39 protein-coding genes (1 of these 39 cut by a window edge) are annotated in these 57,671 nt (G+C 58.6%); 17 read left to right on the top strand and 22 right to left on the bottom strand.

Going from position 1 to position 57,671, the window contains the following annotated elements; translation table 11 throughout:
* Nucleotides 1–639: 639 nt before the first annotated feature.
* Nucleotides 640–852 (bottom strand): hypothetical protein, encoded by a 213-nt coding sequence (locus tag CA85_RS12815; protein ID WP_146391715.1) that lies wholly within the window; start codon nt 850–852, stop codon nt 640–642.
* A 374-nt stretch (nt 853–1,226) separates the two neighbouring features.
* Here CA85_RS12815 and sucC point away from each other — a divergent pair, with 374 nt between their 5' ends.
* Entirely contained in the window at nt 1,227–2,411 is a 1,185-nt protein-coding gene (gene sucC, locus CA85_RS12810; protein ID WP_146391714.1) for an ADP-forming succinate--CoA ligase subunit beta, read from the top strand.
* Between the two features lie 140 nt (nt 2,412–2,551).
* The gene (gene sucD, locus CA85_RS12805; protein WP_146391713.1) at nt 2,552–3,427 is read left to right on the top strand and encodes a succinate--CoA ligase subunit alpha; all 876 of its coding nucleotides are present in this window, start codon (nt 2,552–2,554) and stop codon (nt 3,425–3,427) included.
* A gap of 644 nt (nt 3,428–4,071) precedes the next feature.
* Here sucD and CA85_RS12795 read toward each other — a convergent pair.
* From CA85_RS12795 to CA85_RS12785, 3 genes are read right to left on the bottom strand one after another with little or no spacing between them, the layout of a single operon-like run.
* Nucleotides 4,072–6,273: a zinc metalloprotease gene (locus tag CA85_RS12795; protein ID WP_146391711.1), complete on the bottom strand. Its 2,202-nt coding sequence runs from the start codon at nt 6,271–6,273 to the stop codon at nt 4,072–4,074.
* The gene (locus CA85_RS12790) at nt 6,273–7,439 is read right to left on the bottom strand and encodes an HlyD family secretion protein (protein ID WP_246112748.1); all 1,167 of its coding nucleotides are present in this window, start codon (nt 7,437–7,439) and stop codon (nt 6,273–6,275) included. The genes CA85_RS12795 and CA85_RS12790 overlap by 1 nt, the downstream gene beginning before the upstream one ends.
* Before the next feature lie 35 nt (nt 7,440–7,474).
* Nucleotides 7,475–8,929, bottom strand: a complete 1,455-nt coding sequence (locus tag CA85_RS12785; protein ID WP_146391710.1) for an efflux RND transporter periplasmic adaptor subunit — start codon at nt 8,927–8,929, stop codon at nt 7,475–7,477.
* Nucleotides 8,930–9,278: 349 nt separating this feature from the next.
* On the opposite strand from CA85_RS12785, the gene CA85_RS12780 reads away from it, so the two are divergent.
* A complete protein-coding gene (locus CA85_RS12780; RefSeq protein ID WP_391564858.1) occupies nt 9,279–11,090 on the top strand; it encodes a TolC family protein in 1,812 nt (603 codons plus the stop codon).
* 357 nt (nt 11,091–11,447) lie between these two features.
* Here the strand turns inward: CA85_RS12780 and CA85_RS12775 are convergent, their stop codons facing one another.
* The 4 genes from CA85_RS12775 to CA85_RS12760 all read right to left on the bottom strand — a co-directional run bounded on the left by CA85_RS12775 (nt 11,448) and on the right by CA85_RS12760 (nt 17,798).
* The gene (locus tag CA85_RS12775) at nt 11,448–12,872 is read right to left on the bottom strand and encodes an O-antigen ligase family protein (protein ID WP_246112747.1); all 1,425 of its coding nucleotides are present in this window, start codon (nt 12,870–12,872) and stop codon (nt 11,448–11,450) included.
* Between the two features lie 76 nt (nt 12,873–12,948).
* On the bottom strand, nt 12,949–15,558 hold the full coding sequence (locus tag CA85_RS12770; RefSeq protein WP_246112746.1) for a hypothetical protein: 2,610 nt from the start codon (nt 15,556–15,558) through the stop codon (nt 12,949–12,951).
* Nucleotides 15,552–15,878, bottom strand: a complete 327-nt coding sequence (locus tag CA85_RS12765) for a DUF6793 family protein (RefSeq protein ID WP_146391709.1) — start codon at nt 15,876–15,878, stop codon at nt 15,552–15,554. Before CA85_RS12765 ends, CA85_RS12770 begins: the two co-directional genes overlap by 7 nt.
* Before the next feature lie 231 nt (nt 15,879–16,109).
* Complete coding sequence (locus CA85_RS12760) at nt 16,110–17,798, bottom strand: RNA polymerase sigma factor RpoD/SigA (RefSeq protein WP_146391708.1); 1,689 nt, start codon at nt 17,796–17,798, stop codon at nt 16,110–16,112.
* Between the two features lie 541 nt (nt 17,799–18,339).
* Between CA85_RS12760 and CA85_RS12755 the strand changes: the two genes are divergently transcribed.
* Nucleotides 18,340–21,585, top strand: coding sequence for a [protein-PII] uridylyltransferase family protein (locus tag CA85_RS12755; RefSeq protein WP_146391707.1), 3,246 nt, complete (start codon nt 18,340–18,342; stop codon nt 21,583–21,585).
* Nucleotides 21,586–21,587: 2 nt separating this feature from the next.
* Here the strand turns inward: CA85_RS12755 and CA85_RS12750 are convergent, their stop codons facing one another.
* Genes CA85_RS12750 through CA85_RS12740 form a run of 3 tightly spaced genes read right to left on the bottom strand, consistent with a single transcriptional unit; the run spans nt 21,588 to nt 25,041 of the window.
* Nucleotides 21,588–22,919 (bottom strand): ArnT family glycosyltransferase, encoded by a 1,332-nt coding sequence (locus tag CA85_RS12750; RefSeq protein WP_246112745.1) that lies wholly within the window; start codon nt 22,917–22,919, stop codon nt 21,588–21,590.
* Nucleotides 22,916–23,815 (bottom strand): NAD(P)-dependent oxidoreductase, encoded by a 900-nt coding sequence (locus CA85_RS12745; protein ID WP_146391706.1) that lies wholly within the window; start codon nt 23,813–23,815, stop codon nt 22,916–22,918. Before CA85_RS12745 ends, CA85_RS12750 begins: the two co-directional genes overlap by 4 nt.
* Nucleotides 23,816–23,820: 5 nt before the next feature.
* A complete protein-coding gene (locus CA85_RS12740; RefSeq protein ID WP_146391705.1) occupies nt 23,821–25,041 on the bottom strand; it encodes a formylglycine-generating enzyme family protein in 1,221 nt (406 codons plus the stop codon).
* A gap of 185 nt (nt 25,042–25,226) precedes the next feature.
* Between CA85_RS12740 and CA85_RS12735 the strand changes: the two genes are divergently transcribed.
* Nucleotides 25,227–28,565 (top strand): PAS domain-containing hybrid sensor histidine kinase/response regulator, encoded by a 3,339-nt coding sequence (locus CA85_RS12735; protein ID WP_146391704.1) that lies wholly within the window; start codon nt 25,227–25,229, stop codon nt 28,563–28,565.
* Here the strand turns inward: CA85_RS12735 and CA85_RS12730 are convergent.
* From CA85_RS12730 to CA85_RS12700, 6 genes are all read right to left on the bottom strand, one after another.
* Nucleotides 28,528–29,442: a response regulator gene (locus CA85_RS12730; protein ID WP_186774910.1), complete on the bottom strand. Its 915-nt coding sequence runs from the start codon at nt 29,440–29,442 to the stop codon at nt 28,528–28,530. The genes CA85_RS12735 and CA85_RS12730 overlap by 38 nt on opposite strands.
* Nucleotides 29,443–29,580: 138 nt before the next feature.
* Nucleotides 29,581–30,204 carry a Holliday junction branch migration protein RuvA gene (ruvA, locus tag CA85_RS12725; protein ID WP_146391783.1) on the bottom strand — a complete coding sequence of 208 codons (624 nt, stop codon included), beginning with the start codon at nt 30,202–30,204 and terminating at the stop codon, nt 29,581–29,583.
* A 196-nt stretch (nt 30,205–30,400) separates the two neighbouring features.
* Complete coding sequence (locus CA85_RS12720) at nt 30,401–31,000, bottom strand: hypothetical protein (protein ID WP_146391702.1); 600 nt, start codon at nt 30,998–31,000, stop codon at nt 30,401–30,403.
* 91 nt (nt 31,001–31,091) lie between these two features.
* Nucleotides 31,092–31,889, bottom strand: coding sequence for a hypothetical protein (locus tag CA85_RS12715; protein WP_146391701.1), 798 nt, complete (start codon nt 31,887–31,889; stop codon nt 31,092–31,094).
* 101 nt (nt 31,890–31,990) lie between these two features.
* Nucleotides 31,991–32,461, bottom strand: coding sequence for a hypothetical protein (locus tag CA85_RS12710; RefSeq protein WP_146391700.1), 471 nt, complete (start codon nt 32,459–32,461; stop codon nt 31,991–31,993).
* A 358-nt stretch (nt 32,462–32,819) separates the two neighbouring features.
* Complete coding sequence (locus tag CA85_RS12700) at nt 32,820–33,215, bottom strand: hypothetical protein (RefSeq protein WP_246112744.1); 396 nt, start codon at nt 33,213–33,215, stop codon at nt 32,820–32,822.
* Between the two features lie 98 nt (nt 33,216–33,313).
* Between CA85_RS12700 and CA85_RS12695 the strand changes: the two genes are divergently transcribed.
* Nucleotides 33,314–34,732, top strand: a complete 1,419-nt coding sequence (locus CA85_RS12695; protein ID WP_246112743.1) for a 3-keto-disaccharide hydrolase — start codon at nt 33,314–33,316, stop codon at nt 34,730–34,732.
* 110 nt (nt 34,733–34,842) lie between these two features.
* Here CA85_RS12695 and CA85_RS12690 read toward each other — a convergent pair whose 3' ends face one another.
* Nucleotides 34,843–35,532 carry a hypothetical protein gene (locus CA85_RS12690; RefSeq protein ID WP_146391699.1) on the bottom strand — a complete coding sequence of 230 codons (690 nt, stop codon included), beginning with the start codon at nt 35,530–35,532 and terminating at the stop codon, nt 34,843–34,845.
* A gap of 493 nt (nt 35,533–36,025) precedes the next feature.
* Here CA85_RS12690 and CA85_RS12685 point away from each other — a divergent pair, with 493 nt between their 5' ends.
* On the top strand, nt 36,026–37,810 hold the full coding sequence (locus CA85_RS12685; protein WP_146391698.1) for a transglutaminase-like domain-containing protein: 1,785 nt from the start codon (nt 36,026–36,028) through the stop codon (nt 37,808–37,810).
* Between the two features lie 104 nt (nt 37,811–37,914).
* Here the strand turns inward: CA85_RS12685 and CA85_RS25685 are convergent, their stop codons facing one another.
* Nucleotides 37,915–38,421, bottom strand: a complete 507-nt coding sequence (locus CA85_RS25685) for a hypothetical protein (RefSeq protein WP_246112742.1) — start codon at nt 38,419–38,421, stop codon at nt 37,915–37,917.
* 976 nt (nt 38,422–39,397) lie between these two features.
* Between CA85_RS25685 and CA85_RS12675 the strand changes: the two genes are divergently transcribed.
* From CA85_RS12675 to CA85_RS12665, 3 genes are all read left to right on the top strand, one after another.
* The gene (locus tag CA85_RS12675; RefSeq protein ID WP_146391696.1) at nt 39,398–39,745 is read left to right on the top strand and encodes a cupin domain-containing protein; all 348 of its coding nucleotides are present in this window, start codon (nt 39,398–39,400) and stop codon (nt 39,743–39,745) included.
* Nucleotides 39,746–39,883: 138 nt separating this feature from the next.
* Complete coding sequence (locus tag CA85_RS12670; RefSeq protein ID WP_146391695.1) at nt 39,884–42,157, top strand: outer membrane protein assembly factor BamB family protein; 2,274 nt, start codon at nt 39,884–39,886, stop codon at nt 42,155–42,157.
* A gap of 94 nt (nt 42,158–42,251) precedes the next feature.
* Entirely contained in the window at nt 42,252–44,306 is a 2,055-nt protein-coding gene (locus CA85_RS12665) for an outer membrane protein assembly factor BamB family protein (protein ID WP_391564857.1), read from the top strand.
* A gap of 102 nt (nt 44,307–44,408) precedes the next feature.
* On the opposite strand, the gene CA85_RS12660 is transcribed toward CA85_RS12665, so the two are convergent.
* Nucleotides 44,409–45,605: an LptF/LptG family permease gene (locus tag CA85_RS12660; protein WP_146391693.1), complete on the bottom strand. Its 1,197-nt coding sequence runs from the start codon at nt 45,603–45,605 to the stop codon at nt 44,409–44,411.
* A gap of 422 nt (nt 45,606–46,027) precedes the next feature.
* Here CA85_RS12660 and CA85_RS12655 point away from each other — a divergent pair, with 422 nt between their 5' ends.
* The 3 genes from CA85_RS12655 (at nt 46,028) to xerC (ending at nt 48,010) form a co-directional block, all read left to right on the top strand.
* Nucleotides 46,028–46,615 (top strand): hypothetical protein, encoded by a 588-nt coding sequence (locus CA85_RS12655; protein ID WP_146391692.1) that lies wholly within the window; start codon nt 46,028–46,030, stop codon nt 46,613–46,615.
* A 154-nt stretch (nt 46,616–46,769) separates the two neighbouring features.
* Complete coding sequence (locus tag CA85_RS12650) at nt 46,770–47,066, top strand: hypothetical protein (RefSeq protein WP_246112741.1); 297 nt, start codon at nt 46,770–46,772, stop codon at nt 47,064–47,066.
* 41 nt (nt 47,067–47,107) lie between these two features.
* Nucleotides 47,108–48,010, top strand: a complete 903-nt coding sequence (gene xerC, locus CA85_RS12645) for a tyrosine recombinase XerC (protein WP_146391780.1) — start codon at nt 47,108–47,110, stop codon at nt 48,008–48,010.
* Here xerC and CA85_RS12640 read toward each other — a convergent pair.
* Together CA85_RS12640 and mdoH are read right to left on the bottom strand one after the other, a co-directional pair.
* Nucleotides 47,955–50,270 carry a bifunctional SulP family inorganic anion transporter/carbonic anhydrase gene (locus CA85_RS12640; protein ID WP_146391690.1) on the bottom strand — a complete coding sequence of 772 codons (2,316 nt, stop codon included), beginning with the start codon at nt 50,268–50,270 and terminating at the stop codon, nt 47,955–47,957. The genes xerC and CA85_RS12640 overlap by 56 nt on opposite strands.
* An 854-nt stretch (nt 50,271–51,124) precedes the next feature.
* Nucleotides 51,125–53,203, bottom strand: coding sequence for a glucans biosynthesis glucosyltransferase MdoH (gene mdoH, locus CA85_RS12630; protein WP_146391688.1), 2,079 nt, complete (start codon nt 53,201–53,203; stop codon nt 51,125–51,127).
* A 431-nt stretch (nt 53,204–53,634) separates the two neighbouring features.
* On the opposite strand from mdoH, the gene CA85_RS12620 reads away from it, so the two are divergent.
* The 4 genes from CA85_RS12620 to CA85_RS12605 all read left to right on the top strand — a co-directional run.
* A complete protein-coding gene (locus CA85_RS12620) occupies nt 53,635–53,955 on the top strand; it encodes a hypothetical protein (RefSeq protein WP_146391686.1) in 321 nt (106 codons plus the stop codon).
* Nucleotides 53,956–54,147: 192 nt separating this feature from the next.
* A complete protein-coding gene (locus CA85_RS12615) occupies nt 54,148–55,392 on the top strand; it encodes a glucoamylase family protein (protein WP_146391685.1) in 1,245 nt (414 codons plus the stop codon).
* Nucleotides 55,393–55,507: 115 nt separating this feature from the next.
* Nucleotides 55,508–57,217, top strand: coding sequence for a glucan biosynthesis protein (locus tag CA85_RS12610; RefSeq protein ID WP_146391684.1), 1,710 nt, complete (start codon nt 55,508–55,510; stop codon nt 57,215–57,217).
* Between the two features lie 163 nt (nt 57,218–57,380).
* A protein-coding gene (locus CA85_RS12605) for an HdeD family acid-resistance protein (protein ID WP_146391683.1) crosses the window boundary here: on the top strand, nt 57,381–57,671 show its beginning. 348 nt of this gene lie beyond the right edge of the window; the window shows 291 of its 639 coding nt (coding positions 1–291); its start codon is at nt 57,381–57,383; its stop codon lies off the right edge, out of view.

Here is a 57,671-nt window from a genome sequence, read left to right as displayed (position 1 = left end):
GCGTCCCTGACGAACAAACGCTCGCCAGGGACCGACAACACCATTGGCGTACCGCTTTTGCAGGGAAACGCTGGCGACCGAGCTATCCCTTGCTAAGCCAGCACCTCTGCAGAGCTCGGCTCTAATGGCGTGGACTTAAGCAGATTTACTCGAGTTTCACGGGCATCTGTTTTCGCTTCCGTCCGGCTTGTCCGGGCGGAGTGGCAACTGCAAGCTACCTGCAAAACGCCCTCGCCAGATCGATCTCCGCTCCGGGCTTGTCCCGGCGGAATCAGCGAAGCAAGTCGTGTGACCGCCGGGGCAAGCCCGAGACGGAGCACCGTTTCTACTTCGCATTTTTTCAGTAGCTGCCAGTTGGTTCCTCCGCCGAGACAAGCTCGACGGAAGAATGTTTCACAGGCGGCAATCGCTTAAGTCCACGCCATTCGAGCTCGGCTCCGTTTTTTCCGGCAGTGCCAGTCTAACATTGATAATCACATCCCACAAATAAATCCTTGGATACTGGAGCCATGCCTTGAAAACCTCGGGCGTACGCTTCCGTCGGATGAGCCGAAAGGAGCTGGGTAATCAACAGGGGTTGGACTAATATCTCAACCTCCCTTCAATCGTTTCGGTCGGTCTCCGACGCTTTCCACTCTCTCAGTAATCGTGCTGCGCCTGCGCCCCCTTGGAAAGCCAGTGGAATGCCTTGGCATAGTCCTGGTTTAGTAGCGCGATTGAGCCGGCCTCAAAGATGGCATCGACATCGCCTGCTTGGGCCGCAGACTCGGGGACTGCGGGCGCGTCCGCTAGCAGGTTGACGTTGAGCATGAAAGCTAGGACGAGGGGCGCCAATGTTGCGGTTGAATTCATCGTGCTATCGCGGGCGTTAACGGAGGAATGGGGCTGAATCAGGCATGGTAGCAGGCTGTTTCAGATCGGATGGGGACGCGAGCGTCTCGTGCGAAGCGCACATCGGATGGGACCGACCGGCGGAGCGGTCGCGCGACGATGGCACCGCTACTAGGGTGTTCTGGGAAAATGCGTGGCGGCTAGCACTGCTCACCCATCGCAGACGGCTTCGACGTCGAGGCGGTAGCGTGCAGCAGGTGGGGCTCTTCATGGTGGGGATTTTCACGCCCCGTGGTCAGATTCTGGGTCAAGGCGTATATTCGCACCGACGCGTAGCGTTCTCTTTCTGATGAAAACCACTTCACCCTCTGACCCGATCTGCTGGATTCGTCCTGATGAAAATTCACGAGTATCAAGGCAAAGAACTCTTCCGCGCCGCTGGCGTCCCTGTGCTCGAAGGGCACATGGTGACTTCACCGGAGGAAGCGGCAGCCGCATACACCCAACTCGGCGGTAAAATCGCGGTGGTCAAAGCCCAGATTCATGCCGGTGGCCGCGGCAAGGGCAACGTGATCGACGATCCGGACCAGAAAGGCGTCGTGCTCTGCAAGTCGGCTGACGAAGCCAAAGCCGCTGCCGCTGGACTGCTCGGCAAGAAGCTCGTCACCATCCAAACGGGACCCGAAGGCCAGACGGTCGGCAAGGTATTCGTCGAAGCGGGCTGCGATATCGCTCGCGAACTCTATCTCGGCATCGTCGTCGACCGCGTCACCTGCCGGCCCGTCCTGATGGTCAGCACCGAGGGCGGCGTTGAGATCGAAAAGGTCGCTGAGGAAACCCCGGAACTGATCCACAAGGAAGGTTTCGATCCCGCGATCGGCTTGGAAGCATTCCAAGTTCGCAAGATCTGCAAGAAACTCGGCATCGAAGGGGCTGCGGCCAAGAGTGCGTTCAAATTCATGACGGCGATGTGCCGGTTCTTCATCGACGCAGATTGTGCCCTCGCCGAAGTCAACCCGCTCGTGATCACCGGTGACGGACAGATGATCGCTTTGGACGCCAAGATCACCTTCGATGAGAACGCGATGTTCCGTCATAAGGATCTGGAGCCTCTGCGTGACCTCAGCGAAGAAGAAGAGAGCGAGATTCGGGCTGGCAAGGCGGGTTTGAGCTATGTCAAGCTCGATGGCAACATCGCTTGCCTCGTCAACGGTGCCGGACTCGCCATGTCGACGATGGATATCATCAAATATCACGGTGGCGAGCCAGCGAACTTTCTCGACGTGGGCGGTGGTGCCAACGCGGCCCAGGTCACCGAGGCTTTCCGCATCCTGCTTTCAGATGAAAACTGCAAGGGTGTGTTGGTCAACATCTTCGGCGGGATCGCACGTTGCACCACGATCGCTTCGGCATTGATCGAAGCGAGTAAAGAGGTTGGCTTCAACGTCCCGTTGGTCGTGCGACTCGAAGGTACCGAAGTCGAAGAGGGTCGCAAGATGCTCGAAGACAGCGATGTCGACGTGATCACGGCCGTCGACCTCACCGATGCCGCCAAGAAGATTGTCGCCGCCACGGCGTAGTCGATTCGCGACTGGCTGCTAGCAATTGCAGCTAGCTGTTCGTTAGCAGCCGTCCTTCGCCGTTTGCTTCTTTCTCACTCATTTCATCTCACCTCGGCTGTTCGCGAGCCGCCAACAGTCAAACGCCAAAAGCTATCCTCATGAGTATTCTGGTCGATAAAAACACCAAAGTCATTTGCCAAGGCATCACGGGCAATGCGGGCAAGTTTCATGCAATGGGCTGTCGCGACTACGGCACCCAGCTTGTCGGAGGCGTGACGCCAGGCAAGGGCGGCCAAGAGGTCGAAGGCATGCCGGTCTTCGATACCGTCGAAGAAGCGGTTGAGCAAACCGGTGCCGACGCCACGATGATTTTCGTCCCACCGCCGTTCACCGCTGACGCGATCCTCGAAGCGGTCGATGCGGGCATCCGCGTCATCGCAGCGATCACCGAAGGCGTGCCGGTGATCGACATGGTGCGGGTTTACGAAAAGGTCAAAGCGAGTGATTCGATCCTGATCGGCCCGAACTGCCCCGGCCTAATCACGCCTGGCGAATGCAAAATCGGCATCATGCCCGGATACATCCACACGCCAGGAAAGATCGGCGTGATGAGCCGCTCGGGCACCCTGACCTACGAAGCGGTCTGGCAGACAAGCAACTTGAAGCTCGGCCAGTCCACCTGCGTCGGCCTCGGCGGTGACCCGATTGTTGGCACCAACTACATCGACCTGTTCAAGCTGTACGAGGAAGATGATCAAACCGAAGCGATTCTGATGATCGGTGAGATCGGCGGAAGCGCTGAAGAAGAAGCCGCCGCCTACGTCAAAGCCCACGTGAGCAAGCCTGTTGCTGCCTTCATCGCCGGTCGCACGGCACCTCCCGGCAAACGCATGGGCCACGCTGGCGCGATCATCAGCGGTGGCAAGGGCACGGCTGAAGAGAAGGTCGCTGCTCTCGAGGACGCTGGTATCGTCGTCGCTCCGAGCCCTGCCGAAATGGGCGATGCCGTCGTTCAAGCGATCAAGAACAAATAGTCGCGGTTCGATATCGGGGCCTGAGGTTGCCCTGGGGCATTAGTAGTGGACGAGGCGACGAGCTGTTGATTACCCACAAAATCGGATCCCCTGTCGGCTTGTCCGACAGGAATCCATGTTTTGTAGTTAGGAAGGCTCAAGCGTGCACCTCGCTCCCATGCGGGCTTGCCCCGCATGACAGCAAAATCTTTCGGCTTGGTTTCCTGTCGGCCAAGCCGACAGGGGAACGACCATCGATGCCACGGTTTTCTAATTCCAGAACGTCGCTTCCCGTGTGGCAAGCACAAGGGGGAGCAAACTTGTGGGTAAAGGACAGGAGGCGACGAGCCCTGCGGCTTTGGACTCGTCGCCTCGTCCACTACGACAGAAATTGATCGTGCGTTGCTCAGCGAGAGGTCGAGACAGCTCGTTCAGGGCGAGGCGAGGGAAAGGGCTTCATTTGGCTTGCCTGGTAATGTCGCGTAGGTCCCCTCCCTCACGCACGCCTGAACGGCGTCGTTCGACCTCCCCCAGCTGTGCCGGGAGAGGTTAAAACGTTGCGATCACGGTACTGAAAAGTCGCGCGACCTCGCATCTGGAGAGGCGGCGATCCCGAATATCCATTCTGCTCGCGTGTCGCCCAATAACGCCCTCCGATCGAGTCCTCACTGCCGGAACCACTTCCGCCAGCGAGACCAGAGTGAGGCTGCGGCGAATTCGATTCGCGCTGCTGTCACGAGGCGTGCGGGCAGCACCGGACTGGCTTCGTCGATCATGACGACCACCTCATAGTGGACCGCCGAAGGGATGGTTCCGCTGCTGCCGCTTGAGTTGTTTGGAATCCATCCCGAGGCGACGATCTCCTCGGGCACCTCATCGACGGGGTCCGCTGAAATGGATTCCACGTGTCCCCGGACCGAACCGCTCGGCAGACCGCGGTATCCGACTCTCACGAGTTGTCCGAGACGGACATTGTCGATGGATTGTTCGGGCACGTACAAGGATGCGGTGCGTCGGTCGGGACTGCCGGCCCGGCCGACGAGGGTTCCCTGCGTGAGCGTCGCGCCGACGTTGTCGGGATCGAGCGGAGTTCCGGTCCATCCCCAGCGGCCGGCCATCCGCTCCTCTCGCGTGGGCTGGCGCGACGGCGGAGCGTAGAGTTTCTCACCCGGCCCGAGTGAGCAGCGAAGCTGATCGAGGCGGCTGACCAGGGTGGCATGGTGTTCCCGCTCGCTCGCGATTTGGCTAGCGACGACCGGTTGGGTGATCGATAGGCTCGGGCGGTCGACGCGATCGATACGCGTGGCGGCGAATTCAGACTCGAGTTCAGCGATTCGTCCCAGCGAGGCGAGTTCCTTCCAACGCAAACGCCAATCGTCCAGTCGCATCGCGGTCCCGGAGGTGCGCGGCATGATCATGCCGGAGGCGGCGGCGAAAAGCGGACGCTCGCCCGACGGACGAATCAAACTGCCAACCCGTAGGCTATGGGGCAGCGGGATGCACAAGACGAGACCGCTGGCTAATAGGATCGCAGCCGATGCAGCGGGGCGTCTCCACCGCTGAGCCACCGCGTCGGTAGGAAGCGGTCCGCTAGCGAGCTGAGCATTCATTCGTTGTCGCAGTACGAGGGAAACCAAGCCCACCGTGACCGGTACCGCTAAACCAATTCCGAACCAAGCTTTCAGAAAGGAGAACATCAGCCAACCGATCATGCACAGGATAACGAGCCGGTAGATCCAGCTGGCGATGCCGTAGGCGACTAGCCAGGGGCGCGGCAGGGCGGCCGACTGCGACGTGCGATCACCGCTCACCCAGCTCGCCCAGGTTTGCCGAATCGCGAGGGTTGCTTCGTGAGCGAGGTTCGGCACGCCCACCGCGTCGGAGAGAATGTAGTAGCCATCGTACCTCAGCAGTGGGTTGGCGTTGACGAGCAGCGTACTGACCGATGCGACGACCACGATCAGCGCCGAGACGTCGTGTAGCAAACCGGACCTCGTCGATGCCCAAAGGATCACCGCGATCGCCGCCACGATCCACTCCGCGAGCACGCCTGCAGCGGACACGAGAATGCGATCGCGGCGGCGGGGCATGAGCCATGCCTCACTGACATCGCAGTACAGACAGGGAACGCCGAAGAGCAACAGTACGCCGATCTCGCGGCATCGCCCACCGAGTTTCTGACAAACCCAAGCGTGGGCGAGCTCGTGAAATATCTTTGTGACGGCGATTGCGATCGCGAATGCGAGCAGGGTATTGGTCAGGGGGCTCGCTCCGGTGGAGCCGTGTATCCCATTCGCCGGCGCGACCAATCTTGAACCCGCTGCTGCAAAATCCTCGATCAATGCTTGCTGATTCATGCCAACGACCACGACCGCAACCACGACAATCGCGGCGACGGCACATGGGATCACCCGGGCGATCCCATGCAGTCGACCCGGGGAGTGCCTGGCATCGTGCGATGCGTCGATAGCGGGCGTGGGTCGAAACAACGCACCGAGGCGATCCGGAGTGATCCCTGGCAATCGAATGGCCAACGGATTTTTCCACCAGGCCGGCTGGGGGCGTCGAGACGCAGGACGCCATGCCGGAGAGGCTGCAGCGCCGTCGGGGGTGATCAGGATTCCCGCGCGAGTCGCTGCGGAGAGGAACTCAGCTAAGGCGGCGGGCGGCAAGCGATCGCGGTAGCGGGTGGCCAACGTGGCAAAGGAGACTCCGTCACGCAAGCGGCGGAGAATGGCAAATTCCGCTTCATCGAAAAAATGAAATGCGCTCGAAAGCGGATCCTTCAATACCCAGACGCAGCGATCGCGCAGCGAAATACGCCGCATGATAAGGTCACGACGGAGTTGCAGGCGTGGAATCGACATCAGCGAATCTCAACTATCGCCTGCGAACCGGGATAAACGATGCCATCGGGGTTTTGAAACTCGATCCATACCCGCACCTCCCCCGTCACGGCCACAATCTCAGGGCTGACGAATCGCCGCGTGGTGGGAAAACGACTGCGGCTGCCATCGCTCTGAGTGATCACGATTTGCACGTCATCGGTGCGGCGCAGTAAATCGGCTTGCTCGGCGGTGACGTATCCTTCGGCTCGCAGACGTTCTCGATCGATGACCCGAGCGACGATTTGTCCGGGGCGGACCCAGTCGCCCGCATGAGTCGAGATGGAGACGATCGTGCCGTCGATGGGCGTTTGAATCTGATGGTCTTCGCTGGCAACCTGAGCCAGTTCCAGTTTCAAACGCTGGATTTCGGCTTGCAATTTGAGCACATCGTCGGCAGAGCGGGCTGCTTGCAGTTCCACCTGGGCGGCCTCGATCTTCCACTGCAGCGTCTCAGCCGTGGCCTGATCGAGTCGCACGTCGATCGCGGCCATTTCGAGTTGGAAGTGGGCTTCACGCGTCTCCAATTGACAACGTTGAAACGCAAGTTGCAAACTTTCGATCTCGGATTCTGAAATGGCGTCCGCAAAGTTTTCTCGAGCGGCTTTGGCTCGCTCCCATTCGTTCTTGGCTACCTGCTCTGATTTCTCTGCGGCGTGCACCTTGAGCTGATTGGCGGCGCGGCGGCGATTCAGTTCGCTGCGGACACGATGTTCTGCCATCAGCTGTTCTTGCTCGGCAACGGCGACCTGCGCCGCATCGACGTCGCTGGTTTCCGTCTGCTGGTGGGTCGCGATCTCACTGGCGTGCTCGGCCAGGGATTCTTCTAGCAACGCTTTGCGATCATCGAGCAGGACGATCGGATCACCCGATTCGATCGCGTCACCTTCCCCGACCACCACATCGCTGACGGAGCCTTCGATCGTCGCGGCAATGGAGGCCTCATCGACCAGAACTACCACAAGGCCGCCGATGCTTTTCGTCGCCGCAGTGGTCTCGGCGACCGCGTTCGCCGAGGGAATCAGGAGAGAGAGGGCAAGGCATATCATCCGCAGGCGATTCCCAGCGAGAAACGGCATGATGCCATCGAGGACTGCGATCGGCCCTCGAGTTTCCTCGCGGGTGATGTGGCTTGGGGTGACCGTCATTGGCGTATTCGTTGCCGATAGGTATCGATGAAAGGCTACCATCCGTAGCTCCGGAAAAATTCGATGATGGGGCGAAACCAAACGAACCCGAGTGAGCGTTGACCGACATCCATCGTTCCGGCCACCGTGGCCCCAACGTGCACGTCATCGGGCAGGGACCCGTCGATGGGAACGGTAACCTGGATCGCTGCTTTGCCACGCTCATTCCATTGAACAGAATCGGCAACGTCGGCTACCTGACCGCTGAAATGGACATCGGGTGACGCTAGTAATCGGAACGAACCGATCACAGTGCCCGGATCGGTACCGAGTGCCTGACGCAGATAAGCATCGTCTTTTTCAGGGAGGTCGATGATCGCATGGTAGCCGCCCGCAGGATCCACAATCCTCATCAGCCATTGGCTCTGACTGACGGTTTGTCCGACGAGATCGGATTGCTGGTCGCGGAGGACAACGCGTCCGTCGACCGGTGCTCGGATCGTCAAAGATTGCGAGACTTCGTAGAGCAGATCGTTCTGTTGCTGCAATGAATCGATCCGGGCACGCAGTACCATCTGACGAGCGCGAGCACTGCTGGTATCGATGGAACGATTTGCTGGCGAGGGGTTGGCGGCACCGGGCGTGGCCCGCTCGGACTGTCTCAACCGCAGGCTGGCGAGTTCGGTTTCCGCAGCCGCGAGCTCTCCGCTCAAACGCTCCTGTTGCAGTTCAATGTCGACGTTGCTGAGTTCAGCCAACACGTAACCGGAGGTGACCCTTTGGCCGTCCTCGACGTGCAGTCTCAGCAGCGTGCCTGCTGCAGGAGCGAAGATGCCCCACGAATGGGCTGGTTCCAATTGCCCTTGGACCGGTAACCGAAAGGTGATGGGGACGTTGAGCAGCAGGAGAAGTGCCAAACAGAACGATGCGATCAGGGCGAGCCGTTGCCAGCGAGTTGCCTGCTGCCACCATGCGGTGCCAGCCCGTGGTGATCGAGCAGCACGGGATCGCAGGGTGGCGGCAACGTCCTGGGCCGCAGCAGCGATCTCGAGGTGAACATCGTCCCACAAGGCCGTCAGCGGTTGGTGTTGCTGCGTGTACTGCTGCAGCACGATGACGGCATCCACTTCGTCGCCAGAATCATTGCAACGGATTGGGATCGCCAGCGTCTGGGAGGTTCCGAGGGAGGGTGCTGGGCAATCGATGGGGTGTTGATCGGTACAGAAATCAGTGCCTCTCCGGCAGACCTCTTCGGCGAGCTCTCTCAGCCAGGCGGCCTCGGCCGAACGCCGGTCGATCGTGGTCGTCGTGGACGTCGCGATCAACGTGGCAGTGCTAGCCTGCGTCGTTAAAAAACTCACACGATCGGCGGGTACCCGTCGCGCGGCTTCGTCACAGAGGCTTTGGGCGCGCGTGTCAGGATCGGCTAACCGGTTGGTGCATCGCAGCCAAGCGAGCGTGAAGCTCTCGCCGTTAGGAGGGGGCGTATCGGGGTTGGGAGAGCGACTCATCGGTGTATTTTAGCTTGGAATCGATGTATCCATCGTCTCCTGATTCGGTTTCGTGGTGCGAATCTCTGCCTACTTAACGTTTCGTAACGATTTCACTGGATAGGGTTGCATCGAATCGTCGAAAAAGGAGGGGTGTACGGATCGTTCTGCCTGTCCGGCGTTCCCTTTTTCACGCGGCATTTTGATTGCATCATTGAAATCGATCGACCAACCCAATCCTCGCTCGGAGGCACGGGACTCGTTGGGTAGCGGACAGCAGTCCGTTTCGCCCCCGGTCGCGCTGGCGGGTGAGGACGCGGATTCGTCGCGTCTTGGTCGCCGTTCGCTGCGTTGCCGGCCTCTGTTCTCGATTGTCCTCTGGTCGCTGATTACCGGCGCCGTGTTGTCGGCCTTTGCCGGTGTGCTCGGATGCCGTGCCTGCAAGAGCTTGCCTGAAACGGTGGGCAATGACACGCAGTGTGTCGACGCGATCATGGCCAACGTTGACGCGGGAGCCCCACCGAGTCGGGCTGCCGAAGCGATTGCATTGACCACGGCTCCGTTGCCGCCGATCACAATCCGGGATGCTGCGTCCATGGAAAATGCGACGTACCGCAATCTCACGCTCCGTGAAACGATTCAAATCGCACTCACCAACTCCGAGGTCCTGCGTGATCTCAACGCGACGGTGCTGCGTGCCCCGGAACAACTCTCGAGCCAGCAATCGTTGCCGTTGGTGCAAACGAATCCTCAGGCCAGTATTGAGGCGGCGCTGTCGGCTTTCGATGCCCAGCTCTATGCGATGGGGACATGGCAGAACAATGACCGCCAGTTCAATAACCGGTTCTTTGGTGGTGGTGCCAACGCGTTCCAGCAAGACGTGCATGATTACGTGTTCCAAACGTCCAAACTCACTGCCACAGGGGCTCAGTTGGCCCTCCGCAGCATCACGGACTACGATGCCAATAACGCGACCGGGAACCTGGTTCCGAGTGCCTGGCAGTCGCAGCTCCATGCGGAGATCCGCCAGCCCTTGTTGCGCGGCGGCGGTTTGACGTTCAACCGGATTGCTGGTGCTGCGGCGCTACCGGGGGTCTACAACGGCGTGTTGATTGCCAAGACTAACAACGATATCTCTGTCGCGGAGTTCCGGCGAAATACCCGCAACTACATTAGCAACGTGACCAATGCGTATTGGGACCTGGCATTCGCATACCGGGATGCTGATGCTCGTGCCGAAGCGCTCGAACGCAGCCGGCTTACCTGGCGCAGCTACGACGCGCAGAAGACATCCAACCGCCAAGGTGGATCGGCTGAAGCGTTGGCCCGCGAACAGTACTATCGTTTTCAGGGTGAGTATCAGGACGCGGTTGCCGGGAAGTTGGTCCAGCGTACGCAAGGATACAATGCCACCTCGGGCGGGACGTTCTCCGGCGTGGGTGGTGTGCTCGCGGGTGAACGACGCCTGCGATTGTTGGTCGGACTACCCGTCAGCGAAGGTGTGCTGTTGCGGCCGGTGGATGAACCGATCACAGCGCCCGTGATCTTCGATACCGACTCGCTGTCCGCTCAAGCGATTCGGATGCGGGCCGAGTTGCAGGAGCAACGGCTGCTCGTCAAGCGACGCGAGATGGAGCTGCTCGCTGCGAAAAACTTCTTGCTACCCACACTCGATCTGGTTTCGACGTACCGTCTCCGGGGTTTGGGGCCAGATCTCGCTGGTACCGGATCGGCGTTTGATGAGATCAGTGAGATGCGATTCCAAGAGTACGAGGCAGGGGTCGAATTCCGCATGCCGGTGGGATTCCGCCAAGCTCACGCAGCGGTCCAGCATGCCAAGCTGCAGATTGCTCGTGACCAAGCACTGCTGCGGGAGCAGGAACGTCAAATCGTTCATGATCTGTTAGGCGTTGTCGCTGAGACCGACCGCGCCTACACGCTCGCCGAAACTAGCCTCAATCGCTACCTCGCCGCCAAGGACGCACTCGATACTTTGGAAGCGAACCGAGAGGCCGGATTGCCGATCAGTTTGGTTCAATTGCTCGATACCCAACGCCGCGTCAGTGAGTCGCAGGTCCGCTACTATCTCGCGGTGACGGAATACATGGTGGCACTGAAGAACGTGCAGTTCGAAACCGGCACGTTGTTGGAGAATACCGAGGTCATGGTCGCGGGTAGTTGATAACCATCGCATCGTAGTGGACGAGGCGACGAGTCCAAAAAAAGCGGTAGTGGACGAGGCCACGAGCTGGTCATTGCCCACCAGTATCCCGATAGGGATTAGAGAGAATAGTCGTAGGTAAGCGCAGCGCCACCTACGGTGATTCGTTGAAGATGGAGCGTCGACCCCGAAGTGGGTCGCAGACCTCGTCGTGAATGATCTTCAACCCCATTCGGGGTTGGCACGCGTGTTTGATGCGTTTCCGGTGGTGTTCGCTGCGCTCGACCACCGGCTATTTTCTTCAACGCCGTCGGCGTAGGAAAACTTGTGGGTAATCAACAGGAGGCGACGACCTCCGGCAGACTGGTTTAGCGAGGATCACCACTCACCTCGGCGGACGCGGACGCACTGCGACGTCAGCCCCGCGACAACGCCCACTTGAAACAGCACCCAGAAGCTATAGTCGTAGGACCAGTGGACGGTCCAGATCTCAAAGATGATGGCAAAGAAGATGCTCGCGTAGGCCACTGCCACTCGAGCGTCACTCGGATACAGGTAAGTACTCGCCACCGGGGCGAGTTGCAACGCCTGAACGATCGTCGTGATCAGGAGCGTGACGAACAGAGCGAGCCCAACCCAGCCGAAGGCGAGTCCAATGTTGATGTAGGTGTTGTCAACATTTCGCAAGAGGCCGCTGATGGCGGGATCGTTGGGCAGGCCAGGAATATTTCGGGGCGGAAAACCGGATGAGGCCGTTGTTCCATAGCCGAGAGGACCGCCTTCGAAAACAATCGGACCATAGATCTTCGGAATCAGCAGACGGTGACGCGTGTTGTTGTGAATTTCCGCGTCGCCTTCATGGTCCACGTCGACAATCCGGCTGCGAGTATGTTCGTCGCCACCGCTCTCGAGGTAGTTGGCGACGGTGTCGAACTGAACCGCCGTAAAAATCACACCGGCCGCAGCGAGCGGAATCAGTATCCAGCGGGCATAGCGATTGACGCACACCAGAGCAAAGGCTCCCGCCAGGACGACGCACAGCATTGGGCCCCGCGAGACAGTGGCGACAATGCCCAGCATGATGAGAATCATTCCAGCAAACCCAGCAGCCCGTCGCCAGCGGGCGTCATCTCTCGGTGTGGTCAGGTCAACCGCAAAGGGCAGGAGCAGGTAGAGCATGATCCCCAGAAAAATAGCGTTTCGGACAGGACCGATTGAGCGGTACAGCAAGCCGTAGCGTTGGCCAACCACGCGCGACACTTTGTCGTCGACGTGAATGAAGATCGTTTCCCAAAGATTCACCGAGGTGAACGATTCATAGACAGCAGCGATCGCAATGAAGCTCGCCACGGCGACGAAAACAGGGGAAAGCTTGGACATCGAGCCGGGATGTAGGAACGCGTAGCGACCCGCTGCATAGGGCAGCATCCATTGGCCGTAGGCACGCAGTGTGAAGGCGAGCGGTTGCCCCTCGTGCGATACATCGACGATGATGTGCCAAATCATCAAGGCGCCGACCAACACGTCGAGCAGGTTGAGAGCCTTGAATATCTCACGCCAAGAATGGGTGCAGTAGGCGATCAGGAGCACGATCGCAGTCGCCATGGCGACGTTGATCTCGGTGTTCCAGAGCGTGATTTCGAACCACGTCCCCGCCAACATCGAGACCGCCATGCCGGCCCCGAGAACATACTGTTTGCCATGGCGGTAGCCGTACCAGGCAGCGAACCCGCAGGAAACGAGCAGCATGATGGCGAACGATGATTCGTCGGTCAGCAGTCCGGGTGCGACTTCAGTGTCCAATGGGATGTCTCCGAGACGGGGTCAGAGTCGTAGGGGGAACAGAGCAAAAGAGGTGAGCCTCTAGCGAAGACTCGGTTCAACGGGAATGCGGTACGTCGCCGACGAGGTTTTCGTCGCTGACCGCGGGTGGGCGTGGTCGATGGGCGAGATGCACGAGCACGAGTGTCTGCGCTCGGACTTGCTTGCAATCAGGTGAGATTGTCATTCCGCCGAGCGGTTGATCGAGGCGGGCGACCAACCGCGCCGACCCGCTCGGGATTGCATCGGCCAACATGAGACGGCCCATTGCGTCGGTCATGCCCATGGGCAAATCGGTCGGGATGCGCACCTCGCCGCTGGCGACCAATCGAATCGGCTTGCGTGCACCGCTGCTGAGGGTCCCCATCGCGGCAATCCGCGTCCGCCCCTCCGCATCGCGTGCAACGACAAATGCATCGAGCAGTTCCAGCGAAGATCCATTGACGATCGATGCCCCATCGAACGACCCGAGGCGGCCCTTCGGTGCCGTCGATTGCATCTCAATCGGGCCGTCGACATCGACGATCTGTTCCGCATGGACGACGCCATAGGAGTTACTGCCCACGCTGATATCGTCCATCGATGGGCCAGGATCAAAACCGAGTTCCAATGCCGCATCGACCTCGCCAAACAAATTAGCAGCCTGCTGGTTGCCATGTTTGGAGCGGATCACATCGATCGCCGCGTCGGGCGTGGCAAAGTCGATTCGGTATCGGCTGGCCAGCGAGTTATATAAACCGACCACGCGTGTCAGGTGCGCACGCGAGTAGTCCACCGGTACTTCGAGCAGTGCCAGCTCATTGCGACTTCTGGCAAAGCCAACATCGAGCTGCGCCGCATGGGCCACCCAAAAAGCGCCCGCGATCGATAGCGGAAACACGGCCAACCAGGCCCATTCCAGGTGCCCGAGCATGCGGAACACGAGATAGTTCAAAGGGATCAGGACAAACAGATAGGCCAGCAGGCTGCGAAAGACGAGAGCGGACTCCGGGATGGTCACACCGATTTCTTGACGCAGTTGACGCTGGCTCCAAGTCAGCAGATCGCTATCGCTCCTCCAGACGCCGAGACCGCCGATCGGATGCGGCCACACATCATCGCTCTGCCAGGCCGCCAGCGGGGAGTTGCTCGCTGGGTCGGTCGAAGCGGTCACGGCGGGAGAGTCGCCGTTGGTGGACGTGCCGTTGGTGGCCGTGCCGTTGGGCAGCGCTCGCATCTTGGCATCACGCGAGAACAGTCGCAGGCCCGTATTGATCTCTGGCGCGACGGCATCAACGTCGACCCCTACCAAGGTCTGTCGCACCGGTGAAGAGGCTCCCAGGCCGGCATTCCACGGAGTCGCTTGGTCTGAGGCGGGGGCGTTTGGTGAAGGGGCAGCGGACGAATCGGCAGTTTGTCCTGGGCTACCGTTGGCGGTGACCGATCGAAGACTGCTCTGAGCGGCTGTATCCAATTGGAATACACGCGGTGGTCGTGCCAGGATGGCGGAATTCAACATGCTATCGTAGGACTTCCAGCGCACCAGCCAGTTGCTCATCAAGTCCACTCGACTTTGAACCAAGCGGCCGCGTCCCACCCGGCGCTCGACGAGTAGACCGCCCCCGCCGATCTCCGTCGCTCCGGACCGCTGGTCGCCTGCCGCGGCGACCGGGGTGGGGTTGCTCTGCAAGTTTTCGATCACGTCTGCCGTGGACGGATCAGTCGCCACCTGGTGCGAGTGCAAAAAACTTTGTGCATCATCGATCAGTAACTCAGTGGCACCCGCCGGCGCGATTGGCAGCAGGTCACGAAAGCGGGTGTCGGTCAGCGAGTCGACTCCGGCGGGGCCATTGACGACGACGAGTCCACCGAAATTCAACCAATCCAAAATGGCAGTTTGTTGTCCCGGTGTCAGGGCGTTCACGGACACGTCATCCCAAACCAGGACTGCCGTTGAGGTCCAATCCAGAGCGGTCTCGGCTATCGGCAACACTCCATCGATGGGCGGGATGATGATGCGATAGTTCTCCGACGAGCGTTTTCTTACTCGGCCGCCTTGCACGGGGCGGACCCAATTGGCCGTCTGCCAACGGACAAACCGTTCGGGACGATTGGTGAGGATGACGAAAAAGTAAGTTTGGGGCGGCATCGCGGCAAACCGAGCGGGAAGCACATCATACCGAGCGGTTGATTCCTGCCCCAGGAACTGTCCGTTGAAGATGACATGGTCCAAGGTCTGGTTGTTGTGCGTGGGGGCAAGAAACCGCGTCTCGAGTCGCCGCATTTGTCCCTGCGGCAAGACTGCCGGGCGGCGGGTGAGAAAAGAGGACGCTGACTCGAGCTCCGGTGTAATCTCCGTGGTGTTGTCCGTCTCGGGAGATGCAAGGAGCCCCAGATCGGCACGAGTTTGGATCACACCACGGCGATCCTCTCGGTTGCTGCGCACCGACAACCGCGTGCTTGTCCAATGCCCGGGTTTGATTGAGCCGTTGGGAATCCCGCTGCTGCGCAGGTCCAGTCGCGAAGCCGGATAGGCGTCGGCGGCGCGCGAGGTGAAGGGTGGTTGCTGCTCTTCAGGTAGCTTGGATTCGTTCTCAGGTTGGTTCGTCAGCCGACATCCATCGCAGCCCACGACCAAGGGGAAACAGAGAAGGAAACACCACCACGCTCGACCGAGCGAGGCTACCATCCCATCACCATATTGGATTCGATTGCGCGGCGAGCTTGGTCGACATCACACCCCGTTTCCATGCGGTACAAACGAATGGCATTGACTTTGTCACCCGCCGATTTACTCAAACAATCCCGGGCGATCATGCAGGGGTCGAGGGAGCGATCGGTCAATCCCAAGGCGCCTTTGCTGATCACCCACGAGTCCCGCGGACGTTTGGTGATGCGCAAAATCTCGTCCTCGGGATAGGCGTCGTCCACAACCGATTGGGCGGAGGATTCTTCGTCGGACCATGTGATGATGATGTGTGCGTCGGTTTCGATTTCGAACAAAGGCATGGCGCTGACTCGGGAGGGAGCGAAGACGAAAAAAGTGAGCGAGCCGGCAAGAGCAGTTTTCTGTGTTCTTTGCGGCGATCGACCACCCGCTCAGCATAGGCGTCCGGCGGGGTGTGGGCAATCCAGCCAGGCGGTTCGAGGCGACCGGGAATGGCCGGACAACGAGTCAAAGATTCCGCTGGGAAATACCGCCAACGACAGCCCTGGCGACGATTTACTGGACAGCCGGGATCAGATCGCTTCGCTGTTCTCAAACATCATCAGTTCGGCGCCATCGAGAAAGCTCACCAGAGACTTGGCCCGGTAAGGCTGTTGCAGTTTGCGAACCGCTTTGCTCTCGATTTGACGCACACGCTCCCGGGTCACTTGAAAGATCCGACCGACTTCCTCGAGGGTGTACGTGTATCCATCGGCGAGACCGTATCGCAACCGTAGGATCTCTCGCTCGCGATAGTTGAGGGTCTCCATGGCGAGCTCGATCTGATTCTTGAGCGCCTCACGATTGGTTTCTACCAAAGGGTCTTGGTCGCGATGATCTTGAAGGAATTCACCGAACGCGCTGTCTTCGTGATCACCGACGGGTTGATCGAGCGACAGCGGCTGGCGAGCCATTTTCAGGATCACACGAGTGTCGTCGATGGACAACCCGCTGCGAGCACACACCTCTTCGGGAGTGGGTTCGCGGCCGTGCTCCTGGACAAGGTCACGGGTGATCTGCCGAATCTTGTTCATGGTATCGATCATGTGAACCGGCACTCGGATGGTGCGACTCTGATCGGCGATCGCCCGGGTGATGGCTTGGCGAATCCACCAAGTCGCATAGGTACTGAACTTGTATCCGCGGGCGTGCTCGAATTTGTCGACCGCGCGCATCAGTCCCGTATTGCCTTCTTGAATCAAATCCAGAAACGACAACCCGCGGTTGCGATACTTCTTGGCAATCGAAACGACCAATCGCAGGTTACCGGCTGACAAGACGCGTTTGGCGGCATCGTAGTCGTCACGAAGGGTGTCGCAGCGGTCGACCCGTCGGGCGAGTGTTTTGGGGGTTTCGTAGGTCAATCGCATCAAACACCGCAGCTCGCTATGGAGCTCATCGGCGCTTGGCATGCCGGCCAAAGCGAGCCGATGTGGTTCGGCGAGGATCTGGCGAATTTCAATCATCCGCAGGGCGCTGCGCCGAAGTTTCTCAAAGATTGGCTGCAGCTTATTGGTCCGCAGATTCATTTCCTCGACCAACCGGACGGCTTTGTTGCGGCGAACGACGAGGTTCCGCCACGCTGCACGACGCCGACGCATGGGCAACGATTTGTTGATCGCTGTCAGATAATCGTTGCGGTTGTTCTCCAGGAGATGAGCGAGAGTCCGAGTGTTGGGGACGATCCGCTTCATGATCGCTTTTTTCTCCGCTGCGTTGGTCACGCTGACCTCGATGGTTCGGTCGAGTCGCAATTGCTTGTCGCGGACCTGTTGCAGCAACTTCAGAGAAGCCTGCAACATAAAATCGGTAGCCAGCATGCAGTGCCGATATCGCTCACGAGTGGCTTCGATCTGCACGGCGGCGGAGATCTCTTGATCTCGCGTGAGCAGCGGTATTTGCCCCATCTGCATCAGGTACATGCGGACGGGATCTTCCGTTGGATCGTTGGGCAGCTCATCGCGGCGGACAAGCAATTCGTCGTCGGCAAGTGGGCCTAGCTCGGATTCGTCTGCAGTCGCGTCAGCGAATTCCTGGCCCATCGTCCGCGAGCGGCGGGTGATGGAGTCCTCTGCATCAAAGGCGTCATCCTGCAAACTGCGACTGCTAAACTTCTTGCCCATCAGGTTCTCCTCGTCTCCCGTTTGATCGTCAAAGCTGTTTGAGAAGGAATGCCAAGCACTGTCAGTGCCAGCGGAGAACTCAGGTAACGCATGAATCATTGCAAGTTGTTGCTACGCAGGAGGTTAGGCGTTGAAAAAGGCCTGGGGTCAGAGAAGCGCTGCGGCGCGGGGTGTGGACGGCGGTCACCGTGATGTTGCTCGCACGCAACATCGGATGGATTCATCCAACTCGTCCAGTAACGCCCGATTGCTGGCAATCGGACGCTCACCCGCGTTCGCATGATCAAACCTAGGTCAGCTTTGGGGCCGACAACCAAAAAAATGAATGAATTACCTGTCAATCAACTCCGCTACACCAAGTCGCGATTGGGACGTAAACTCAGGGGCGCATACTCAGAGGCGTACTGATTCGTATCCTGGGGCGGTCCGCCCCTCGCTGGAGGAGAGTGCTTTGGGGAGCCTCCGTTGGCTCCCCAGTGGATGCGAGTTGACGGCGATCCTGCGCGAGCGGCCGGTGGAATCGGCGAATCACCTCGCGGGGTATCCAAGTGACGCTCTCCAGCTAGTACCTTTCGATGCCCGAAGGCTGGGAAAGTTCCCGATATCCATCATCTGACCGTCCCCTGCTCGAAATGTCCTGATGACGACTGCTGTGAATTCGTTCGATGACTACGCCCCGCTCGTTGAAAGCCGATTTGGTGACGCACCGGCTGCTCTCGAGGCACTCGCAGAGATTGCCGCCAGTAGCGTAGCGCCCGATTTGCTGACGGGCCTATGGGCGGCGCTTCACGACCATCTCGGCGCGGTCGACGATGCCAGCGAGGCGGTGCGGTTGCTCGCCCGATTTGTTGAGGTCTCGCGAAGCCCCACGTCGCTGTTGGCACTCTTTGAACGCGATCCGCAAGCCCTGCCCGCGCTCCTGCAGGTGCTTTCGACCAGTCCAGCGGTGGCGGAGCTGTTGATCAGCGATCCGGAAAGTTTCGATTTGATCCGGGCCAGCGACGGCCGCCCGACCTCTCGAGAGCAACTCCGCGACGAGCTGGCTCATGAACTCCGCACCACCGCATCGAATCCCCGCGCAGCCGTGGCGATCCGGAGATACGTGGGGAGAGAGGTACTGCGCATCGCCTATGGGGAATTTGTCCGTGGCCTCGCTCCCGATCGAGTCACACGGCAAATCAGTCACCTGACCGATGCGGTGCTCTCGTCGGCGCTTGATTTTACCATCGATCAAGTCGCGTCCAAATTTCAGCTGCCCCAGCGCATCGATGCCAGCAAGCCGAGATACGCGATCATCGCGTTGGGCAACTACGGTGGCGAGGAGATCGGCTACGACTCACCGCTGGATCTGCTGCTGCTCTGCGATCAGATCGACCGCAGAAATGAGAGCCACGTGAGGTTCAATCGGCACATCGTCGCGGGACTGATCAGTCTGCTGGGGTCGAATCGCGGACCGGTCGTTTCGATTCACTTGCGATTCGTTCAGCAGCCCGGTGAGGAATTTGCTGTGTCGGACACGCACCGGCTCAGCGATTTCGCCCGCCCCGGCGAATCCTCGACTCGCAAGATCGAATTTCATGCCGCCGGCCATGCGGCAGCCTATTACGAGCGAGAGAATCAAACTTTCCAGCGGCTTGCCTTCGTCAAGGCCCGCGTCGCTGCGGGCGACCGGGGCTTAGGCGACTGGTTTCTCAAACTGCTCGAACCGTGGGTCTATCACCGGATCCTCAGCCGGAGCGAAATTGCCGATATCCGAGTATTGCGTCGAAAGCTCGAAAAGCGAGCTCTGACTGCGGATGCGCAGCGGGGGACGCCGATCGCCGATTGTCCCGGCGGACGTCGCGATATTGAATTGACCATTCAGTTTCTCCAGCTGCTCCATGGTGGGGAGCTTCCCGAAGTCCGCGTGCCCGGCACCCTCGATGCGATCGCCGCTTTGAACCGCCACGGATGCTTGACCCAGCAGGAGGCGTCCATCCTGTCGGAAAACCACGCTCGCTTGTGCCGCCTCGAACACCATCTCGCCGTTTTATTGAATCATCGGGTGACGTATCTCCCCGATGATGATGCCATTCGCACTCGCTTGGCTTGGCGATTAGGGGTCCGCAGGGAGGTCGACGATCAAGATGGAGGTGGTGAGCACGCCGAGGGTGAAGTCTCGATCGGCGATCGTGAACGATTCGAGAAACTGCTTGACGATACCTTTGACGTCAACCGAAAAATCATCAACCACTTGACCTCTCAAAAGGTCGCGGCGAGCCCGGTGACCGTGGCCGAGAATGAAAACGTATCGGCAGCCCCCCGAGAAAAGCTCGCCCCCGACGTGGATGCTGTCGCCATCGAGACCGAGATGATTCTCGACCCCGAACCGGATCCGGATACGTTTGCAGAGGTCTTGCGAGGGCACGGCTTCTCAGATCTCGATCGGGCGATCGATCAAATCTCATCTCTCAGTCACGAGACGGTTTCCTTTCTTTCGCCACGCCGGTGCCGCCAGTTTTTTGCAGGCGTGGCTCCGCAGCTATTGCGTGAAATCGCCAAGACCCCCGCCCCCGATCAGACCCTCGATCGACTCGTCGAGGTGGCCGATTCCATCGGCGCCAAGGCGACGTTGTGGGAACTGCTGGGAACGAACGAAGCCACTTTGTCGCTGATGGTCAACCTCTGTTCGCTGACGCCGTATCTGACGGGTATCTTGACGGCGCAGCCCGGCATGATCGATGAGTTGGTGGACTCGTTGCTGATGAATCGCTTGCCTCCGGCAGAAAGACTCGATACGCAGTCGATTCGGTTGTGCCAATCCGCCGATGACCTTACGCCGATCCTGCAAACGTTCCGAGCCGGATGTCATCTGATGATCGGTGCTCGGGATTTGCTTGGCAAAGAAACGGTCGATGCCATCGGTCAATCGCTCAGCGACACGGCCGATGCGTGTCTGCGGCGCGTGATTGAACAGGAACACAAACGCCTGAGTGCACGCTATGGTGATCCGCTCGGCGAGGACAACGAGCCGGTCGAAATGGTCGCTGTGGCGTTGGGGAAATATGGCGGTCGCGAACCGAACTACCACAGCGACCTCGATCTCACGTTCTTGTATACCACAGAGGGCGAAACACAGCGGCGAGTGGGAGGGCCGAAGGCGACGCTATCGAATCGCCAGTTCTTCAATCAGCTCGCTCAGAATGTCATCCGGGCAATCGATTCGCCCACAGAACGCCTTTATGAGATTGACACACCCTTGGCCGAAGGTGCCGACGAGACCGTTTTAGCGTACTCCATTGGCCAGTTCGTCAAGCCATTTCGCCTCGGCGGAGCACCCCTTTGGCGGCGTGCCGCTTTGTGCCAGGCCCGCCCCTTCTCCGGCTCTCGGCGGAACCAGGAACTCGTGAGTGCTGCGATCGCCAAAGCGATCCGGTTGACACCCTGGCGAGACAGCCAGTTGGCTGATTTCAAGACTTTGCGGCAGCGAGCCGAATCCACGGCCGCGCCCGGGAATCTGAAACGGGGCCTCGGCGGTACCGTCGATGTGCAAACGATCGTGGCAGCGGGTGTTTTGAAGTCCGCAGCCAGCCTCGACACCGAGATCGCGACCGGTATCCCTGCCGCACTTAGCGATCTCGCCGAAGCAGGTGTCTATGACCCGCGAGACACCCAAACCCTGGCCAGCAACTACCGTTACCTTCGTACCGTCGAAGCCAAACTGCGACTGATCGACACCCCCGCCCGGCATGAACTGCCACTTTCGGCCGATGGTGGCGCGGACACACTCGAAATGAAGCAGCTCGCGGCCCTCCTCGGTGAACCCGAGCCCTGCGAGATCGTTCGCCGCTGCGATCAGGTCCGGGCATCCAATCGTGAGCTCTTTGATCGGCTGCTATCGGCCTGATTTTAACCCGATCGACCAACCGACACCGGGGATGGATTCTTTCGCCCAACGAAGGCGGCTGCTGCGGCGATCGAGAGTGCGGGAATCGCAGGCGAACGCATCCGCGAGTTGCTCCAGTAGACCGTATGCACACCACTGAGTGTGATCAAGATCGCGACGGCAGGCCACCAGGCAACCCAACGCCGCCACCGATGCGGATGAAACTGGTGAACATGCCGCAGCCCAGCGATCAGAATGAGTGCGTACACGACACAGTGCAGCAAACCCACCACGATGATCAGGAATGGGGAACGGCCGTCGACCGCATGGGGGAACGGCTGCCATAGACGGGTCAATCGCACCCAACACGAATACAAGAACATTCGCGGGCGCTCCGCGATGGTGGTTTTAGCGGCAGCGTAAGCCAATTGATCATCCGCCCACTCATCACCGCTCCGGGGTAACTCTTGGTACTCGGCGAAGAAAACAGCGGGCTCCCAGGCATGCCGGCGCCAAGGCAACTCATACGGTCGGTCTTCCAGATAATCGTAGAAAGAATCGTTGTTCGCGAGCAGCAACGTGTAGCCGCCGTGCGTGGTCCCCCAGACAGGATGTCCGATCGCCCCGACATTGCGGACCGTCCAAGCGCCGACCCCCGCCACGATGACCGCGACAGACATCGCGATCGCCGTCGCGCGGCGATAACGACAGACCTCGCCCATCAACGCCAGAACAGGCAGGACCAGCATCGCCCAGACCAAGAAGGTGGGGCGGCAGAGGATGCAAAGTGCCAACAGCGTCCCCAGTACGAACGCGTTGAGAAGGTAGGCACGACGCGGAGTCGGTTGACCTTGGTCGTCCACCGCTGGTTGGGTGTGCCGTGCGATCCACCACCAGACCGATACTGCCAATGCCGTCGCAATCGTTTCGGTCATCACCAGGGAGGACTGCCACAGCAGGATGGGATCGATCAGGACCAGGCCGGCAGCGATCGCTGCCGCCCCGTTCGATAGCAGGCGGCGGGCGATGTCCCAAGTAAAGACGACCGTCAGGCCACCCAAGATCCAGTGAAAGATCGCAACGGATGAATTCGAGAGCGTGCCCGAGTCGTCTACCAACCATGAGAGCAGCCAGGGATAGAGCGGTGGACGAAAGGCCGTCGGCCGTGCCCCGTCCATCCCAACGGGGAGGCCGAATACATCGGTTTTCGCAAGCGTTTGAGCGATCACGCGATACGCATCAGGGTCCTCGTGCAAGGAATCTTGGTGAGAGAATAGAAAGCCGCCCCGAACGATCAGAACGGCCGCTACGAGGCAGATACACTGCGCCAGGCGAATGCGCGTTCGCCCGTTCAATCCCAATCCATCCCTGACATCTCGGCAACGGTGTTGACGAGCGCTTGCGTGCCCGCTCGACCACCGCCCTTGGCGATCACGGACTGATAGAGCTGCTCGGCGAGTGCCAAGCCGGGCAGACAGAGATTCATTCGCCGGGCTTCGCCAAGTGCGATGCCCATGTCTTTGACAAAGTGTTCGACATAGAACCCTGGCTCAAAATCGCCTTCGATCATGCGGGGGGCCAGGTTACTCAGCGACCAACTGCCGGCGGCGCCGGAGCCTACCGATCGCAGGACTGTGGGGAGATCCAAGCCAGCCCGGTGGGCATAGACGAGCGCTTCGCAGACGCCGATCATGCCGGTTGCAATCAGAGTCTGGTTGACCATCTTGGTATGTTGGCCAGCACCGGGACCACCCTGATGCACGATGGTTTTGCCCATGATCTCGAAACAGGGCATGACGGTTTTCACCGCCGCGTCATTGCCCCCGATCATGATCGACAGGTTGCCCGACGCGGCGCCGGAATCGCCTCCCGAGACGGGGGCGTCGAGTGCGTCAGCGCCGTGCGCGATCGCCTGTCGGTGAATTTCCACTGCCAATGACGGCTCGCTCGTCGTCATGTCGACCAGCACGCCGCCCGGGGCGATGCCCGCGATGGCGCCGTTTTGCGGGTCGACAAAAACCTCGCGAACGTCAGCGGGATAGCCCACGATGGCAAACACGATCTGAGACTGCTCGGCGACTTCGCGAGGTGAATCCGCCCACTGCGCGCCACGCTCCAACAACGCCTCAGCCTTGGACCGAGTCCGCGTGGTGAGCGTCAGCGGGTAACCCGCTGCGAGCAGGTGTCCCGCCATGGAGTGGCCCATGACACCCGTGCCGATCCAGCCAAGGGCTGGCTTCTCAGTAGTCATCAGATCTAATCTTCCTTGGCTGCTTCACCGAGACCTTCATCGACGTATCCGTAGCCGCCGCGGCCTTCGTCAATGCGGCTTTCAACGTCCATGATTGTTTCGGCAACGGAGGTGTCCCAGAACTTCACAATCGTTTCGACGGGCATGGGTTCGAGCGAGCGGAACAGTCGGAAGCCGACTCCGCGAGACGGATCGCTGGTGAACCACCAGGGGCTGCGAGGAAAGTTCGGATCTTCCGACTTCCACTCTTCATCGTCCGATGCCAAGCGGGCGGCACTGCGCAGTTCGGCGGGCTCCATTTCCCAACTGCCGCCTCGGACCACGCAGGGATACGGATTCTTGGGCCAACGCGTGGCCGAGGTCGCATCGGTGAGATCGCTGTCCTGCATCCACTGATACCCGTCCTCGGTGTACTCATTGACGGTCCACTCCGATGCATTGCCGTGCATGTCGTAGAGACCAAACGGATTGGGTTTCTTGGTGGCCACATCGCCGGGCCCATCGAAAGAATTGTCGAAGTACCAGGCGTAGTCTTCGATTACGTCCGCATCATCGCCCCAGCTGTAGGCGGTTTCGGTGCCGCCGCGGGCAGCGTGTTCCCATTCTGCCTCGGTGGGCAAACGGTACTGCGTACCGGTCATTCGCGACAACCATTTCGTGAACTGTTGGGCCGCGTACTGAGTCATCGTGACTGCCGGCTGACTCGGGCGGGACCCGTACTCGAACGTGAAGGATGGGTCGTAGAGTTCCGTGGGCGCGGTCACCGAATCAACCAGGTTGGTTTCGTCAACGGGACGAATGCCTTCCATTTCAAAGTCTTTGAAGACGCCGTACATTCGCATGTACTCCTTGTACATATCCCAGCGTGTCTCTGTTTTGGCCACCCACATGGGCTTGGCGGTTAGCTTGACCGTGGGCCCTTCGTCTTCGACGTACTCGGCGTCGTCTTCGGCGGTTCCGAACGTAAAGTCGCCGCCGGGGACGGGGATCATCTCGAAGCTAATATCGGTGCCGGGAATTCGCTCGGTGTAGGGCACCATGAACCGTCCGTCCTCGAGTGCCACGAAAGGACCGTCAACCGGTTTCTCAGACGCGATTCCCGGGGCCGCCGTGACAGCGGCGGTCGACTCGGCGGCAGGTTGGACGCCGAAGGCAGGCGGGGAAGCTAACGAAAAGGCGGCAAGTCCGAGGCAGGTCGAGAGCAGCAGGGGGCAGTTCAGTCGCATGGCGGAGTCAAGGTGGGAGAAAGAGGGAAGGAGAGAAACCTACCGTTTATTCTAAACGTCCTGGTCAAGGATGCTAGTCTTCTTGCGAGCAAGGTGAGCTGCTCTCGCTGTGGGATTGTTTTCTGTCTTTTTCCATTCCGTAGGATAGAATGAAGGCAGGCCCTTTTCCATCTGAGTCGAAATCCATGAACCAGCCCCAGCCGAGCGTGTCGAACAGTCTGCACCAGAAAGCCGCCAGTGCGCGGCAGAGTCTGCACGAACGACGAGAGCTATGCGTCGTTCGCAAGGATCGCAAAGGACATATTCTCTATGCCAATGAGATGTTTTGCCAATCCGTTGGCCTGAGTTGTAGCGAAATTATCGGAAAAACGGATTTTGAGTTGTACTCCTCCGAGGTCGCTGAAGCGGACTGGGTGCTCGAGCAACAGGTGATGACCTCTGGCGAGCCCGACCACGTGATCGAGGCTTTCGCCAGTGACATCCGCGATCTCGACGCCCAGGACGACGAGCTGCTCAAGGGCGACGTCCAAGGCACCTGTTTTTTGGAGGTTATCCGATTGCCAACCTTCGGTCCCGACGGCGATGTTGTCGGGCTCGAGGTCATCTGTTGGGATGTGACGGAACAAAAAAGATCCGAAGCAGAGCTGAAAAAAGCTCGCTTTCTCATGAATGCTTGGTTCGAAAACATTCCCGATGCGGTCTATTTCAAGGATCGACGCAGTCGATTTGTTCGCATCAGCCGCGCCCACGCGAAGATGTTCGGATTGTCGAATCCCCGCGATGCGGTCGGCAAAACAGATGCCGACTTTTTCGGCGATGAGCACGCGAAAGACGCGCTCGACGATGAGCGACGGATTATCCGTACCGGTGAATCGATTGTCGGGAAAATCGAGCGGGAGACACGCGACGATGAACCCGACACGTGGTGCAGCACTACCAAGATGCCGCTGCGCAATGACGATGGCGATATCATTGGCACGTTCGGAATCTCACGCGATGTGACCTTGCAGGTACGGGCCGAAACGGAGTTAGCCCGGGAGCGCGACCTGCTCAAGACCATCATGAACAACATCCCTGACATCATTTACGTCAAGGATCGCTACAGTCGTTTCCTGACGAGCAACGAAGCCATGTTGAAGTTGCTCGGCGTCGATGAGGTCTCGCAGGTCCTTGGCAAGAACGACTACGATTTCACTCCTGCGGAGATGGCATGCAGCTTTGTCACCGATGATCAAAATGTGATGAGATCAGGGCAACCTCTGATCGATCAAGAGGAGACGATTCGTAACCCCGATGGGAGAACGATTTGGTTGCTGACCACCAAAGTGCCGCTCTGCAGCGATGATGGCGAGGTGATGGGCATGGTCGGTATCAGTCGCGATATCACCGCCCGCAAACAGGCGGCCCAAGATCTGCTCGCTGCCAAGGACCTCGCCGATGCGGCCAACCGTGCCAAGAGCGAGTTCCTCGCCAACATGAGCCACGAGATCCGCACGCCCATGAACGGCATCTTGGGGATGACCGAGTTGCTCGCTGGGACCGAGATGACGACCGAGCAGCAGGAGTTCTTGACCCTGGTCCAGCAATCCGCAGACTCGTTGCTGCGATTGCTCAATGACATCCTCGACTTCTCCAAGATTGAGGCCGACCGTCTCGAGTTGGACGATTCCCCGTTCAATCTCCGTGACTGCATCGGCAAGGCGATCAAGCTCCTAACCCTCAAGGCGAATGAGAAGGGACTTGAACTGGCAGGACGTATCGACCCCTCGATCCCGAACGAGTTGCTCGGCGATGCCGGGCGTCTGCGTCAGATCGTGGTCAACTTTGTTGGCAATGCGATTAAATTCACCAGCAGCGGGGAGGTCGTCGTCGACGTCAACCCGGAATCGTTGGATGATGATGTCGCCGTACTGCATATTACCGTCCGCGACACCGGTATCGGTATCGCCAAAGAGAAGCAGGAGAAGATCTTCGAGGCCTTTTCGCAAGCCGACGCTTCGACCACGCGGCGATTCGGGGGCACCGGTTTAGGACTGACGATCTCGGCCCGCCTGATCCAGATGATGCAGGGACGCGTGTGGGTCGAGAGTGAACTCGGCGTGGGCACGACGTTCCATTTCTACGTGCATTTGGGGGTGGCACCGGACCAAACGCCGCGGCGACCGGCAGCCTTCTCCAAGATCGCGGGCACGCGTGTCCTCGTCGTCGACGACAATGCCACCAACCGACGAATCTTGCAAGAACTCTTGCAGCTCTGGAACCTCAACCCCGTCCTTGCCGAAGACGGGGAAGCGGCTTTGGATACGATCTCGCAAGCCATGCGGGACGACGATCCGTTTGGACTGATCCTTTTGGATTACCACATGCCCTATCTCGATGGGGTGGGTTTTGCGCAACAACTCGTTGCCCGCGAAGAGGAACTCGAGCATGGGCCGATCGTGATGCTGTCGTCTTCCTTTGCAGGCCTGAGTTCGCCGCAAATGCGTGAACTCGGTATCAATCGTTATCTGACGAAGCCCGTGATCGCATCGGAGCTGCGGGATGTGGTGTTGGACGTGATGGGGGTCGAACATGAAAAGAAGATGCACGCGCCTGTGCGAAATCGGTTGCCATACATCAAACCACGCAAGGTGCTGCTCGTCGAAGATGGCTTGGTCAATCAACGCGTGGCACTTGGGTTTCTCCATAAATGGGGGCACCAAGCCAAACTCGTCGTCAACGGTCAAGAGGCCGTCGATGCACTGGAGCAGGAGCCATTCGACGTTGTCTTGATGGACATTCAGATGCCCGAGATGAATGGCTATGAAGCCACCGAGATCATTCGCCAGCGGGAAGCGGATGCGGAAACCGAGCGACATCAGTTTATCATCGCCATGACCGCCGAAGCCATGAAGGGCGATCGCGAAACCTGTCTTGCCGCAGGCATGGATGACTACGTCTCCAAACCCTTTGATGCTGCGGACCTTCAACGAGCCCTGGATCGGTCCCCCGCATCATTGCTCGAAGAAGTCGGCGACGCCGCTGAAGTCGATCGAGACACCGGCCCCAGCGAGGCTGAGCAGTTTAACGTGGATTCGGAACAACACGAACGTCAACAGGAAACGAACATGGATGCTCTGGGGCAAGGACAAGAACAAGGACAGGGACAGACTGATCAGTCCGACGACGCGGCGGGAACCTCTGCGTGGGAGGTCATCATGGGCAAAGCCTGTGGCGACGAAGACATGGCCACCCAATTGGCCCAAGCATTTGCTGAAGAAGCAGAGCAACTCTTGCCGGCAATGCGAGACCAACTCAGTTCCGGTGATTCCGCGCTGTTGCAACGTAGCGCTCATACGCTCAAAGGAGCCGCAGGGTGCTTGGGGGCTGATCGGGTTGCTGCGGCAGGCCAACGTCTCGAACAACAGGCCAAGAGCGGTGATTTGAGCGATGCCGCGTCGATGCTCGAAGATCTCGATAGCTGCACACGCAGCTTTCTAGATGAGATCAATCATTCTCCGGCAATGCGTCCGCCTTCTTCTTAGACATCACGATCTCGTTACCGTTGTCTTGGTGAACGACCTCATCCATGAAGGCATTGATCAACAGCAGCCCTCGGCCACCACATTCGCCGAGGTTGCTGAAGTCGGTCGGGTCGGGCAGAGAGCTGACGTCGAATCCAGGACCTTCGTCTCGAATCGTGAAGGAGACGGCCTCGCGATTGGCCGCCATCTTGATCGTGACGCTGCGGTTGCGATAGGGCGTTTGCCGCTGCCGCTCGCGAACAATCTCACGGAACTGCTCGTCGGTGCCTTGGTATCGCAGTTCGGTGCTGATTTCCAAGTTTCCATGAATGATCGCATTGATCAACGCTTCATCCAACGCCGTTGAGATCTGCATCTGCATCGTGTCGTCGAGCAGGCCCAGTTCGGACAAGGGCTGCTCCAACCTCGCGATCACATTGGGGACTAGCATGTCATCGTTGCCCAGCGAGAGTTCCATTTCGATGGAAGTCAGCAATGTCGATGGTTTGGCCACGTGTTCAGCGACGTCGACCATCGACATCATCCGCTCAATCGTCGGTACCAAGTCCTCGTTGAGGGTTCGCTTGGGAACGTAGCTCGACGCACCCAACCGCAACGCTTTCGCGGCGATCTCCTCGCTGCCCTTGGCCGTGGTCAGAATGATGGGCAACCCAGAGAACTCTTCTCGCAAAGCGGCGACCAATTGCAATCCGTCCATTTCTGGCATCTGCAAATCGGTGACCACCAAGCCAGGACGCCGCTCTCGCACCGCCTCCAACGCCAATCGCCCGTTGGCTGCCGTCATCACCTCGTAGCCATGCTGTTGCAGCAAGAGTTGCATCCCCGTCACTTGGGTCATGCTATCATCGACTGCGAGGACAAGTGTGGGTTCAGTCATATTGGATTCTATGCAGTTGACTGGTCTGAAAACCGACATGGTCTGGAGGCGGATCGGCGCGCACTGGTCTGGTTTCAAAACTCACTTGCGCGGCGGATGTACCCTCGCATTGTATCAGGTTCGCCTGGAGCAAGTGGTTTATTTGGATTTCTGGTAGATTGCGGTCAGAAGCGTCTCGGTGTCTTTGAACTTCTTGCCGCTGGCGACCGCCTCATCGATCAGCTGCCGGGCGTCGGCTTCGCTGTGGCCGAGCATCACGAGCGCCTCGTAGGTTTCCTCGATCACCGGTGAGGTCTCGGCAGTCCCGCCGCTGAGCTCATCGCCAGTCACCATCAAGGCAAAACGGGGCATTTTTCGGCGTAGTTTGGCAATGATCCGCTCGCTCGTCGCAGGCCCAATGCCCGGCAATGCCGACAATGCCTTGCTGTCCTGTTCTTCAATGAGCACGGCGAGTTCTCGCACCGGGCGGACCATCGCACGCAGGGCCTTCTTTGCTCCCACGCCATCGACGCTGCAGAACAAGTCGAAAAATTGCCGCTCGGGCAGCGTCAAAAAACCGATCAGTCGAGGTGTTAACCGCCCGCCCGCTGTGTTGCCCTCGATGTAGTCAAGCGTGTGCAGGCGGACTTCCTCGTTGATCTTCGGCTGCAACTGACGACGCGTGAAATCGCCGACGAACACCTCGTAATCGAACGGCCCAGCCTGAATCGTGACGCTCGATTCGTCCACGTGGCTGAGCTTCCCGGCAATGGCACTGATCAATTCATTCTCCTCGAGGACGGTTTCCCACTGCCGCAGACGCAGCAGCACGGTGACTGGAGCGTCATCCTAATGGCTTTGCTCAGGAACGAAAACACAATGCCCTGAAAAACCTTCCCCCTGTGCTCCGCTCACGCTTCCGTCGGATGAGCCCAAAACTTCCGCAAAATTTCCCACTTATTGACCACGCGGTGCTTGGCTACCCACCGGTTTTGGTGTGGGCAATATCGCGGACGGTGACGAGAATGCCAGTACTCTTGCCCGCCCCAACAGTCGTTAACAGACGAGGCCTACCAAGGACGTAGACTTGCGTTGACTGCACGGTGTTCGTCAATACATTTGGCGGGGTATCGCCGGAGGGGTCGCCATCCACGCGGCTTGTCGAATAGCTGATGTGGGCATAGGCACCGTCGTCATGTGGCATCATGGTCAGACGCAGGATCGTTCCAATTTCTAACTCCTCGTAACGACGCGTTGTGGTGTCGCCCCGAGTCATCGTGTCAGTTGTGACAGAAATGCGTTTGCCAACTTGAACCATGCCTTCGGTTTCTGGCACCGCTGTCAGCCGTATCGTCTCGACTGGTTGGATCCCTGCTCGGAGAATGGTGTTAACCACCTCGGCTTCATCCAAACCCACTGGGATGGGATCTTCCAGTTCGTATTCTGATAGCTCGATCAAGTATTGAGTCGTGTTGGTTGCGGGTTTCGTGTCAGTGTCGTCGGCAAACGTGTCCCTGCCTGTACCGATAACGCTAGCGAGTGCCAGGATCACGACGATTGAATTTGCATTGAATTTCATTTGGATTTCCTAGAGTCTGGAGAGATAACTGTCCACCACAGAAAACGCCGCGAGCCGTCCTCCTGCGCGGGCCATTGTGTGTCGTTTTGGATCATAGTTCGGTAACGCCAACTTCTACATCTGGCACGGGGGCCTCCAGTGGAACGTTCTTGAATTCAACCCACTGCGTATACGGTCGAAGACGAAACTCGAAACTGCTGAGATCGATTTTACTGAGATCGAAGTAGGGCGCCTGCGTATCTTTCCATACTCCCACACCCTTCCGACGATGCCTTTGTCCTTGTGAGTCAACTGCGACCACTTCGTACTCAGCAAGACTCGCCAGCGGCTGAGAGCCCTCTTCTCGGTTAGGAGCAACGAGCGGTTTCGATTTTCCCATCACATTTAGCGAGTCGATCGACGTGTAGAGGGCAGTGGAAGGTCCGGCTACGTTGACGCGACTCGTGATCGAACCATCGACTTCGACCGGTTGCCAAGGTCCCCATTCACCGAGGACTCCTACACGAATATCCGTCGATCGTACTTTTGGAAATTTCCCAGTGACGCTAACGAACCCTTTTAGCAACTTGCCCGGTAGCGGCGTCGTCAATCGTGTGTCCCATCCAATCCCACGGCCCTTCTTGAACCCGTCGAATTTGAAAAGAAATCCGTGTGATGGGTTGTCGTTTTTAACCCTCAATACGTCCGGCCAATCATCAGAGATCTCCGTCATGCATCCGTCGGGTTGCCACGCGATGTTGCCGGCATCATCGATACGTATCACCGCGACCAACTCAATGGTGGCTCCGTCTCGCAGGGCAGCGACAACGGATTGACAATCGCTCTGAGCGTCGCGTCGGGAATCCGAAACGACATCGAGCGCATTCGAGGCTGAGCATAGTGCCGTCACGATGAGCAGATTTGCGAATAAACAGTTCCAGTACGACATTGTGAAAACCGTGGGAATGAGGATTAGGCGAGTGGCGGTGTCGGCTAGGACGCAGCGATTGATCACCCATCAGATATCGCGTCTTCGGCGAATTCGCGTCCATCGCTCCGTTGGTCGACTTTTTGACGGTCCAAGTACTGGTAGATCATACCATTTGGATCGCTCCAGTACGCTTGCAACGGTGAGCCATCGAGTCGTGTTACGGGGGTTGGATTTCTCGGGTTGGCCGGATCGAATGTCCAATCGATCTTGACCGTACGTCGCATGCGCCCCATGTAGTCAGGTTCTTCGGGGTGGCGTCCACGTAGGAGTAGCGCGGGCGCGTCTTCGATCACAGATTGCAATTCAGCCCAATCATCCGGCCATTCGTTGTCGTGAGTGCGCATGTACCAAAGCAGCATGTCTCCGGCGTCCCATGCTGCATAAGCCTCAGGGATGTGCCACAAGACATAGGCGACACGCCCAACGAACCAGGAGGAGATCGATAGCACAATTACCCCAATGATCAACCACGGACGCTTTCCAGTGTTCATCCAGCTAAGTCCTCGTCCGTAGAACGGGATCCGTCACCTAAGACAGACGATTAATCTTCCACCGCAAGGACGGCGCCACACCCTTCTGCGGTGCACGAAATGGTTCTGACTTCCGGTCCTCTGCGTACTCGTACTCGTACTCGTACTCGTGCTCGTACTCGTGCTCGTGCTCGTGCTCGTGCTCGTACTCGTGCTCGTACTCGTGCTCGTGCTCGTGCTCGTGCTCGTGCTCAGCATCGCGGTGCTCGTATTCGCCCCCAGCATTATACTCGACGGCGGCTTCGAACCTTGTGGCTTCGTTTCCCGTTGCCTTTGGCGATGTTCAGTTCCATACCAGAACGATCCCTGCTCGCTGATATTACGATGGGCGTCGGAAAACGCGTAGGACCGAAGTCAGCACGGCGACCACGCCGAAGAGTGGGAGTGCCGCGATGATCAGTTTGGGCTGGGCCGCGACGACCACGATCGCACCAACGCCCAGGACCGCCAGACCGGGAGGGAGCCAGCGGGCGGGGCGGCGGAGGGAATCCCAGGCAAACCAGATCGCACCGAAAACGAGCCCGATTCGGGTCAGCGAAGCGATCATAAATCCGCTCGTCGAAGCCGACCCGGAGAGCTGTTCCAAGCCGCCGGTGAGCTTCGCGATACCGGCGGCGAGCAGGCACGCCACGGCGGCCACGGCGGCGAGATACCGGCGACTCGGAGAAGTCGCGGCCAAATCGCGATTTTGAGATTGCTTGGGATTAATTGGCATTGCCGCATGAAAGAGAGGTTCGGAACGAGCTGAGGTGCCGATTATACTAGAGACCGTATCCTCACCAACCTCACCCTCCTTTCTTCGCCTGTTGAACTATGAAATCTCGGTCTCGGAAACCTATTCGATCCGGCTTTCTTCGCTATTTTCAGCGTTATACTGTCGTCGGCGCGGTGATGGCGGCGTCCGTCGCGCTACCAGCCGACGCTACGCCGTCTCTCGGCGCCGATGATTCGGCTGCCGCGCAGCGACCGGAGAATACGAACACCCCGGCCGCAGCCAAGCGAAAACCGCTCTTTGATGGCAAGTCGCTCGCAGGATGGAAGAATCCTTACGAGTGGGGGAAGACGGAGGTCGTCGACGGGGAGATCCATCTGATCGGCGAGCGAAAATTTTTCCTGGTGACCGATCAGATTTTTCACGACTACGAGTTCGAAGGTGAGGTCAAACTTCCTGAGGGGAAATCCAACAGTGGTTTCATGGCTCGTGGTCAGGTGCAGCCCAACCGGGTCTCCGGTTACCAGGCTGAAGCGGATCCGACGGAGCGAAGATGGTCCGGCGGATTGTACGACGAAGGCCGCCGTCAGTGGCTCAATCCGCTCTGGAAGCAACCCGATCCTCAAGCCGCCTTTGACCGCAATCGTTGGAATCGCTACCGCATCCGCTGCGTCGGTAACCACCTTCAATTCTTCGTCAACGAATTACCGACGACCGATTACTTCGATCCCGTCGACCTGAGCGGCCAGATCGGGCTGCAGCATCATGGCGAACAAGGCCAGATGGTGCGTTTTCGTAATCTCACTGTCCGCGAGCTCGGCCAACATCACTGGGTACCGCTCTTCAATGCCGAGACCGCTGGCGAGCCCACAGGCGAAGGCGAAGTGATCCCTGGATGGAAAACCGTCGGTGGAGGTACCTGGAATGTTGTCGACGGTATTTTGGAGGGGCGGGCCAGCGTTGAGGCCAACGAACCTAACGGACTGTTGTACAGTACTCGGTCGTTCGCCAACGCAACCTTCCGCATCGTCTATCGGTTCACCGAAGGTGATAGTGGGTTCTTTGTTCGCAGCCAAATTACCAAGTCGAATCCGTTCGTCGCTGGTGTGCAGTGCGAGATTGATGCTTCCGATTCCGTAGGTGGTCTCTACCAAACCGGTGGCAAGGGCTGGGTCGCCAAGCCGCTGCACTATCTCGAAACGCGATTCCCGCCCGATCGCCGCGACGTCGTCCGCGCCCGATGGGGGCAGGCCCGCCGCGGGATCCCGCTTTCGAATGTCCAAATGAAACCACCCGCTCCGTCCAAGACGGACGAACCCGCCCCCAATCCCTGGCAAACCATGGTCGTCTCGGTGCACGGAAAACGCATTGTCACGCACCTCAATGATTGTCTCGCCGCTGACTTCGTCGTCGACGATCTCGCCGATCGCGGAGCCATCGCGTTACAATTGCATGGCAACCAGAATCTCGAAATCGATTTTCGCAGCATCGAGGTGCTCGAACCGGTGACGCAGCCCTGAACGCTATCAGCGAAAGGTGACGCTCCCAGCGTTATCCATTCGGAGGGCAGAACGCACTGGCCATTGAGCTGATGCCATGGCTTGGTTTTTCGCCAGCGTTTCGTTGCTGTTCAGGCGACGTGGTCGACACCGAGTCGGGTTCTGAGTTGGTCGAAGCGATCGTGCATTCGCTCGCTGCTGCTGTGGACATGCTCGGCCTCGGTGACGAAGCGAATTTGGCTGTCCGGGTAGACATCTCCGCTGATCAGCGTATCGCGAAAGCCGGTCAGCGGCGTGCCATAAGCGATCAGCAGTTTGTGTTCGTCGAGTTGGACCTCCTGTTGCTGCGTGGGGCTGATGACGGCGATCCCGGTACAACCGTCATCGGTTAGCACGTCTTCATATTCCAACAGGATTGTCTTGAGCACGGGGGCATCGATATGGTCGCGGTAAAGATCTTCGTGATGCGAAGCGCTGTGATGACTCGTTTCGAGCACGACATCAACGACACTGCCGAGATGATCGATCAAGCTTAGAAACGTATCCATCAAGATCGATTTGGTGACCGCCGCCATGATCACGGGGGTGGTGGCCCCGCTGGCTTCGTCGACATACTTGTCGTACCGAAAGCCTTGGCGTGGCGGGATCCGCACGTCATAGGACGGGCGAATCGCTTCGGTCAATTCGAAGCTGCCATAGGTCTTGATGCCCATGTGAACCTGCAGTTCCTCATCGCTGAGGGTTTCAAAACTGCCGGGGTTCGCGGTCGCGCCGGGATAGTCGGACGCGGGGGGGCGGAGGATACGTTTGAGGAAGCCCATCGTGTTGATTTATCGAGATTCGCGGTCATGCGGGATCGTTTGAAGTCGCGGTTCGCACGGGAGTAGTGGAGCCGGTTCGCTGATCAATCAGTGAACCTCCAAAATTAGGTCATCCTGCCGTCGAAGCAGCAGTTCGACGTCCGCAGGGTTCAAAACGCGAGGAATGCGTGGCGGCAACCATCTCCCTGTCGCTATAACCGCTGTAACCGGGCAGGTTTCTTGCCGGTCGCCTGCGTCCGGCCCCTTCGGTGCCGTCTCCGGGATTGAGTGCCCGTGTCTTGCTGGCGAGAGTCGCGTCGGGTTATGAATTTCACGCTATTTCGTCGGCAACAAATAAATCGACAACCCGCTTGCGCGTCTCAGCTCAATAAATCGACAGACCGTGTCGGTCCGTGGGCCTGGAGGCTAAACTTGAATTATCGCGCGGAGGCGGCTCGACCACGGGCAATTCGTTAGTGCGCAGGATGGGGGCCAACGGGGAAAGCAGGAGACCATGACGACAATCACAGACAGCGATGGCAGACGATTCGGGCGAGCGAACTGGAGTGTTATCGTGTTGCTCGGCGCCTGGATTGGAGGCTTCGCCGGTTGCGACGTGCCCGACCGACATGACATCGGGATTTTTCGAGAGCCCGCCGCTTGGGAGGTTGCGGATTCGTCTTCCCAGGATCGTGGACAACTCGAACCCTCCGGGCTGTCGGGCGGATCGGCTGCGGACAGCTCACCGCCGGATACATGGCATCTTTGGTATCTGCATCACGTCCCGCCCACGGGCGTGGTGGGAGGCGTGGACATGCAATCGCAGCGTGTCGGTTCGGTGGGAGCCGAGGATCAGATCCAGGTCACCCTCCACGAACGCATGCTTGCATCATCCACTCTCACCGAGGTGGCTCCTCCGGGCGCCTGGAGATCAAACGAGTTTGAATACTTGACTGGCAGCGACCAAACGTTCTGGTACGCGCTCGACGGAGGCCTACTGCGAGCGGAGTCTCAGTTCCGCTTTGGCCCGATTGAGCAACGTCGCTCCGTGGAGGTCGAAGAGGACCAGGTTCGATTTCACCTCGATGGCCCGGTCAGGCGGACATCCAAAACGGTGCCCCATCAAGGAAAGCTGGCCGGCCCGTTAGCGGTCTATCGGTCGCTTCTAGGGAATCCGCTGGCGGCTGAGAAGATGCGAGAGGCAACGATCGTTTTGCCGTCACAAGAATCGACCGCTGAATTGCAGATTCAAGGGCAACCACAGGCTCTGGCCCGGCGGATGACCAAGCAGGGTATTGAGATGGACTCGCTCCACGAAGCCATTGTCTTGGTCTCGATCGATTCGTCACAACAACGCCAACAATTCTATTGGTACGACGATGAGGGGATCGTGCAAACGGTCCACACCAGCGGCGACCCGCGATTCACGTACCGCTGCGACGAGGACCAGTACGATGAAATGGCCAAGCCGATCAACGACCAGCAGCACCCGGTCGTCGTCGAGGTGCCCGGGAAAGAGATGAAGCCGGGGACGCTATCACTGTTGGCGTTGGACGTCGAGCAGTCGCCTCACTCGCTGGCGTCGGAGTCGTCCACTTGGAACGGCATCTCGCCTGCGCCTCGACAGTATGTCCAGAGAATCGACGCCTCGCATCAGCGCGTCATCATGGCGGGGCCCGCGGTATCGGTTGCGAAGCTACCCGCTCAGTCGCCGCGTTATGATTCACGGGTGCGGGAAGCCGATTTGGAAACGACACCGGTGTTGAACTACCGTTCCGCAGGGGTGAGGAAAGTGCTCGAGGTCGCTGGCTCGATGATCGGTTTGGACGATGAGGAGCGGGCGTTGGCGTTGAACAAAACGGTGCATTCGCTGTTGTCGTGGGTGCCGCTTTCCGAGGGGATTCGGTCGGCGGGGTCGATTGCCCAATCCAGTCTCGCCGACAGTACCGAGCATTCGATTTTGCTGATCGCGATGTTGCGTGCCAAGCATATTCCGGCGCGATTGACGACGGGACTGCGATACCTGCCGTTGCAGAGCGATCCGCAGTTGGGGGCTGAAGAGTCCGCTGCGAAGACGCCGTCGACGCATCGGTTTGGGTATCACGCGTGGGTGATCGCCAAGACCGGTCAGGAATGGATCTCATTGGATCCGACGACCGGCGAGCCCACGGGGCCGGATTGTTTATCGCTTGACGTCACGGACTTGGCGAAGGTGGACCCGCACGGATTCGTCCAACGCTATCTGGCAATCCTGCGATCCCTTCGGCTGAGCGTATCGGCCTGCGTCGTCGAGTCGTAGGTACAAAAAAAAACGCCCCAGGAGAAGTTTCCTTCTTCTGGGGCGTTGCATAGGTCACGTCTGTTTGACGCAGTGTTGCTTTCGCTTTTTAGTGGACGAGTCCACTAGCGAGCGTAGCTGGCACTGGCCTGAATGACGCGACGATTACGGGAGATGCTGGCACTGGGGTCAACGATCGGTGCGGGTGGCATCGGGTCGGATTCGACAGCAGGAGTTTGGACGGGAGCAGCGTAAGGAACGGCAGCAGGAGCTCCGCATCCGCAATCGGCCGAGCCGTACGAATCACAGCCCGAGTCGCAGCAGTCGTTCTTCTTGCCACATTTCAGCTTGCCGAACATTTTGCTCAGCAGACCGCACTTTTTCTTGCTTCCACCGCAGCAGCTGTCGCAGCTAGGTGCTTCGCAGACGGTTTCGCAGCCACAAGCGACTTCACACGGGGTGGTGTCGCAGCAACCGTTGGACTTCTTGCTGAAAAGCTTGCTGAGCAATCCGCCACAGCAATCTTTCTTGCTGCCGCAGCTTCCGCCGTCGCAGCAAGGTTCAGCACAGACAGTTTCGCAACCGCAGGCTGGTTCGCAGCAGTCCGAGCCATGATCAAAGATACCGCTCAAGCAGCATTCTTTCTTCGCTTCGCAACCACAGGCTGGCTCACAGGCTGGTTCGTAACAAGGCGCTTCGCATGCAGATTCGCATCCGCACTCGTTCGAGCCGTGGTCGAACAGACCAGTCAAGCAGCATTCTTTTTTGGTTTCGCAGCCGCAGGCCGGTTCGCAGCTGGTCAATCCGCAGTCCGTGGCTTCGCAGCCACAGGCGGGTTCGCAAAAGGTTGTATCGTCACATGGTGCTTCGCAACACGAGCCCGAGTTCCCCGAGCCCTTCATGCCAAGCATTCGGTCGAGCAGGTCGAAGCCATAACTTTGGCTACAAACAGAACTCGCCAAAACCATCGTCAATGTTAGGATTGTCCGCTTCATGGAGATCAATCTCCCTCTCTAGAAATTTGCGGGATTGGAAACGCAGTTTTCCAAATAAGCCTGTGAAACCTTGCGATCAAACGGTCGGGTGACTGAGGGACGCGGTCGTCGGACGAAGTCGCCGACGATCATTTCCCGAAGTCTTTCGGTGAACTCCCACGAACCAGGTGCGGACACCCGGCCCGCTGACTTCGTTCAGTTCACCTTGACCAAACCGCCCCGAAGACAAATGTCTTCAGGTGATTCTCCCAAGTCTTGCACTCATCTCGTTTGGATACTGTCTAGTGCCGACATCCGCTGTCAGCACTTTGGGTCTGTCCAAGGTGACTTTCCGGCACCCGTTTTGCCTTGGTGAAGGCGGGGGAGGTGAGGATTGTCTCTTGGACACAAGGAGATATCGGCGAGGGTCCCGTCTCAAAATAGCCGAAGGCCCGCTTTTTTGCTGCTTGTTAAGCTTTTACGGCTGTGCTGTTTTCTTCTAAATTGCCGATCGCCTGCGTGGTAACGAACAACCGACCAGGCCAATCCGTACAACCGGCGTAGATTGCCGTTCCTGCCGTTTCACGGCCTGTGAAACTCTCCCTCCCCACCCAGTATCGATCTCGCGATATTCATGGCCCAGCCGCAAATCGTTGATTTGACTGCGATTTCCCCAGTCGCCTGCCCCTGTGGGCTGGCCCGCCGGGCCCTGGCTGACTTCGCTGAATTCCCAGGCACCGTGCATTTGACGGATATCGAGGCCGCCGCTCATCCGCATCATCACGAGCAACACACCGAGATTTACGTGATTTTGCAGTGCGATCCTGACGCCGCGATGGAGCTCGATGGAGTTCGAACACCTGTTTCTCCGCTGACGGCGGTGGCCATTCCACCCGGTGTGGTCCATCGAGCGATCGGCAAGATGCAAGTTCTGATCGTTTGCTACCCCGAGTTTGACCCCTCCGACGAGGTGCTGGCCTAGGATTGCCCCGGTCAATTTGCCAAATCCGAAAACTGTGGCTGTCCGGTACTTCCCGTTTGATTTGACTAGCCGTTAAAATGTCCCTTGAGCCCTCCTGTTGAATCTCCCACCGCCATTCCTCTCTATTTGGTTTCATTGATGTCCCTCCAGACCGAGACGATTTCCCTCGCTCAACGCCATGATGCAAGACGGAGCCTGTTGCCTGCCTGCATTGCCGCCTTGTTGCTGAGCGTGTTCAGCAGCGCCGCCTATGCCGATCCGGGCGCGGATTGGACCTATTGGCGGGGGCCCAACTTCAATGGCACCGCTGAGGCCGAGGGATTGGTCGACGACTGGGACGCCGCCGGTGGAGAAGGCAGCAACCTGTTGTGGAAACGCGACGATCTCGGGGCTCGCAGTACCCCAGTGGTGATGGACGGGCGGCTTTACATGACCACTCGCTCGGATCGGGATACCGCCGACGAGGGGCAAATGGTGGTTTGCTTGGATGCGAAAACCGGCGAAACCCTGTGGGAGAACCGATTCAACGTCTGGTTGTCGGATGTTCCCAACACCCGAGTGGGTTGGAGCAGCGTGGTGGCGGATCCGGAAACAGGCAACGTCTATGTGCTCGGTGTCTGCGACCTATTCCTATGCCTCAATGGGAAAACCGGTGAAACGATTTGGAGCAAACCGCTGCACGAGCAGTTTGGGATGCTCAGCACGTATGGTGGCCGTACTAATTTCCCAGTCATTCACGAAGACTTGGTCATCATCAGCGGGATTATCATCAACTGGGGCGACGCGTCCAAACCAAACCACCGCTTGATCGCGATGGACAAGCTGACCGGCGAGGTGGTGTGGTTCTCAGGAACACGTGATTTGCCCGATGATACGACCTACTCGGCACCGACGCTGACGACGATCGACGGTCAGCGACAATTGATCCTCGGTGGTGGTGACGGTGCGATCTGGGGTTTCCAACCTCGCAGCGGCAAGGCACTTTGGCACTACGACCTCTCACGCCGTGGAATCTTCGCTACGCCGTTGGTCCATGGCAATCGTGTTTACTGCAGCCACAGTGAAGAGAACGTCACCGGCCGCTCGATGGGTGGTGTTGCGGCTCTGGAGATTAGTGGTACGGGCGATGAAACCACTGCCAAAGAGTTGTGGAAGCTCGAAGAACTCGTCGTCGGTCGCAGCGCACCGCTCGTGGTCGATGATCGGCTGTACGTGGTCGATGATCGCTGCAAGCTGTGGGTGATCGACGCGGCCACCGGCGACATGATCGCTGAGCGGATCGCGATCGGAGACCGCAAACAGTGGCCGAGCCTGCTGTATGCTGATGAGAAAATCTATGTTCTGACCGAGAACGGTCGTTGGGCGATCCTCGAAATCACCGAGGACGGTGTCGAGTTCATCAACAAGGGCCGATTGAGAAACGAAGCATTTTACGGATCGCCGATCGTCGCCGATGGCAAGCTGTACTTCCAAGGCACCTCGGCGCTTTACTGCGTCGGCAACGATACCGCCACGCAAAAACCCGTGATCTTGGCCGAGCAACTGCTCGGTGAGACCCCGACGGAGCAAAATCCGGATGCCGCCGAGCTGCTCGTGGTCCCTGCTGAGCTGCTGCTGCAGCCGGGCGAATCAGTCGAACTGTCGGTTCGCTTGTTCAATGCCCTGGGCCAGCCGCTGGCGGCACCCGCCGGCGACGAGGTCAGCTATCAGGTAGAGGGGCCCGGCAGCGTCGAGGGTTCGACGTTCACGGCCGACGCGGAGGCGTCGCACGAAGCGGCCACGATCACTGCCAAGGTCGGCGACGTCAGCGGCTCGACGCGGGTCCGAATCGTTCCCCCACTGCCATGGAAATTCACGTTTGACGAGCTCTCCGACCCTCCTTTGAGCTGGATCGGCGCACGCTACCGGCACCAAATTCGAACGGTGGATGGCTCGCCAGCCCTCGTCAAGGTCAGCACCATCCCCAAGGGTGCTCGCAGCCGTGCATGGATGGGGCCTAGCGATTTGGCCAATTACACCATCGCTGCAGACGTTCGTGCCGAACGCAACGGTGACCAAATGCCCGATATCGGCGTGACCGCCGGTGGGTACGCCCTCGATCTGATGGGCAACAGCCAGCAGCTGCAGATCCGTTGCTGGGCGCCTGAGCTCCGGATGGCCGAAACGATCGATTTCCCTTGGGAACCCGATCGTTGGTATCGCTTGAAACTCCAATCCGCCATCGAGGGCAGTGGCGACAACGCCGTCGCCGTCTTGAAAGGCAAGGTCTGGCTACGCGGTGAGCCTGAACCAGAGGATTGGACCATCACCGCCCAAGACGACTCGCCCGTGATGTCGGCCAGCCCCGGATTGTACGGCAACGCCAAAGTCGCTGAGTTCGCCATCGATAACCTCGAAGTCACCGAGAATTAAGCTCTCGTACTTCACCTCCACTTCAATCCCCCTCCCGCACTCTCAACTCCCCCCCTCCGATATGGTCCGTACTGAAACTACCGCATTGTTTTTGATGTTCATGTCCGCTGTATTGGGCGCGATCACAACCGTCCTCATCACGGGATGCAGTCCGCCGGTGAGCATGGTGTCACCGGTGACATTGGTGAGCACGTCGGCGGCGGCAGCCGACGTGGATCGTTCCCAGGAAGAAAACGCTGCGGCCAGCGATAACGAAGCCTCCGTGGAGGAGTTCGTTGCCCCTGAGAAAGTGCTCAGCGGTGGCGAGCAGTGGCCTCAGTGGGGCGGCACTCGGGTCCGCAATAATGTCCCCAACGTCAAGAATCTCCCCGAGTCTTGGAACGTGGGTGACTTCGATCGGCGAACCGGGGAGTGGGATGGCACGGATGCAGAAAACCTCCGTTGGTTCTCTAAGCTCGGCAGCCAAACCTATGGCAACCCTGTCGTTGCCGGTGGCAAGGTTTTCGTCGGCACCAACAATGGAGCAGGATACCTCAAACGCTATCCGGCGAGCGTTGATCTGGGCTGTTTGATTGCCTTCGATCAGGAGACAGGCGACTTCCTATGGCAGCACAGTAGCGAGAAATTGATCACCGGCCGCGTCCACGATTGGCCGCTGCAGGGAATTTGCTGTGCCCCCTTGGTTGAGGGCAATCGATTGTGGTTCGTCACCAGTCGCGGCGAAGTCCGCTGCGTCGATACCGAAGGCTTTCACGATGGTGAAGATGATGGCATCACTGATCCCGAGCCAGCCCGGGTGGCCGATCTCCCCGATAGCGGCGAGGGCAGCGACTACGAAGACTCTCTTCAAGCACTCATTGATGGCAAGCTCAGCGAACCGCTGCGGAAAATGATCGCCGAAGCTGGCAGCGAAGCGGGCGACGATGTCAAAGTGGAAACCGTCACCGCCAACAAAGTGTGGAAAGCAACCGGTACCTTCGGTGGCGTGCAACGCGAACTGTTGATCAAGCAAGCCGGGCCACGAATCTCCGTCTTCAAGACCCTCGGGATCGAAGATAAGGAAGAAGCGGATACGATCTGGGTATTCAACATGATGGAAGAACTCGGTGTCAGCCAGCACAATATGTGCTCGTGCAGCGTGACCACCTACGGTGACCTGTTGTTCGTCAACACCAGCAACGGCATGGATGAATCGCACATTAACCTGCCCGCCCCCGACGCACCGAGTTTTATCTGCATGGATAAAAACACCGGCGAAGTTCTGTGGACGGACGGATCACCGGGAGGCAATATTCTGCACGGGCAATGGTCCAGTCCGATGGTCGAAGTGCTCGGTGGCGTTCCCCAGGTCCTTTTTGGTGGCGGCGACGGCGTGCTCTACAGTTTCCGAGCCGATCGTGGCCAAGACGGCAATCCCGAGAAACTTTGGGAGTTTGATTGCAACCCCAAGACCTCCAAGTGGGTGCTCGGCGGTGAAGGCACGCGAAACAACCTGATCGCCACCCCTGTCGCCTACAAAGGTTTGGTCTACATCGCTGTCGGCCAAGACCCTGAGCACGGCGAAGGCGAAGGGCACCTGTGGTGCATCGATCCCACCAAACGCGGCGACGTGTCGCCCCAACTGGCGGTCAAGATCGAAGGCAGCGAACGCACTCCGATTCCACGAAAGCGAATCCAAGCGGTTGAGCCCGAAAAGAGCGAAGCTGCCGTGGATAACCCCAATTCCGCCGTCGTCTGGCACTACTCAGTCGCGGATCAAAACGACGATGGAGAGATCGATTTCGAAGAGGAGATGCACCGCAGTTGTGGCACGGTCGCGATCAAGGATGACGTGCTCTACGTTGCGGACTTCTCTGGATTGCTGCACTGCCTCGATGCCCAAGGCACTCCCGACGGCAGGCCCATCGTGCACTTCACCTACGACATGTTCGCCCAGAGTTGGGGCAGCCCCTTGATCGCCGACGGCAAAGTCTACATCGGCGATGAAGACGGCGATGTGAGCGTGTTTGAGTTCGGTCCTGAGAACAAGGAGCCGATCGAAGAAATCAACATGGGTAGCAGTGTCTACAGTACCGCAGTGGCTGCCGATGAATCGATCTTCATCAGCACCAAGGACAAATTGTTCTCGATTGGGTTCCCCAAAGAGTAGGTTCGCTTCCTCGGGGGCGGGCGAGCTGCCAGGTACGCACCGCTCCCAGACGGAATCACCGAGATTCGCCGTAGGTCGGCACCCCGCCACCTACGGTAGATCTCAATACCTGCGGACTTTGACGAGCAGGATCGCGCCGATGCTTCCCAGCACGACGTTGCCTGTCCAAACACCATAGGGCGGCATATCACCTGCCTTGGCTTGATCGAGCCCCAGCAGGAATAAGGGGTAATAAATCAAGATAATCGGGAGAAAGCACATCCCGAATGTGGTCCAGTAATCACTCGTCTTGGCCAAAATCGCCAGCGGCGCACCGACGAAGACGAAGAAGAAACACGTGAACCCTTCGGCCCAGCGGCGCCAGGGCTCGGTCTTCAAACGGGTCAAACGAGTGCGGCTGGCATTGAGTGCGGAGTGAATCCCGTTGGCTTTGGCGCCGCCAATCGTTTCGGGCCGCGACTGCAGCAACGCGAAACCAGTGAATGCGGCCAACTGGCCCACGGCAGCGTGTGTTTTCTCGCGCTGATGCGATTTTTGCCGGCGGATTAACCGCAGTGGTAACTCACTTGGGCTCATGATCGACGGGTCCTCGTCGGCCAATGTGTTTCCCAGCGGGATTTCAAATGTGGATTCGCCTGGCAGTGTGCCACCGAAGCCACGGCCACGAACCACCTTGCTATCGACGAGTTTGAGCACGAGGGCTTGGCGTTCTTCATCCATCACGAGTTGTCCTTCACTCGCGGTCACCTCGAACGCCTCATCGCCGCGCCCTCGTACCACCACCGTCGGTGAGATCATTCGCCGGTCTTCGATCTCGCGAACATGAATCGAGAACCCGTGATCGGACGTAAAGGAATGCTGGGATTCGAGCACTTTGTAGGCAATGTCTTCCACCGACAGCAGCACCACTCGTTTCACACCAGGCTTGCCCCACGAGACCGCCGTGTCGCTGCAGTACACAGCCAGGGGGCTCAGTAGGGCTGCGAAGACCAGGGCCGGTTGCAATAAACGCAGCGGCGAGATGCCCGACGATTTCACCGTGCTGATTTCCCCGTCAGCCGCCATCCGTCCGTAAACACAGCAGACTGAGAACAACGCCGTCGCGGGCACTGCGTGCTGCAACGAAATGGGAATCGCGAAGGGCAGGAGGTGCAGCACAGCCATCGGGCCAAGCCCCTTGCGGATCAATTCGCGAGCAACCGCGATCAACAGAATGATGGTCGTCAAAACCACCAACGCAATTACAAAGATGCGGAGGATCTCCCACAAAATCGTACGCGTTAGTCGGGTTGGGATCACGAGTGGATAGGTGGGCGCAGGGAGGATGGAAGGGTGGTAGGGCGAACCGGTCAGTGGCGAGTTTCACGTCCAGGTTGTGAAACGGGACGAGAGAAATGCCGTGCGGATCGCTTGGTATACGTTTCCGTAACAAATCGTCGGTCTCGAGCGACAGAGCGCTCCTTTGAATCCTCGGCTTAGAAGCGATTTCTCGCACAATCGATTTGACGAGCAACCCCGGTTGGATCGGCGTTACTGCGCGCATCCCGGGTGTCGCACCTCCCGGCTGTTAATCTGTGCGGGTTCTGCGGGTCGATCCGCGGCCGGTGGGGCAACAGGCCGGTCAATCCTCAGAATCGGAATATTCCGGACGTCGCTTTCTCCGATGAGGAAAGCACCAAGGCAATCGTCGCTGCCGGCGATGTCACCTGAGAGACCCAATCATGAATCAATCACTCCATACAGATTGTCGTTGCCAACGCGTCAGAGCGGCGTTCACCCGTGCGATTTTCGGCGGTGCTCTCTGTTTCGCCTGCGGTGCTTCTTTATCGGCTGCGGATCCGTTGCGGCCACCGGCGGGGGCCGCGCCGATGACAGGATCCACCCGCGTGCCCGTCCCCTCCCGGGCGCCTACCCGTCTGCACTTGCCATCGATCGGTGAGCGTGCCTCAGGGCGGGTTGAAAGCTCGCCGCTCGATAGCTCTCGTCTGGACGCTTCGCCGCTCGATTCGTTGTCTGCCAGTTGGGCGGATCTGTCGACGCGCGGCGATCGCAGTCGCGCGGTTGCTCAACGAGCAACTGAGCACCCCGGCAGCGGTCAGCGCGAAACGCCGTCGAGTTTACGAGTGGGCCCGGCTCCGTCGACGTTCACTCCCCAGCCTTTTGATCGTTCGCGTTATCTCGCTTCGGAGTCGACGCGGCAGCAGCTCCGACCGACCCGCTTGCCGCCAACCGGGTATCTCGCCCCTGCGAGCGCACCTCCACGCATTGCCGCGGGGAATCATCGTGATGACAGGCCTGTCAAAGAGTGAAGCAGAGCGGCAAGGTGCAGTGGCAGCGAATAGGCGGACTGATCCGCCTGGAGCGATTGATTTGCTTGGTCTATGGAATCTTGGACACTCCAGGCGATCTCGATCCAACCAACCTCATTGCGGTGCCGCCGTGATGCCGATAGATGAGAACCGAGTGGCAACCTCCCCGCTGCAGGCCCCCTACCTCAGGACGAGAGAGAAGATGGAAAAGGAAGTCAACGTATTAGCCTTGGTCAAAGGCGAAGAGAAGTTCATCTTTCTGTTCGATGACGGAAATCGCGATGAAACGCTGCGGCAATTGGCCCGCTTCGCGGCCAATCCGGAATTGGATTTCTCGTGGTATGACGCTGCCATGCTGTCTCGGAAGATCCGCGAAACGGTATTCACCGACTACGACGAGGTTGGTGCTAGCGAAGAGTTCGACAGTATCTCGATGGACGACTTTGCCTAGCGGGAACTCAGCAAGGGGAGCAATTCATGCCGCGAGCCACACTGTCGTCGACGATCACTCGATTCTTGAGATACATGGCAACCGAACGCAATGCGTCGGACCTGACGATCAAGGCGTATCGAGAAGACCTCATCGGGTTCGCTCAGTGGATCAGTGGCAATGAAGAGGGGAGCACCTCGGTCGATGCCCTCACTCCCTTGCACCTGAGGCAATTTCAGTCGGCGCTACAGCAGGCCGACTATGCCAAGACGACCATTTCTCGCAAGCTCGCGTCACTGCGTAGTTTCTTCAAGTTCGCCATGCGCGAAGGTACGGCGAAGTCCAATCCTGCTAAACCGCTACGCAATCCGCGTCAGAATCGCAAACTGCCGCTGGTGCTATCCAACGACGAGATCGGACGCCTGTTGACGACTCCTTCGGCGCACGACCCGGCAGGGCTGCGCGACCGGGCAATTTTGGAGACGATGTACTCGGCTGGTCTCCGTGTCAGCGAATTAGTGGGTCTCCGCGACGGCGACCTCGATTTTTCCCAGGGCATCACCCGGGTCCGCGGGAAGGGACGCAAAGAACGGATCAGCCCGCTGGGATCCTACGCCGTTGAGGCGATCCGCAGCTACGCGGCGCGGCGGACGCGGTCGGCCAAGACCGAGATACTCGGCCAGGCCGCGCCCGTTTTCGTTAACCGTTTCGGCAATATTCTCACGACCCGCAGCGTGGGTCGCATGCTCGACAAGTACATCGCAGCGGCCGAACTCGATACCCGAACCAGCCCCCACACACTGCGGCATTCCTTCGCCACCCATCTGCTCGATCGAGGTGCCGACATTCGCAGCGTGCAGGAACTACTCGGTCACAAATCACTGACGACCACACAAATCTACACGCATGTCAGTGCGACGAATCTTCGAACGATTTACGAACAGGCTCATCCGCGGGCTCAGTAAACTCGTCACTGAGGAATCGGACGGTACCGGATCGGACATCGTAGAGTGCGCCGACGACGCGAATTTGCTCACCCTCAGCAGCGCTGCGGATTACGCGGCTACGCTCGAGCACTTGGTCGACGGTGTGGAGCACATTCCGCTCGGCGACGCCGTCGACGTAGGATTCGAGTTCCTCGCTGCTGAGACGATCGATGGAGTCGGTCGAACCCTTGCTCACGCTCGGCGCAATTTCATCCACGATCGGTTGCAAGTGCTGGCAACCGGTGGCGCTTTCAGCCCCCTCACCACTGGCGAGAAGCTTGACCGCTGCCGTCACCGCGCCACAGTTGGTGTGCCCGAGGACGACCACCAATTTGACTTTCGACACACCCACGGCATACTCCAAGCTGCCGAGCGATTTCGTGCCGATGACGTTGCCCGCAACTCGGACACTGAAGATGTCACCCACCCCGAGATCAAACACCAACTCGGTGGGTACTCGCGAGTCGATACAACTCAACACTGCGGCGAATGGATTCTGACCGCCGGCCGTCGCGTAGACCTGCCGGCTCAGGTCACGGTTCAGCCGGTTGCCTGTGACGAAACGTCGGTTGCCTTCACGCATGGTTTCAATCACTTCGTCCGGCGTCATGTTCTCCTTGAGTTCCTGCGTCGTGTGGCTGGCAAACTGCGCAGTATCGTTGAGTTGATACTTGTCCTTGAATCCAACGAGGTTGACGAGAACATCGCGTGCGGGACCGGTCGTATCAGCGAAATCTCGAATCAAGCTGAGGACGTCCGGATCGATATAGTCCGACTGTCGTGCATCGAACGTGAATCGGCTACCCGGTTTGGCTTCATCAACGATCCCTTGAATAGCAGCCCGATTGAGAAAGCTGACCTGGTTGGCGAGTTCCACATGCGTGACGTCGCCCTCGCGACTGGACTCCACGGTGCGGCGAATGGGACGCCGCAGGTTGCTATTGAGAATGAACAGAATGGCAACTGCCAAGCCAATCAGGACGCCGATCAATAGGTCGGTCATCACGATCGCAACCACGGTAACGATGAAGGGGATGAACTGATAGCGTCCCTCGTTCGACATCTGTTTGAACAGCGCCGGACTAGCCAGTTTGAAACCGGTCACCAACAGGATAGCGGCCAGGGCGGAGAGCGGAATCATGTTCAGGTACTGGGGCATCAACGCGACGCTGAGCAACAACAGCAAGCCGTGGAAGATGGCCGATAGCTTGGTGCGGCTGCCGGAGTTGACATTGACGCTCCCCCGCACGATGACCGAGGTGACCGGCAATCCACCGATCATGCCACAGACGACATTCCCACAACCTTGGGCGACCAATTCGCGGCTGGCCGGTGAACTGCGTTTCTGCCGGTCGATTTTGTCGACCGCTTCGAGATTCAACAGTGTCTCGAGGGAGGCGACCACGGCAATGGTCACGGCCGCGACATAGATCGCGGGGTTCCCGAACTGAGTAAAATCAGGCAGCGTGAGAAAACCGGCGAATTCAGAGATGCTCTTCGCGATCGGAATCTCAACGAGGTGATTGCCCGTGATCGCCCAATTTTCACCCCATCCGCCGAACCAGACGCTCAGGGCAACACCCATCAACACGACCAGCAGCGGCGCGGGCACCAGCGACTTTTTGAGCACTTCGACCCGATCCCAGATCAACAAGAGTGCCACCGAGAGCAATCCGACGACCGTCGCTCCCCCGTGAATGCTTCCCGCCAGGGTCGCGAATAGCTCTGAGAACGTCGTCTCGCCATCGGGTTGAAAAAACGACATGTCTCCTTCGGGATTGAGGTCGTGGCCGAACACGTGCGGGATCTGTTTCAAGATCAGGATGACGCCGATCGCCGCCAACAACCCCTTGATCACACTGGAGGGAAAGAACGCCGAAAGCGCGCCGCCCTTGGCGATCCCAAATCCAATCTGGATCAAACCCGCGATCGCGACGGACAACAAAAATGCTTGGAACGAACCGAGCGAGGTGATCTGAGCAGCAACGATCGCCGTCAAGCCAGCCGCCGGGCCGCTGACACTCGTGTGCGATCCACTGACGACGGCAACGACTAAGCCACCGACGATCCCGGCGAGAAGTCCTGAAAAAAGCTCGGCGCCGGACGCCAAGGCGATGCCTAGGCAGAGCGGTAGGGCAACGAGAAAGACGACCAAACCTGCGATGAGGTCGTGAACAACAGAGCTGGCAACGGTGCCGCTCGACGTATCGGTTTGAGTGGTGGGGTTCTGTGTAGGCATGGATTGATTTTCGAGATAGTAAACGGATGCTCACCGAACCAGTGCCTGAGTAACAAGACGGGCAATACGAACGGCGTGATAGAGGGCGGCGGAAACCATCTCTCTGCTGATCAACGAATTCGGCGCAGAATCTTCCGCACCGAGCATGAGACAGTTCGTCGTCACGCTCGCTAACAGCGAATTGGCGCCAGAGAATCGTTCGCCAATCGATGCCCCACGATCGCACGTGGAGGAATGTGGCGGCTGACTCGGATGCGTAGATAGGACCGCTCGTCTGGGGTCCACGCTGCCTGTCTTCTCCTCTTGGAGGCCTGCTCCCGACGCGCCGAGGAGCAGGGGACACGCTCTTCGAGCTCTTCGGTTTGGCTCTGCGATGAGCCTCCGAGTGCCTCATGACCCAATGCAATGCGCGAAAACGTAGGCGTGCAACCGAGACTCGGCAGCGCAAAGAGCAACAACATGACGCAAGGCATCATGCGATGGACTAAGGGCGGACGCGTGCGTGGGGGCATTAAATGCGGAGGTCTGCTCGGAAGAATTGAGAGCGTCCCATTCTACCTGCCCACTGCCTCAATGGAAAGTGGATTTGTGCCAATCAAGCTCGTCAGCCGGGAAACACCGCTCTGGCGTCGTATCCGGTGGTGTTCGCTTCCGCTCAAACCACCGGCTATTTTCGATCATCCCTGACGGGATACTTCTGGGGATTGAGCAGCACGTTGGTTCGTCCAGTATGGCACTCATTCCTCCCCCCGTTGCTTACGCGTCTCGGCTCAATGAATCGACAGCCCGGGCAGACTCCGGGCGACGACGATCCTCAGGTCCGTCGTCCCTCCAATCTACCGACCCTTCCCGATCTACGGTGTTTCCGAAAGCGTCTTCAGCCAATCGTTGTCGCATAGCAGTCGCCTCCTCGAAGCGACCGGAATGTCTGCCGCGTTATGAGTCGCCTGGCATCGTTGAGACCACTCGGGCTCGTGCTCCTCAATGGGCAACTGGCTAGCAGAAGCCTCCAAAATCTCAATGTGGCGGCTGCGAAAGTCCAGGTCATGGAGCACGCGATCGAACCAGCTCCCGGAATCGTCCTGGCGCCTCTGGGAAGTCAGCTCTCCGATCCAGTATTGATGCCGTGTTAGCAGCGGTTCAGGATGACGCTCCGCGGCGATCTGAAACAGGCCGCAACTTGCCAAGGCCTGGCCGGTAGCGCGACTTCCCAGTGCCACGGTCAGCGGGATCGATAGCGACCAACCAGCAATCACCGGGGAAAACCATACCAGCCACATCGGTTGCCAGCTGGCCAAACCGACGAGAAAGACGAGTCCCGCAACCGTCATCTTCCACATCTGAGCGGTCGCTTCACCCCAACTGACTCCTGTCTCATCGCGTTGTTGCGCGCTCCAGCTGACGTTGTGACCCGTTAAAATCGAGAGGACGAACCGGGAATGGTAAACGGCCACGAGAGGAGCGAGAACCGTTGATATCAGCGTCTCAGTGCCAGCGCTGGCGAGAATTTTCCACCTGCCACCGAGACGTTGGCGAAGCGGACGCTGACTCCAAACTGCGATGATTGCAAGCAATTTGGGCACCAGCAGAAGCGCCATGGACGCCACGAACAAGGCCAACGCAATCGAAGTCGATTGATTTGCCAATGACCATGCTGCCACGTTCTGGTCCCAGGCGGCGGCGAGCAGGCAAGCTGCCATGAACAGTAACCACAACGGAGCGGAGAGATAGGACAAAATGCCGCTGAAGAAGTGCATCCGCGACAAGGGATGAATCCGTTCGGCGAGCAGAAACTGCCAGTGCTGGAGATTGCCCTGGCACCAGCGATGGTCTCGTTTGACGAAATCGAGCAGGGTGGTGGGACACTCCTCGAAGCTCCCGCCGAGGTCGTTGGCAAGTTTCACCTTGAAACCGGCGCGGACCATCAGGGCAGCTTCGACGAAGTCATGGCTCAGGATCTCACCGCCTAGAGGCGCCGAACCCTGCAGGACCGGTAACTGACAATATCGCATGAAAGGTGCAATGCGGAGAATCGCATTGTGTCCCCAATAGTTTCCATGATCTCCCGCGAAACCATCGAAACCTTCCGCAAACGTGGATCCGTACACGGCCGCAGCGAATTGCTGCATCCGTGCGAATAGAGAACATCGCCCCACCGGTACCGGCGGTACTTGCAAAATCCCCAGTTGGTCATCCATCTTCATCCGGCGAACCATTTCGACCATGGTATCGGCTGTCATCAAGCTATCGGCATCGAGAATGATCATGAACTCATAGTGACTGCCCCAGTTCTCGCAAAACCCAGCGATGTTGCCCGCCTTTCGAGCCGTATTCTTGGATCGGTGCCGGTAAAAGACGCCGATCTCATCCGATGCCGGATCAGCCTCCACGTTCTGAGGCCCATCGACCTGATTGAGCTGTGACCAAAACCATTCCTCTTCCAACCAGACGTCAGGGTCCGTCGTATCGGAGAGCACGAAGAAATCGAACTTTGAGATTGCATCCGATTTCGACATCGTCTCTCGCAACTGTTCTCGCATCGCCGCGACGGCAGCGAAGACCCGCGTGGGCGACTCGTTGTAAACGGGGACCAAGATTGCAGTGCGAACTACGGGACTCGACTTCGTCGCAGACTCCGGTGCAACGGGATCTGTATCCGGTTCGGCCTGTTCGTTTTGCCTCCGACGCCTCATCCGCCGGCACTGATGGGCAAAACCAACCACAGCCAGACAACAGGAGAAAGCGATCCAAGTGAACAGAACCGCAAAGAGCGTAAAACTCAAAACCTCCATCGGGTTGATTCGGCCGTCAGCCATGACAATGGCGTAGCACGCGGTGCACCCGAGGCAGCCCAAGAGCATCGTCGCCGCCAGGACCCAGTATCGTACGAACACCGTATTGCGGTGTCGCGTTCTCAGAGCAGGCATATTCATATTGGGAAACTTCGCAGCAAGAGAAGAGGATGAGATCGTTGCGACACGAATTAGTGATCGCGATGCTGCTGGCCCTGGGATTGTCCCGGCGCGTGGCCGAGTGGTTGAGTCATGATTCGGTGCATCGTTTGGACACCGTCAACGAGAGGCTTCGTCCATGCTTGCCAACGGAGTAAAGGCGTCACCTCAACCGGTTCGGCCCGGTGCATCTCCCGGCGCACGATCGGGGGCACACTTCGCAGATGTGTTGGACAGGAGGCCTGCATGCTGCGCGCATCAGAAGGGTGCTGATCCGTTGCCATCATTGGCGTGTTGGAAGCGAACATGTTAAGAACCCGTTAAGAATAGAGGGGAGCCGAAAAGTGAGAAGAGAGATAGCACCACTCCGGGCGATAGTCCAATGGAATCGATCGCGAGGTAGTAGCTGGAATGTGATCCGCATCAAACCATGTGCCAGAACACGTCCTTTCAAAAACGAGGCGGCCGAGCTTGTTTTCAGAGAGAAGGGTCGCAATGCACCTAATGTCGCCGACGGCCACCTTGATGGGTTGTCAGGTGGAATTAAGCGGCAGTTGCCGTTCGTGAAAAGCTTCACAGTGACGCTCGAGAATTTCGTTGGCGACAGCCTGATCGGATCATCTTGGACGATTCTCGCTGCCCAGCGGTCGATTCTTGGCCGGAAAACGATCAATCTGCTTACTGACGTGGCGCTGCGTGTCAGTTTGTTAAGCAGCGACATGCGACCGCAATGACTTTCAATCGGTCTGTCAGGGCAGAGTGCCCGGCGGGCCGGGTAAGTTGCGATGATTTTGCTGGCTGTTCTTTTGCGTGCCACAGTTACCCGTTGCACTGGGGGCGAAAACGGCTCTGTTAGATAGTACGGGCTCACGCCAGTCACGTGGCTGCACCGTTTGCATTATCAATACGCTCCAACAGGTGATTCCATGACCAGCGATGATTTTCTGACGGATCTGAGGACCCGGTGCTATCGGTATTTTGTTGAGGCGGCAGACGCCGATACGGGATTGATCAGCGACCGCGGGCGCACCGACGGTCGCAAGTTCAGTGAGCACGCTAGTACGGCGGCGTGCGGTTTTGGCTTGGCGGCTTATGCGCTAGCACCCGCATCAGGCCTTGATTCATTGGATCGAGCCCGTGCCCGCTCGCGGATCCTGCTCCGGTCGCTCGTGGAACGGGCTGAGCATCACAATGGGTTTGTGTATCACTTCATCGGGCGTGGTGATGGCAAGCGAATGATGAAGAGCGAAGCGTCCACGATCGATACTGCTCTGATGCTCGCCGGCGCCATGTGCAGTGAAACGATTTTCGGGGACGACGCAGAAATTGCAAGTTTGTGCCGTGAATTGACTTCTCGGATCAACTGGCAGTCGATGTTGTGCGAGGGAAATGTGCTGTCGATGGGATGGACGCCTGAACGGGGCATGTTGCCTCATCGCTGGGATCGATTTAGCGAGTTGACGCTGCTTGTTTTGATTGCGATTGGGGCACCGCACCACGCGATTGATCCGAACGCTTGGCAGGCGTGGCGACGCGAACAAGTACTCACCTTTCAGGGCCAAACGTTTCTCAGCTACCCGCCTCTCTTTGTGCATCAGTATCCGCTGGCTTTTTTTGATTTTCGCGGGCTGCAGAGTCCCAGTGGGCGGAGCTACTGGCAGAACTCGGTGACGGCGCACTACGCGCAGATTGAGTTTCTCAAACGGTTGTCTCAGCGATATCCTAAACAGCTGGGGCACTATGGTGACACGCTATGGGGCCTCACTAGCAGCGACTCCGCGACGGGCTACCGAGACTGGGGTGGGCCTTACGAAGACAATCGTTTTGAACCCGATCGTGGGATCGATGGGACGGTGGTGCCCAGCGCAGCAGCCGGTGGGCTCGCGATTGTTCCCGAGCCAGCGATCGAGACGCTGACCTACCAGCGGCATCACTATGGCGATCAGATTTATCGTCGCTACGGCTTTGCCAATGCCTTCAATCCCGCGACCGAGTGGGTGAGCCAAGACGTGATCGGGATCGATACAGGAATCTCCTTGCTGATGGCCGAGAATCGCCGCAGCGGAGGGGTGTGGAAGGCATTTATGGCACATCCGATTGCTCAAGCAGCATTGAAGAGGGCGGGCTTCACCTCGCGAAGCCGATCGCAGAATGACGCGTCGGTTTCCTAGCGAAAGCATCGGTCAACGCGGTGATCCGGCACCAAAAATGCTTACGCGTGAGGCAAACGCCGTGCGTTAGTCAAACGCCTCTTTTTTCAGCAACCTATCAGCGAGCCGCTGTTCCATGAGCCCCTTTTTCCATCGAGCCAGAGCAATCGGTGTGGTCCTGTGCTGCGTGTACTGGACGTCCGGAATCTTGTCTGCCGACGAAACCGCTGCCCAGGCGACGCCGAAGTCCAGGGCGCCGGAGAGCATGACCCGCCACATGGCGGAGGTCTCCACCCTGAGCGATCTCCAGTCGCTCGCCCAGCAGCTATCGATGACGAAACATATCGCCCCACCGCCGTTGACGCCGGTACTCGCCGATCTGAGCTACGAGCAGTATCGCGATATCCAGTTTCGCAATGGGCGGGCCGTCTGGAGTGATCAGGCACACCCGTTTTGGCTCGAGTTCTTTCACCGCGGTTTTGTACAGCAAGATCGGGTCGAGGTGCATGTGATCGAGCGTGACCAACCGATGAACCGGCGAAACTCCCAGCGGATTGAATACGACCCGGAACTGTTTGATTTTCACGGGGCGGCCGCGGACGTTGAGATCACGCAAAACATCGGATTCGCTGGATTCAAGGTCGCCGGACGGTTTGCCGAAGGTGGGTCTGGGCAAGAGATGCTCACCTTTATCGGTTCGAGTTATTTTCGCGCCCGCACCGGGCAGACCGTTTACGGTAGTTCAGCGCGCGGATTGGCGGTCGACGTGGGAATGAATCGGGATGAGGAGTTTCCGCATTTTCGGGCGTTTTGGATCGTCGAGCCTGAGCCGGACGATCAGCAGGTGGAAATACTCGCGCTGCTCGATAGCCCCAGCCTGACGGGGGCCTATCGGTTTCGTTTTGATCCTGCGATGACCGTTGCGAGCATGCGCGTCCAAGCGAGTCTCTATTTTCGTCGGTCCCCCGAAAAGCTGGCCATCGCTCCGCTGACGAGCATGTGGATCTGGGGCGATGGGCTTGCTCCGCCGCCTTTGGACAAACGTCCGTCGTGTCATGATGCGGACGGGCTATTGGTCCACGCTGACGGGAATTGGACATGGCGCGCATTCGCGAGACTCCCCTACCCGTCGGTCACAGCCCAGGAAGTCAACAATTTAACCGGTTTCGGGCTGTTACAGCGCGATCGTAACTTCGACCACTACCGTGACACCGGGGCCCGATACGACGAGCGGCCGAGCGTGTGGGTCCGTCCGCGAGAGAGTTTCGGCAAAGGGCGGATCGAGCTGATGGAAATCCCCGGAGCTCATGAGGGGATCGATAACATTGGCGCCTACTTCGTCGCCGACGCGGCGATCGATCCCAGCCAACCGCTGCAGTTGGAATACGATGTGTTCTTTTTTGGTGACACCGAAACGCTGGCCGACTGCGTCCAGCCCCGCCGCGAAGATGGCCATTGCTTGGCCACTTGCGAGGCCTTGGATGTCAGTCGTGACAAACAAACGGTTAACCTGACAATGCGCTTTCAGCAAAAGAACCCCGACTTCGAAGACGGTTCGAAGGGAGACGATGCAGCGAGTGAAACTCGATGGATCCCGGCGGGCACGGATCGCGTCGTCCCCGAGATCCAAACCGTTCGCGGCAAGGTCGCCGAGGTTGAGGTTTTCACTAGCGATCGCGGCTATCTCGTTCAGCTCGGATTGATTCCCACCGAAAAGGCTCCCGTGCAGGTCTCGATCAGTCTGTCCGATAACGAGCGAACGCGATTGACAGAAACGTTCGAGTATCTCTGCCCTCACGAACAGCCTGAATTTGTCTACCCCGCCGTCTACACTCGGCAAGAATGAGCTTGGCGGTTTCGAGGAGGTCCGTGCGAACCGAATCGTTGACGTCTTGGGATTCTCCTTTGGCGATGCTTTTCCCAACCAGGTGGCTCTGTCCAACGCAGCGGGGGCTCAGCTACAATCTGCGGTGCAACCGTTCACTTCTCTGCTCCCAAAGATTAAAAAGATGTCTGATTCACCTGATTCACCCGTCACATCCGTTGATGCAGCGGACAATCCAGCGGCACGCGAATTTATCGGCGGCTTAAGCAAGATCTGGTGGCTGCCGCTGCTGCGTGGTTTTCTATTGATTCTCTTGGGTATCTACGCGGTGCTGCAGCCGGGCATTGCGATCGCCGCACTTGCTCAGGTCATGGGATTCTTTCTGATTCTTGACGGGGCAATCGCCATCGCGGCGGGAATCGTGGGCGAAGTGCCGTCGCGTGGTTGGACCATTTTACGCGGTATCGTCGCGATC

It is taken from the genome of Allorhodopirellula solitaria, assembly GCF_007859855.1.
GTDB classification, from domain to species: Bacteria; Planctomycetota; Planctomycetia; order Pirellulales; family Pirellulaceae; genus Rhodopirellula; species Rhodopirellula solitaria.
The sequence above is the reverse complement of the archived record's forward strand: the minus strand, read 5'-3'. Positions and strand labels throughout refer to the sequence as shown.

What these genes read in the sequence shown, in the direction of transcription:
- CA85_RS12815 (WP_146391715.1), bottom strand. Translation starts at nt 852, where the DNA reads ATGAATTCAACCGCAACATTGGCGCCCCTCGTCCTAGCTTTCATGCTC.
- sucC (WP_146391714.1), top strand. Translation starts at nt 1,227, where the DNA reads ATGAAAATTCACGAGTATCAAGGCAAAGAACTCTTCCGCGCCGCTGGC.
- sucD (WP_146391713.1), top strand. Translation starts at nt 2,552, where the DNA reads ATGAGTATTCTGGTCGATAAAAACACCAAAGTCATTTGCCAAGGCATC.
- CA85_RS12795 (WP_146391711.1), bottom strand. Translation starts at nt 6,273, where the DNA reads ATGTCGATTCCACGCCTGCAACTCCGTCGTGACCTTATCATGCGGCGT.
- CA85_RS12790 (WP_246112748.1), bottom strand. Translation starts at nt 7,439, where the DNA reads ATGACGGTCACCCCAAGCCACATCACCCGCGAGGAAACTCGAGGGCCG.
- CA85_RS12785 (WP_146391710.1), bottom strand. Translation starts at nt 8,929, where the DNA reads ATGAGTCGCTCTCCCAACCCCGATACGCCCCCTCCTAACGGCGAGAGC.
- CA85_RS12770 (WP_246112746.1), bottom strand. Translation starts at nt 15,558, where the DNA reads ATGGTAGCCTCGCTCGGTCGAGCGTGGTGGTGTTTCCTTCTCTGTTTC.
- CA85_RS12765 (WP_146391709.1), bottom strand. Translation starts at nt 15,878, where the DNA reads ATGCCTTTGTTCGAAATCGAAACCGACGCACACATCATCATCACATGG.
- CA85_RS12760 (WP_146391708.1), bottom strand. Translation starts at nt 17,798, where the DNA reads ATGATTCATGCGTTACCTGAGTTCTCCGCTGGCACTGACAGTGCTTGG.
- CA85_RS12755 (WP_146391707.1), top strand. Translation starts at nt 18,340, where the DNA reads ATGACGACTGCTGTGAATTCGTTCGATGACTACGCCCCGCTCGTTGAA.
- CA85_RS12745 (WP_146391706.1), bottom strand. Translation starts at nt 23,815, where the DNA reads ATGACTACTGAGAAGCCAGCCCTTGGCTGGATCGGCACGGGTGTCATG.
- CA85_RS12740 (WP_146391705.1), bottom strand. Translation starts at nt 25,041, where the DNA reads ATGCGACTGAACTGCCCCCTGCTGCTCTCGACCTGCCTCGGACTTGCC.
- CA85_RS12735 (WP_146391704.1), top strand. Translation starts at nt 25,227, where the DNA reads ATGAACCAGCCCCAGCCGAGCGTGTCGAACAGTCTGCACCAGAAAGCC.
- CA85_RS12730 (WP_186774910.1), bottom strand. Translation starts at nt 29,442, where the DNA reads ATGACTGAACCCACACTTGTCCTCGCAGTCGATGATAGCATGACCCAA.
- CA85_RS12720 (WP_146391702.1), bottom strand. Translation starts at nt 31,000, where the DNA reads ATGAAATTCAATGCAAATTCAATCGTCGTGATCCTGGCACTCGCTAGC.
- CA85_RS12710 (WP_146391700.1), bottom strand. Translation starts at nt 32,461, where the DNA reads ATGAACACTGGAAAGCGTCCGTGGTTGATCATTGGGGTAATTGTGCTA.
- CA85_RS12700 (WP_246112744.1), bottom strand. Translation starts at nt 33,215, where the DNA reads ATGCCAATTAATCCCAAGCAATCTCAAAATCGCGATTTGGCCGCGACT.
- CA85_RS12695 (WP_246112743.1), top strand. Translation starts at nt 33,314, where the DNA reads ATGAAATCTCGGTCTCGGAAACCTATTCGATCCGGCTTTCTTCGCTAT.
- CA85_RS12690 (WP_146391699.1), bottom strand. Translation starts at nt 35,532, where the DNA reads ATGGGCTTCCTCAAACGTATCCTCCGCCCCCCCGCGTCCGACTATCCC.
- CA85_RS12685 (WP_146391698.1), top strand. Translation starts at nt 36,026, where the DNA reads ATGACGACAATCACAGACAGCGATGGCAGACGATTCGGGCGAGCGAAC.
- CA85_RS12675 (WP_146391696.1), top strand. Translation starts at nt 39,398, where the DNA reads ATGGCCCAGCCGCAAATCGTTGATTTGACTGCGATTTCCCCAGTCGCC.
- CA85_RS12670 (WP_146391695.1), top strand. Translation starts at nt 39,884, where the DNA reads ATGTCCCTCCAGACCGAGACGATTTCCCTCGCTCAACGCCATGATGCA.
- CA85_RS12665 (WP_391564857.1), top strand. Translation starts at nt 42,252, where the DNA reads ATGTTCATGTCCGCTGTATTGGGCGCGATCACAACCGTCCTCATCACG.
- CA85_RS12655 (WP_146391692.1), top strand. Translation starts at nt 46,028, where the DNA reads ATGAATCAATCACTCCATACAGATTGTCGTTGCCAACGCGTCAGAGCG.
- CA85_RS12640 (WP_146391690.1), bottom strand. Translation starts at nt 50,270, where the DNA reads ATGCCTACACAGAACCCCACCACTCAAACCGATACGTCGAGCGGCACC.
- mdoH (WP_146391688.1), bottom strand. Translation starts at nt 53,203, where the DNA reads ATGAATATGCCTGCTCTGAGAACGCGACACCGCAATACGGTGTTCGTA.
- CA85_RS12615 (WP_146391685.1), top strand. Translation starts at nt 54,148, where the DNA reads ATGACCAGCGATGATTTTCTGACGGATCTGAGGACCCGGTGCTATCGG.
- CA85_RS12610 (WP_146391684.1), top strand. Translation starts at nt 55,508, where the DNA reads ATGAGCCCCTTTTTCCATCGAGCCAGAGCAATCGGTGTGGTCCTGTGC.